Genomic DNA, 56,959 nt, shown 5'->3' with positions numbered 1-56,959 from the left:
AACATCTGGACGCTCGTGTGTCGACGATGAAGCAGCGCACGGCGCGCGCCGTCGCACTGGTGATCGCGATCGTCGTGCTCGTGCTCGGGGGGACCGCACCGGTCGCGTCGGCGGCCACCCGGTCGACGCCCGCGGGCGTCACCGCCTCGGGGACGCCACGCGGGTCCGGCACCTGGTTCGGCCCGGACCTCGACTGGGCGAACGACGCTCCGGACGGCTACGCTGGCCGACTCGGCGCGACGCCGTCGATGTACGGCATCGACGTCGACTACCCGGTCGACGCCCGGGCGGCCCAGCAGTGGCGGACCGCGGCGCGCCAAGCCGCAGCGCAGGGCGCCGTCCTCGTGCTGAGCTTCGAGCCGACGACGTCCCTGGCGCGACTCGACGCGGCCGACGCACACCGCGCCGACGACCTCCTCGAGCAGGTCCGCAAGCAGTACGGCACGGAGCAGCTCGTCCGGTTCGCGCCCGAGATGAACGGCACGTGGGTGCGGTGGGGGCAGCAGCCGACCGAGTTCGTCAGCGCCTTCCGGCAGCTCGCGCGCATCGTCCACGCGGGCACGTCGAAGGCACGCATGGTCTGGTCGCCGTCCTACGGCTCCGGGTACCCGTTCGGCGAGGCCGCCGGACGCCTCGCCTCGGCGAACGCGATGGACATCGCGGCACTCGACACGAACCACGACGACCGCCTGACCGAGGCCGACGACCCGTACGCGCCGTACTGGCCGGGGAGCGGCTCCGTCGACTGGGTCGGCCTGTCCATGTTCTTCTTCGGCAAGGGCAAGGCGACCGCGGCGGCCGGCCGGGCGGTGTCGCTCTCGCAGAACGCGGCCCCCGTCGCGGGCGAGGTCGACCAGCGCTTCGACGAGTCGTGGGGGTACACCGAGCCCCAGGACCGCACCTTCTACCAGCGCTTCGCGGTCGGGGAGCACCGGCCGCTGCTGCTCGACACCGGCGCGCTGGACGTCCACTCGCTCGGCGGCGCCGCCGAGCTGACGGTCAAGCAGGGCTGGTGGCGCCAGGTCATCGCCGCGTTGCCGAGCCACCCGCTCGTCCGCGGCGTCACCTGGCTCGAGGCCGACCGCAAGGAACCCGAGGCGGGCAACCGGGTCGCTGACTGGCGGGACACGGCGGTCCGGGGGATCGCCGGGTCGTTCCGGACCGATCTGCAGGACGCCGGACGATTCGTGTTCGGGCCCGTCACGGACCGCGTCACCGCACAGCAGGGCAGCGCCGCGACGAACCAGCAGCTCGAGACCGGCGGCGACCAGATGGCCTGGATCGTCGCGTGCGCGGTCGTGCTCGCGTTGGCGTTCCTGCTGTCCGGGCTCGTCGGTCGGCTCGCGCCGTCCTGGCGGTACGACGACGACGGCAAGCCCGGGCGCGACCTCCGGATCGACCTGTTCCGCGGGTTCATCATCCTCGCGGTCGTGATCACGCACGTCGAGCTCGCCGGGCCCTACTCGTACCTCACCCTGCACGCGATCGGCGCGATCACGGGCGCCGAGATGTTCGTGTTCCTCAGCGGACTCGTGCTCGGCATGGTCTACCCGCTGGGCGTCGCGCGGTTCGGCGAGTGGGCCTCGGCGGTGAACGCGTGGCGGCGCGCCCGGAAGCAGTACCTCGTCACGCTCGGGGTGATCCTGGTCGTCTTCGCGCTGAGCTTCGTGCCGTTCCTCAAGGCGTCGGCGATCACGACGTTCACGGACCGGGGCACGGGCACCGGCGGGGTCGGCGCGGAAGGCCGCGTCTACGACCTCTACCCGAACGCCATGCGGCTGCTCGACTACCCGCCGCCCTGGTACGCCGTCCGGCAGTTCCTGCTGCTCGAGATGGGCCCGTGGCCGTTCAACATCATGGGGCTCTTCGTGGTGCTCAGCATCGCGATCCCGGTGCTCATGTGGATCATCCGGCGCCGTGCGTGGTGGGCGCTGCTCATCGTCAGCTGGGCGCTCTACGTGCTCGATGCCGTGCGCCCCGACCTGTCGCCGCTGCCGTCGCAGTTCGAGGCCGTGTTCCCGCTCTTCACCTGGCAGGTGGTGTTCACCCACGGGCTCGTGCTCGGGTACTACCGCCGGCGGATCGTCGCCGCGCTGACGAGCCGTGTCGGCAAGCTGCTCATGGCGATCGGCGTCGTCGGGTACGCCGGGTTCCTCGTCTACGTCTGGGCGGGTCACGTGGCCGGGTTCACCCCGACGCCGTTCCCCGCGGGGATGTACGACGAGCTGTACAACACGGCGTACCAGCGCGTCGACCTGCAGTGGGGCCGGCTCGTCGACATCGCGTTCTTCGCGGTCGTGTCGTACGCGGTGCTCACCGTGTTCTGGAAGCCGATCAACGCCGCGATCGGGTGGCTGTGGATCCCGCTCGGGCAGGCGAGCCTCTACGTGTTCGTGTGGCAGGTGTTCTTCGTGCTGCTCATCGCGTCGATCCCCGGCCTCGACCCGTCGAACGTCCTCGAGGGCACGCTCATCCACACCGCGATGATCCTGCTCAGCTGGTACATGGTGCGGAAGCGGTTCCTGTTCGCGGTCATCCCGCGGTAGCCGTCAGGCGGAGTACGTCGCCGACAGCGCGCGCCGGAGCACCTTGCCGCTCGGCCCGAGCGGCAAGGAGTCGACGACGTGGAACACCCGCGGGTACTTGAACGCGGCCACGCGCGTGCGCATGAACGCGTCGATGGCGGCGACGTCGGCGTCCGGGTCGCGGAGCACGACCGCCGCGTGGACCTCTTGTCCGTGCACGTCGTGGTGCACGCCGAACACCGCCGCCGACGTGACGTCCTCGTGCCGGTGGAGCACCGACTCGACCTCGGACGGGTACACGTTGTAGCCGTTCCGGATGATCATGTCCTTCTTGCGGTCGACGATCGTCACGTAGCCGTCAGCGCTCATCGTGCCGATGTCGCCCGTGCGGAGCCATCCGTCGCACATCGCTGCGGCCGTGGCCTCGGGCTGACCGAGGTACCCCGCGAACAGGTTGTGTCCGCGCACGACGAGCTCGCCGGTCTCGCCCGGGGCGACGGGCACGATGCGGTCCTCGACGTCCGCGTCCGCGATGACGACGTCGACGCCCCAGATGGGCAGTCCGACGCTCCCGGCACGGCTCGGGACGCCCTTCGGGTTCACGGCGATGACAGGCGAGGTCTCGGTCATGCCGTAGCCCTCCTGGATCGGTGCGCGGAACGTCGCCTCGAACCGCTCGAGCACGGCCTCCGGCAGCGCGGAGCCGCCGGAGATGCAGAAGCGCAGCGGTGGCCGTTCCGTGGTGTCGCGGGCGGCCTCGAGCAGGGCGATGAACATCGTCGGCACGCCGTCGAACGCCGTCACGCGGTGCCGGACGCACAGGTCGAGCGCCGTCGCCGCATCGAAGCGTGGCAGCAGCACGATCGTCGCGCCCCGGCGGAGCGAGGTGTTCATGACGACCGTCTGCCCGAACGTGTGGAACAGCGGCAGGCCGCCGAACACGACGTCCTCCTGTCGCAGGTCGAACAGGTCGATGAGCGACACGTTCACCTGCTCCATGAGCGCGAAGTGCGAGCCGACGGCACCCTTCGGCGTCCCCGTCGTGCCGCTCGTGTACAGGACCGTCGCCGGTTCGAGCGGGTTCACCGCGACGTACTCGTCGATCGGGTCCGCACCGCCCTCGAACTCGGCCAGCGTGACGTCCGCGCCGACCTCCGCCGCCGACGCGGCCCCGACCGCCACGACGAACGCGCCGACGTCGCGGGCCGCCGGTCCGGCCTGCGGCAGGATCGACGCCGACGCGACGAGCACCCGGGCCTCCGAGTCACGGAGCACGTGGGTGATCTCGTCGCGCTTGAAGAGCAGGTGCACGGGCACGACGACCGCGCCCATGGCGAGGACCGCGAAGTACACGCACGGGAACTCCGTGATGTTCGGGAGCATGACGGCGACGCGGTCGCCGGGTCGGACGCCCTGCGCCCGCAGCGCACCCGCGATCGCCCGGACCCGTTCCCACAGGTCCGCGTACGTCAGGGTCTCGGTACCGCCGTCCGGGAGGGCCGTGATCACGGCCGCCTTCGACCGGTGCCGCCGCGCTCCCTCGGCCGCGATCGCCGCGACGTTCATCGTCCCGAGTCCGGGATCGGGCATGGTCTCCTCCTCATCGCGGTGCGCGTCGACGGCCCCTCCCGGGGGCGCAGGACGGCTGCGGCCATCGACGGTGTCCCGACTCCGCGTTCCGGGGGATGGTTGGTCCTCCGGTGGCCGGCGTGGCGATGCCCTGTGCTCATCCTGCCAGCCGCGTCCGTCGCCCGACCATCCCGCGAACGGGAGGCGTCGGACCGGCCGACCCGTGCCTCCCGGACTCGGCGCTGCAGACGGGCCCGGGCCCGCGGGTCCCGATCGCACGACGACACACCATTGACGACACGGAGTGTCATGGTGCAGAGTGATGACATTGCGTGTCGTCAAGTGGAGGAGCTGACTCATGGTGGAGAACGAGGCCGTCTGGCTGCGGAGTCCGGTCGGGCGGTTGCGGATCGGCCCCGCGCCGATGCCCACCCCTAGCCCGGGGGAGATCGTCGTGCGCGTGCGTGCCGTCGCCGTGAACCCGGTCGACGCGATGTCCGGCCTCGCGCGTCCGTTCGTGACGCCGTGGCTGCGGTACCCGGCGGTACTCGGCTCGGACGTCGCCGGCGAGGTCGTCGCCGTCGGACCGGACGTGCGGCGGTTCGCGGTCGGGGCGCGCGTGCTCGGTTCCGCCGCGGGGCAGGAGCGACACCGGAACGCCGCTGCCGAGGGCGCCTTCCAACGATTCGTCCTGCTGCAGGAGCGCAACTGTGCCCCGGTCCCGGCGTCGATGCCGCTCGAGGACGCCGCGGTGCTGCCGCTCGCACTGACGACCGCGGCGGCCGGCCTGTACGAGCCGGACCAGCTCGGCCTGGCCGGGCCCTCCCTGGACCCCGAGCCGCGTCGAGCAGTCGTCCTGGTGTGGGGTGCGTCGACGAGCGTCGGGTGCAACGCCGTCCAGCTCGCGCGGGCCTCCGGGTACGACGTCCTCGGGACCGCGTCCGATCGGAACCACGATCTCGTGCGCGGACTCGGCGCCGAGCAGGTGTTCGACTACCACGACCCGGACGCCGAGCGGCGGATCACCGACGCGATCGGCGACCGGCCGCTCGCGGGGACGATCGCGATCGGCGCGGGCTCGCTCACCCGCACCCTCCGCGTCGTCCGCGCCACCGCGGGGAGTCGGCGCCTCGCTTCGGCCTACCCCACCCCGGCGACGCGACTCCGTGCGCGGTCCGCACGGCGCGAGGGCATCACCGTCTCCGCGATCTGGGGTGGAACGCCCTTGGTCAGCCAGGTGGGTCCGCTCGTCTACGAGGCGTTCCTGCCGCGGGCCCTGGCGACGGGCCGCTACGTCGCCGCTCCGGAGCGCGAGGTCGTGGGGCACGGGATCGCTGCTGTCCCCGAGGCGCTCGCCCGGCTGCGGCGTGGTGTCTCGGCGCGGAAACTCGTCGTCACCCTCGACTGAGCGCGCGCTCCTGGCGCTCCGCGCGCGGCCCGACCCATGACGAACGGGAGGCGGCGAGCCGTCGTGCTCACCGCCTCCCGTCATCGGGACCCGCCGGAGGTCAGGGCAGGTAGTACGTCGGGTTCGGCAGCTTCACCGACCGGTCGGCCGAGCCGCCGATGAGGTCGCTGTACTGGTCGCCCCAGTTGCTGACGATGTCGTACCGGCCGCCCGCAGCCGACTCGATGTGGGCGCGCGTCTGCGACTTGTACTCGATCGTCGTGCAGGACGCGGTCGCGCAGTGCACGTACGGCGGCTGCTGCGAGGCACCGATGCCGGTCCACTTCGTGTAGTAGGTCCGGTTGCCGTGCTGCGTCGCGGCGAACTCGGGGTACCCGACCTTCCGCAGGTTCGCGATCGTCGCTGCCTGCTGGCCCTCGTTCCGGCCCGTCAGCCCGATGACCGTGCAACCGGCCGCACGGGCGACCGCGACGAGGGAGGTCATCGACGGCGTCGCCGGGAACCGCTGGCCCTGCACCCAGACGTCCTGCTCGGTGGGCGAGAACGTGAAGTGCATGTCCGCGACCTCCATGTCGTACGTCCACAGGGTCGTGTCGTCGGCGTCGAGGACGATCGCCGGGTTGCGGTGCCGGGCCCTCGCGATCGCGCACTGCGCCACCACGACCGGCGCCTGTCGCGCGACGATCGACCGCACCTCGCGGATGTAGGGGCTGTCCGACTTGTTCGCGATGCCCGTGCCCGGGTCGCCGTAGTACGTCGCGATCGTCTTCTTGACGGAGTCGATGTTCGGGATGCCCTCGCCGCCCTGCGTCGCGCCCGATGAGCCGTCGGGTGCCATCGTGAAGTGCGTCCGGGGTGCCAGCCAGGGCTCCGAGACCCCCGGCAGGTCCGCCGAGGGGAGGAAGTAGGTGGGGTTCGGGAGCTTGAGGGTGTGCTCGGCGTACCCGCCCTGCAGGTCGGAGTACTGGTCGCCCACGTTGAGCGTGATCGTGTAGCCGAGGTCCTGCTCGATGTGCTTGCGCGTCCCCGCCTTGAACTCGACCGTCGTGCACGTCGCGACGCACGTGACGTACGAGGGCTGCTGCGAGGCACCGACGCCGGTCCACTTCGTGAAGAAGTCGTCGGACGTGAACCCGTCGTACCCGTCCTTCGACAGGTTGGCGAGGGTCGCGGCCTTCTGGTCGTCGTTGCGGCCCGTGACGCCGAAGATCGTGTAGCCGATCGCCGCCGCCCGGTTCACGAACGACACCATCGACGGGGTCGCGGGGAACCGCTCGCCCTGCACCCAGACGTCCTGCTCGGCGGGCGAGAACGTGAAGTGCATGTCCCCGACCTCCATGTCGTACGTGAACAGCGTCGTGTCGTCGCTGTCGAGCACGATGGCCGGCTTCTCGCCCGCGGCCACGGCGGCGTCGTACTGGCGCTGGAGCTGGCCGCTCTCCCGCCGCACGATGGCGGCCATCTCGCGGATGTAGGGGCTGTCGGTCTTGTCGGCGATGCCCGTGCCCGGGTCGCCGTAGTAGGTCGCGATCGTCTTCTTGACGGAGTCGATGTTCGGGATGCCCTCGCCACCCTGGGTCGCGCCCGAGGAGCCGTCGGGCGCCATCGTGAACTGCGTCCGTGGTGCGAGTGCCCGGTCGACGCCACTGCCGACCCCGCCCTGACGGTGGTCCGGCGTGATCGTCGTGGTGTGGTGCCCGACGACGGGCGACGCGGTCGCGACCCCGGCGCCCAGGAGTGTCGACCCGAGCACGAGGCCGACGGTCGTCACCCCCACGACGGCGAGTCGGACGGCGGTGGTGGAGCTGCTGATCCCCTGATGTCTGCGCAACTGGTTCTACCGTTCTCGTGGATGCACCCCGTTCGGGGGTGTGCTCGGCACGATACCTGGGGATCGGCACAGGAACGAGCATGAATTCGCAGAGGCGACGAGCGATCCGGAGCCTGAGGATGCGTCAAGGTGTCGTTCCACCCGATCGCGTGGCGGAGCAGGATGACGACGGCGGCGCCGACCCGACGGCGCTGCCGGGAGGCAGGACCATGCGCATCCTCGCGTACATCCTCAGCGTGCTCGTGTCGACGGTGCTCAGCATCGGCGGAGCACTGCTCGTGGCGATCCAGCTGCGGGGCGGCCCCGACGGTCTCGTCGTGGCGGCCGGCACGGGCGTCGCCCTCATCGTGTACGGTCCGCTGCTCCTCGGGTCGTGGAACACGTTCTGGGATCGACGGTCCTCGCCCGACGCTGGTCGGTACCTGCGTCGGGCGGGCGTCGTCGTGCTCGCGGTCGACCTCGCCGCGGTCGGCCTGCTCGTCGTCGCGACGGTGGTCGCGGGCGGACCCGTGTGGGTGCCCGTGCTCGTCGCGCTCGTGACCGCGCTGCTGCTCGTCGTCGCGAGACCGCTCGGTGACCGCCTCCGGCGCGCCGAGCGCCCACTGGCGTCGCCCTACCGGTGGCAACCCGTGGACCCCGGTCTGATCCGTCGGAAGCTCCTGATCGTGTCGGTGGTGTTCGCTGGCATGGTGGTCCTCGCGTCGGCGTGGGTCGTCGTCGATGCGGTCCTCGGGCGCGAGCGTGGTCTCGACCTCGCGACGACGGGACTCCTCGGGGCGGAGATGACGTTCATGGTCCCGGCGATCGTGATGGTCGTCCTGGTCGTGCCGCTCCAGCGCCGGTTGCGGGATGCGGCGGGCCGCGATCTCGCACGCCTCCGGCAGTTCAACAAGGTCGTCCTCCGTGGGAAGGCCCTCGACCTCTCGGCGGCGGACCAACGGGCTGCGGCGCGGTACGCCTCGACGGTCCCGACGGTCCTCGGGCTGCAGATCGGGTACTTCGCGCTGTTGTACGCCGGGATCGCCTGCAACGAGTTGTCGTTGACCCTCGACGGGATGACGCGGCTCGGCATCGTCTACCTCGGGGTCCTGGTCGTCGGGGCCGCGGTCGCCATCCCCGCGGCGGTCGTGCGGATGCGTCGCGCTCGCGCCTACGCCGTCGCGCACGCCGACCTCTTCGACGACCACGGCGGTGACGACGGGGTCGCGGCCGCGAACGCCGTCTCGGTCGCCCCGCCGCAGCCCCACCCAGGGGTGTGACGGATGGGAGGCACTCCGCTGTCGTGCGCAGCGCCTCCCGTCCGTCGTTCCTGCGGCTCAGCCGCCGGGCGTCGGTGACGGCGCCGTGGTCGGCGGGGCCGACGACTCCGCCCGCTTGGCGAGCTCGTTCAGCGCCGCCTGCGCCAGGTCCCGGAGCTGCTGCGGCGTCAGCTTCGACAGGTCCGGGGACCCGGCCGATCCGGAGGCTCCGCTCGAGCCCGAGGCACCGGTCCCGCCGTCCGTTCCCGCGGACTCCGTGCCCGATCGGGTCACGACGTCGCCGTTCGCGTCGTACAGCGTGGCCGCGCCCGCAGCGTCGATGACCGCGCGGTAGACGACGCCCTGGGACTGCCCGATGGAGGCGACCCACTGGTTCCGCGCTCCGGGCACGATCTCGAAGATCTTGAGCCCGCTCGCCCAGTCGGGCAGGTAGCTGTAGGTGGTCTTGATGGTCGAGGCCACCGACGAGTTCGCCTGCCGCGCGGACCCCTTCTCGTACTCGTAGACCGTGATCGGGTTCCGGCTGCCGGCGTGACCGACCGAGGCGTCGACGACGGAGAGCGCGACGACCGAGGACGACGACCCGGGCGGGGTGAGCGGGGTGACGTACGTGGCGTGGTCGTCGCTCGCGCGGCGCAGTCCGAGCTCGGACGGGTTGAACGAGTCGGGGTTGTCCGAGTCGTCCGACGTGTCCTCGTACCCGGAGCGGTGGAACCAGTAGTCGCCGAACGACCCGAGCGCGCGCAGGGCCACCCGCTGTCGCTTCGCCAGCGACTGCGGGTACGCGGGGCCGGGGAGGTCAGTGGCGCGGGTCACGATGCGGACCTCGCCCGTCCGGCCGTTGTACAGGGCGTCGCCGAAGAAGTCGTAGGACGTGTCCCAGAACCCGTGCACCTGCGTCAACGGCACGACGACATCGGGGGCCCGGCCGTCGCAGTACCCGTAGACGTCGGTCGGGTCGAAACCGACGGTCGGCGGGGTCGCGGCATCGATCGCGCGGGTGAGCGAGTTGGCCGGCAGGGACCCTCCGACGCGGAGCCGTGCGGTGCGCGTGAAGTCGCACGTCCTCACCTGGTCGGGCTCGGTCTGCCCGAACAGGGGCATGTCCTGGACCTGGACGCTCTCGTACCCGGCGAGGAACCCACGGCGCTGCACGAGCGCGTCCCACAGTCCGTGGCTGCGCTGGTCGGTGAGCGACTTGACCGGCAGCGCCGTGCCCGTCGTGTCGCCGAGGTTCTTGGTCGACGAGGTCGCGGCGACGTCGTACGGGGAGCGTTCGGCGAAGCTCGGTGCCGGGTGGTCGACGGTCCGGACGTCGGCGACGTACAACCGGTCGACGTCGTACGCGTGCCGGACCCAGGCGACCACGGAGCCGGCGAAGACGAGCACGAGCACGGCCGCGAGCACGGCCCGGAGCGACGGCCCGACGCGGAGTCCCACGAGCACGAGCGCGGCCAGCACCGCGAGGGGGATGAGGACGAACGCACCGGCGACACCCGTGCGCACCACGCCGTGTGCGACCTGCGGACCCCACAGCCAGGCGATCAGGGCGACGACGGCGATCCCGACCGCGGCGGCCGTGATGCGGGGACCGGTCAGGGGCGGCAGGAAGCGCATCCGACGATCATTCACCACGGAGTGACGAGCTGCTCCCGCGGCAGTCCGTTCCGCGCCGTCCAGCGGTCGAACGCGCCGCCGTCGTTGAGGGGCGCGTCGCGGTCCACCCGGTGGCCCAGGTCCCGGAGGCGCACCGCGAGTGCGTGTCCCTCCGCGCGCAGCGGTCGGACCCCGACGCCCACGACGGCGGAGCCGGCGAGCACAGCGAGGGCGGCGACCACGACGCCGACCGGTGCGGGGGCCAGGGCGGCGGCGGCCGCGGCGACGACGAGGAGCACGATGAACGCGGCGAGGGCGCGGTAGGCCGGCAGGCGGACGCCGGCCAGGCGGCGGGCGTTCTCCGGGCCGATGCGCGCCGCCCAGATCCGGTCGCTCGCGGTGGTGTTCCATCGACGGATGACGGGCATGTCGTCACCGTACGGAGGCGCCGGGCGTTCGGTCATCCCCCAGATCGCGCGTCACCGGACGGGTCGCATCGAACCTGTGGAGACCCGCAGGCGCGCACGGCCCGCTGCCAGGGCGACCGTCAGACGGTTACCAATACGTTATCTTCTCGTGTCCCGCGCTCGGCGGGACGAGGAAGGGACACATGGCAGGACGACACGCGCTCCCCGTCGAGGACCGCCGCACCCGACGTGCCGACACCAGCGCCGTTCGTCCCCGTCCCACCGCAACCGTCGCCGAGCGCGTCGTCGTCGTCGCCTCGCCCCTCGCCGAGCACCGCCCCGCCGAGGCGAGCCGCCGGGCCGAGATCCGCCGTGCCGAGGCCCACCACGCCGCAGCCCGCCTGGCCGCGGTCCGTCGGGTCACCGCCGCCCGCGCCCTGCCGGTCGTCGCGACCGCCCCGGCCGTCGCCGCCCCGGTCCTCCGTCACGAGCGCCGTGCCGTGAGCGCGAAGCGTCTCTCGCTCATCGTCGCCCCGATCCTCGCCATGACGTCGTGCATCGCGTTCGGGCTCCCCGCCAACGCGGACACGCTGAGCAGCGCCGCCGCGGCCGTCACCTCGTCGACGCCCGGCGCACAGCAGTACACCGTGTCGCGGGACATCACGCTCCCCGTCATCGAGCACGACGGCACGACGATCATCGCCGCGCCCGCCCCGACCGAGGTCGTCGTCAGCGGCGGTGCGACCGTCTCCGGCGCGCAGAGCGCGATCGTCGACGCCCTGAGCGCCGGCGGCAAGCGTGCGCAGGTCATCCAGACCGCGCTGACCTACCTCGGCGACACGTACGTCGAGGGCGGCGCGACCCACGCGGGCATCGACTGCTCGGGCCTCGTCATGGTCTCGTACGCGTCGGTCGGGATCCCGCTCGTCCACTACGTGCCGACCCAGGACGCCGCTGCGACGACGATCCCCGAGTCCGAGGCGCAGCCCGGCGACCTCGTCGTCTACGACAGCGAGGCCCACATCGGCCTCTACCTCGGCAACGGCCTCGTGATCCAGGCACCGCACCCGGGCGAACCCGTCGACATCATCCCGATGTTCTCCGCGCCGCACCACTTCGCGCGGGTCCTGCCCGCCGACTGACCGGCGGACGGGAGGCGCGGGACCGGCGCGCCCCGGACCTCCCGGGATCGTGTCGTCGGGAGGCGCGGGACCAGGCCGATCCGCACCTCCCGGCGTCCGCGCCGATCGTGCTCAGACCGGCTGGACCTCGACGCCCGGTGCGGCCGGCAGGATCCGCCGACGACCGAGGTCGTCGAGGAGCTCGACGAGACGGTCGGCGCTGTCGTGGCACTCGCCGAACCCGGCCTGCCGGAGCTTGATCACGTTCGACACGTTGTCCCACGTCGAGCCGAGGATCATGTCCCCGAACCGCCAGTCGACGAGCTCCGTGTACGGGGTCGGGACGAGACCGTGCCGCTCCACCATGCGGTTCCACAGGTCCTCGCGCGGTGGCATCACGGTCGCCAGGGGGAGCGTCTGCGGCTCGCCGAGCTCGAGGCCGAAGTGGTCCGCGAGTCGTTTCCAGAGGTGACTCCACCGCACGACGTCGCCGTTGGTGATGTTGAACGCCTCGCCCGCCGCGGTCGGCGCCGAACCGGCCCAGTCCGTCGCGCGGGCGAGGAGCTCGGCGTCCGTCATCTGGTACAGGATCCGGTCGTACGTCTCGCGCTGCCCCGGGAACCGGAGCGGCAGGCCGAGCTCGCGGGTCATCGCGACGTAGGTGCCGATCGCCATGAGGAGGTTCATCGGCGTGCCCTGCGCGTAGCCCATCACGGCCTCGGGCCGGAACACCGTGAGCGCGAACCCCCGCTGCGCCGCACGCTCACGCAGCAGGTCCTCTTGGTCGTAGTAGAAGTTGGGCACGAGGAGACGCGGGTCGTCCTCCTTGGCGGGCGTCGTGAACCGGCCGAGGTGGGCGCCGTAGTACTTCATGCCCTGGTAGAGCGTCACGTGCCGGAGCGGAGCGCCGAGCCGGTCGAGTGCGTCGAGGGTGTGCTCGAGGAGTGCCACGTTCGGGCCGATCTGCTCCGCGAGGTCCGCCTTCTCGATGTACGCGGCGAACGCGAGGCGCGTCGTGTCGGACGCCGGGCGCAGCCCCTCGACGGCGGCGTCGGCGTCGAGCAGGTCCACCGGCAGGTGGGTCCAACCGGACACACCCTGCGGCGCCCGGCGGCTGATGCCCCGCGTCGTCACACCGGTGCGGGCGAAGTGCTCGACGACACTGCGACCGACGACGCCGCCGGCGCCGGCGACCAGGACCGCGTCGTTCGTCGGGGCGGTGGTCTCGGTCGTCATGGGCGTCCTAGGTCTCGTCGGCTCCTGCGATCGTGCGCGCGGCGTTCCGGACGCCGGCACAGAGCAGCCCGACCTCGGGTTGCATCGACACGATCTCGTCGAACCCACTCTGCACCTCGGAGTACCCGAGGAGCCCAGCGACCGCTTGTCGGGGGATCGCATGGGTCCGGAGCATCCACTGCCCGCTCGCGGCGAAGCACGGCGTCATCGTGCGCTGCGGCGCGTCCACGGGGAGCGACGCTGCCCGCCCGAGCCGGTGGGTGTCCGGCCAGCCGTCCACGTCGATCAGTCCCGTCGACGGAACGCGGACGAGTCGCGGAAGAAGTCCTCGTAGCGATCGTCGTGCCCTGTCTCGAGCGCGTACCCGCGGCGCCACAGCTTGCGCTGCCGCTTGAACGTCGTGATGCGGACCGGTGCGACGCCCGGTTCGGACTCGTACGAGCTCATGCCCATCATCCCTGTCGTCATGCGCGGTCGTGACGATGCCGGGACTGCCCTGACGCAGTTCCCGACTTCCGTCTGGTAGCGCCAACCGTACCTCGGATGAGGGGCAGAATGTCGGTTCTCGTCCGTTCGATGCGGGACCTGGCCCGGGTGCTTCGCGCAGCGGCTCTCGTTCGCCGTCAGGTCCTGGGCGGCAACCGGTCCGGCGGCCCGGCTCCGCGCACGGCCGCCGCGTGGGACGTGTGGACGTAGAGTGGGGCATGGCCGTCCAGACCGCAACGATCATCGCGCTCGTCGGTGCCGGTGCCACGGGCCTCCTCGGCGAACTCGGCGCACTCCGCGGGGTCGACGCCCTCCGACTCGGCGAGGCGGACGCCGATGGCACCGCGCGGATCAGCGCATCGAACGGGACGTACGTCGTCCACGACGCCGACCCCCTGGCGCACGTCGCCGCCGCGTGGGTCGAGTTCTTCGACGACCGCAGCACGCTCGGCACGCTCGAGCTCGAGGTCGAGACGGCGCTCGCCGCCTTCGCCGCGGGCCACCGCGTCATGCCGGACTACTACGTCGTGCTCGACCCGGAGTCCGTCGAGGGCACCTGGCGGCACTGGTGGTTCGGGGCGCTCGCCGTCGAGGGGCCGCGACGGGTGCTGCCCGAGCCGGCATCGGCCTCGGCGATCCGGAAGCGGCTCGGACGGCTCCCGATGGCACCGCGCTGGAAGGACCCGGCGGCCTGGCTGCCCGACCTGCGGTTCACGATCCCGGACCGCACGGGTCTCGCGGGACTCGGCTGAGCGATGTCCGTCAGGTCGTCGGCTGGTCGTTGTCCTTCATCGCGCCCCAGCCCGTCCACCGGTCGATCTCGATGACGCCCGTGGTGCGCGGACGGACCTGGTCCGGGTAGGCGCCGCCCGTGTAGTGGGTCGAGATGCGGTCGATGTCCCGGAGGCCCTCGTCGGCGTACAACTCGACCACCCGGCCGATCAGGGTGACGTGGGTGTACCAGTCGCCCTCGGCGAGGACCGTCAGGCTGACGCGCTGGTCACGCCGCAGGTGCTTGAGGCGCACACGGCTGTCGTCCATGCTCACGAGGACCCGGCCGTCCTGCCACAGGTACCAGGTGGCCGCGGTGACGGGCGTGCCGTCCGACCGCAGGGTGGCGATGACGGCGGGGTTCGGCTGCTGGAGCATCGCGACGGCGTCGTCGGGGAGCGGTGGCAGGGACATGTGGTCTCCGTTCGTCGTGGGATCGGTCCCCGTCATCCTCGCAGCCGCGCCCTCGACGTCCGGTCGGGCCGCCGCTGGGTGTGGAGGACCGTGGCCGCGGTAGACCTGGGGCATGCGAGTCATCGGAGTGCAGGAGTTCGGAGGGCCCGAGGCCCTCGCCGTCCACGAGGTCCCGGAGCCGCACGCCGGCCCGGGCGAGGTCCGGATCGGGGTGCGGGCGTTCGCCGTCAACCCGACCGACGCCGGCGTTCGTGGTGGCGGACGCGACCTCGGCGGTGCGCAGCCCCCCTACGTGCCCGGCATGGACGCGGCCGGCATCGTGGACGAGGTGGGCGAGGGCGTCGACCAGTGGCAGACGGGTGACGAGGTCATGGCGATCGCGCTGCCGCTGCGCGAGCACGGGGGAGCGTACGTCGAGCACCTCGTCGCCGCGCCGGACTCGATCGCCCGGATCCCCGCGGGTGTCGGCTTCGAGCAGGCCAGCACGCTCCCGATGAACGGGCTGACGGCCGTGCGGATCCTCGAGCTCATGCACCTCGAGCCCGGCCAGACCCTGATGGTGACCGGAGCCGCCGGGACCCTCGGCACGTACCTCGTGCCGCTCGCGAAGCAGGCCGGACTCGTCGTGATCGCCGACGCCGCCGAGAAGGACCGTGCGCTCGTCGAGTCGCTCGGTCCCGACCACGTCGTCGAACGCGGGGACGGGGTGGTCGACCGGATCCGGGCGATCGTGCCCGACGGGGTCGACGGTCTCGCGGACACCGCGCTCTTGCACGAGCAGGTCGTCCCCGCGATCCGCGACGGGGGCGTCTTCGTCGCCGTGCGCGGCTGGCCGGGCAACGGCGAACGGGGCATCCGGTTCGAGCGCGTCATGGTGTTCGACGAGTACCACTCCGGACACAAGCTCGACCGGCTCCGGCAGGACGTCGAGGACGGCCTGCTCACCCTGCGCGTCGCCGAGGTCCTGCCCGCCGCGGACCCGGAGTCCGCCCGCGACGCCCACCGGCGCATGGAGGCCGGGGGCGTCCGTGGACGGTTCGTGCTCGTCTGGTGACACCGGGCCGGGAGGCGGCGCGAGCGCGGGTGGGCGGGGGCACGGTCCTCGTCGTACCCGCGCCCTCGCCGTGATGACGCGGCTCGGTGCGTCCGGGTGACCGAACGGGTGAACCCGGGCGGGACGCATCCCCGACGACCGGCGGGAGGCCGTCGGCCGCGGACCGGAGCGTGACGGCGGCGACCTAGCGTCGGCGGGTGGCCCCGTTCCTCCCGACCGACAGCAGACGAGTCATGGCGATCCGGCGGCTCGTCGGGTTCGCGGTGCTCCCCGTCGTCGGCGGGCTCGCACCACTCGTCGCGGTCCCCGCGATCGCCGCGCGGTTCGGTGCGGAGGGGTGGCGCGACGTCGCGCTCGGGCAGTCGATCGGGGCGGCCGCGGCGGTCGTCGTCGAGCTCGGTTGGGGGATCAGCGGACCGCAGCGGTCCGCCCGTCAGTCGCTCGGCAACCTCCGTCGCTCGGTCGGGCTCGCACTCGTGACCCAGGTGCTCGTCCTGCTGCCGGTGACCGCGGGTGTCTGGGTCGTCGCGCACCTGGTACCCGTCGGTGCTCCCGCGCTCGTCGGCTGGATCGGCACCGCGGGGGCACTCGGTTCGGTCAACGTCGTCTGGTGCTGGATCGGCCTCGGGCGGCCGGGGCCGATCCTCTGGGCGGACACACTGCCCCGCACGCTGCCCGTCGTCGTCGCCGCGGTCGCCCTCGCTGCCGGTGCGCCGCTGTGGGTGTTCCCCCTCGCCCTGGTCGTCGGCGGACTCGTGCCGGTCGTGCTCGGGACGACGCTGCTCGGCATCGGACCGGCGACCCTGCGACAGCTCACCCCGCGGCTCGTCGTGCGCGCCGTCCGGATCCAGCTGCAACCGCTCCTCGGACGCGTGCTCAGCGCGACCTACATCAGCGTCCCGATCACGCTCGCCGGCGTCAGTGCGCCCGGGGCCGTCGCGGTGTTCGCCGCCGCGGACCGGCTCCAGCGATGGGCGCTCACCGCGCTCAAGGCCCTGCCGACCGCACTCCAGGGGTGGGTGGGTGGCCCCGCCGATCCGGACCGGCGGATCCGACGGGCCTGGGTCGCGCTCTGGGGGAACGTCGGCGTCGGGGTCCTCGTCGGCGCCGGGTTCGTCGTCGTGGTCCCCGCGGTCTCGCGCGCGTTCTTCGCCGGCGTCGCCACCGTGGCGCCCGACCTCGCCGTGCTGAGCGGCCTGCTCGTCGTCGTCGTCACGACCTCGCGGGCCACCGGTGGCCTGGTGCTCGTGGCGCTCCGCGGGGTCCCCGCGATCACCCTGAGCGCCGCCGCCGGATGCCTGGTCGGGGTGCCCGGGGTGCTCGTCCTCGCCCGCGTCGACGGTGCGCGCGGAGCGATGCTCGGGGTGCTCTCCGCCGAGGCCGCGGTGCTCGCCGTGCAGGTCGTCGCCGTCGTCGTGCTCGATCGGCGGCGGCGACGGCGCGTCCGGCGAGCCACATCGGTCCTCCGCGTCGCACACGTCCGCGTCGACGACCCCGCCTACCCGCGGAACGCCCGCGTGCGCCACCACCTGCGTGCGGCGGGGTTCGCGGTGGACGTCGTCCGGCGCCACCGGGGCGGGAGCGTCATCGGACGGATGACCCGCGACGCCCGCACGGTGCTCGGGCTCCGTGGGTACGACGTCCACCTCCTCGCCGAGATGTCGCTCGTCGTCGCGCCGCTCGTCGCACTCGTCGCGCGGCTCCGCGGCGGGGTCGTCGTCGTCGATCGGTTCGTCGGGCAGTACGAGACGGACATCGACGACCACGGACTGGCCGCCCCGCGGTCACTCCGCGCCCTCCGCTGCCGGGTCGTCGATCGCCTGGCCGAACGCTCCGCCGACGTGCTGCTCATCGACACCGAGGTGCGGGCCGCGGCGCTCCGGGAACGGGTGCCGGCGCGGACGGCCGTGCTGAGCCTCCCGGTCGGGGCGCCGGCGTGGGCGGTCCCGCCGGCGGTCCAGCCTGCGGAGGCTGGCGCCACGGCGGTGTCGCGCACCGGCGCTGCTGCCGACGTTGCTGCCGGCGCTGCTGCCGGCGCTGCTGCCGGCGCTGCTGCTGGCGCTGCTGCCGGCGTTGCTGCCGGCGTTGCTGCCGGCGTTGCTGCCGGCGCGGGCGCCGGCGCTGCCGCTGAGGCCGGCACGTTGCCCTCGGGTCGCGCGGCCGCTGCGTCCGGGCCGCTCCGCGTGCTGTTCTACGGCCACGACGTCCCGCTGCACGGCGTCCCGGTCATCGTGTCGGCGCTCGGCGAGGTCGGTCGCCCCATCCGCGCGACGTTCGTGTCGTACGCCTCCGTCCTCGAGCGGATCCGCGCACAGCTCCACGACGAGGGCGACCGGGTCGACGCGACCCTGCTCGAACCCGTGCCGGCAGAGGAGCTCGCCACCGTCATCGCCCACCACGACGTCGTCCTCGGGGTGTTCGGCACGTCGGACAAGGCCCGGTCCGTGATCCCGAACAAGGTGTGGCAGGGGCTCGCGTGCGGGCGGACCGTCATCACGGCGTCGAGCCCGGCACTCGCGGAACTCCGACCGCTCGTCGGTCCTCAGCTGGTCGAGGTGCCGCCGGGCGACGCCGAGGCGTTGGCCGGTGCCCTGCGCGCGGTCGTCGACGGCCCGGTGCTCTCGGACGGTCCCTGGGTCGGCACGGCCGAGCGGCTCGAGGCGTACGCCGCCGCGAGGCACGCACGGTTCGCCGCGCTCCTCCGCCAGCGGTGTGCGGCGCGTGCGGGAGCCTGAGGTGCGACGACCTGGCGGGTGCGCGCGCGGACGACGACCGGGCGGGTGCGCGCGCGGACGACGACCGGGCGGGTGCGCGCACGGACGACGACCTGGCGGGTGCGCGCACGGACGACGACCGGGCGGGTGCGCGCGCGGACGACGAGGGCGCCGCCAGACGACAGCGCAGTCGTCGTCCATGCGCGCACGTCCGAGTCGGCCCGACCCGTGCCACCACTCCCGCAGACGCCACCACCGGTCGTACAGTGACGGGAGGGGCGTGCGACGGAGCGCGCCACGGGAGGACCCCACATGACCACGCTCAGCAACGCCACCCTCGACACGCTCACCGGCGTCGCCGTGCCCACCTACGACCGGAGCGCCGTCACGACCGGCATCGTCCACTTCGGCCTCGGCAACTTCCACCGGGCGCACCAGGCGATGTACGTCGACCGGCTCATGAACGCCGGGGGAGAGCTGTGCTGGGGGATCACCGGCGTCGGGGTCATGCCGCGCGATGCCGAGATGCGCGACGCGCTCGACTCTCAGGACCACCTGTACACGCTCGTGCTCAAGCACCCCGACGGGACCCTGGAGCCTCGTGTCATCGGCTCCGTCGCGGACTTCCTGTACGCCCCGGACGACCCGGAGGCCGTGCTCGCCCTGATGGCCGCGCCCACCACGCGCATCGTGTCCCTGACCGTCACCGAGGGCGGTTACAACATCGATCACGTCACGGGGCAGTTCGTCCTCGACGCCCCGGCGATCGCCGCGGACCTGACGCCCGGGGCGACGCCGACGACGATGTTCGGGTTCATCACCGAGGCCCTGCGCCGCCGCCACGACGGGGGCATCCCGCCGTTCACCGTGATGTCGTGCGACAACATCCAGGGCAACGGCGACACCGCCCGGCAGACCATCGTCGCGTTCGCCACCGCGAAGGACCCGGAGCTCGGCGCGTGGATCGAGCGGCACGTGTCGTTCCCGAACTCCATGGTCGACCGGATCACCCCGGTGACCACGGATGCCGACCGTGCGATGGTCCGGGACGAGTTCGGCATCGACGACGCCTGGCCCGTCGTCGCGGAGCCCTTCGAGCAGTGGGTGCTCGAGGACCGGTTCACCCTGCGCCGTCCGCTGTACGAGACGGCTGGCGTGCAGGTCGTCGAGGACGTCGTGCCCTACGAGCTCATGAAGCTCCGCCTGCTCAACGCCTCGCACCAGGCCATGGCGTACTTCGGCCTCCTGTCCGGGCACACGTACGCCCACGAGGCCGCGACCGACCCGCTGATCGCCCGGCTCCTCGAGCGCTACATGGACGAGGAGGCGACGCCCACGCTCGACCCCGTGCCGGGCATCGACCTCGACCAGTACAAGGCGACGCTCATGGAGCGGTTCGGCAACCCCGCGATCCTCGACACGCTCGCGCGGCTGGCCGCCGAGTCGTCGGACCGGATCCCGAAGTGGCTGCTGCCGGTGGTGCGCGCCGACCTGGAGGCGGGCCTCCCCATCGACCTGGCGGCTGCGGTCGTCGCCAGCTGGGCCCGGTACGCCGAGGGTGTCGGCGAGCACGGCGAGCGGTTCGAGGTCGTCGACCAGCTCCGCGACGTCCTCATGCCGGCGGCGGCGCAGCAGCGGTCGGACGACCTCGCGTTCCTGCGCAACCGGGACGTGTTCGGGGACCTCGTCGACGACGAGCGGTTCACGACGCCCTACCGCCGCAGCCTGGGCACCCTCTGCTCCGCCGGTGCGCAGGCGGCGCTCGACGAGGTCCTGTCGGTCCGCCGCTGACGCGGCCCGTCCCCGCCTGCCCCGTCCTGTCGCGCCCGCCCGCTCTGCCCGTCCCGCCGCCCAAGAACCCGCTGGTTCTCGACAGATCCGCTGTCGGACGACACCGACATCGTCGCCACATCCGCACGCATCTCGTGCGCCTGCATGCAGCGACGACGCGGCGGTCGTTCCACACCAGATCGGTCGTTCCGTCCGGGAGGCCCGGGGCGCCTCCGCCCCGCCGCTCCCGGCCGCCGTGCCACACTGGCGCGATGCGGTGGACGGGGGACGTCGAGCGGGGTGCGTGGTTGGTGGCCCGGCTCGGCCGGTGGGCGAGCGTCGGCGGTGTCGTCGGGGACGGTTGGGAGGCCTACGCCCGGGTCCTGCATCCCATGGGGGCGGTCCGGACCGAGTACCGGGACGACGACCCGGCGGAGCATCCCCGCGACCCGTGGACCTGGTCCGAGGTCGCGCGGCGCCTCAGGGTGCCGCTGACCCCGCTCACCTCGTCGACCGTGCTGCTCGGCGAGGACGAACACGGCGAGGACGAGCACGGCCGCGACCTGCCGGACGGGTGGAGCGTCGAGCCGCCGGTGCAGGGCGGACTCGAGCCGCGCCTCCTGGCTGCGCTCACGTCGTCGCTCCGCGCGGCGACGACGACCCCGGACGCGGTGACGGTCGGGGTCTGGAGCGGGTGGGGCGCGCTGAACCGGGACTTCGTTTTCGCCGGCGTCGGCTATCTGGGAGAGCTGCCCTCGGCTGAGCAGCGGGCGGCGGACCTGCGCGAGGCGGAGGCCGGTCGTCTCGAGCAGTTCGAACTCGACGTGTCGTCCGAGGTGTCGGCGGCGATCCAGGGCGGACCACTCCTCGAGGCGCCGTGGCGAGAGTACGTGCTGCTCACGGGCAGCGTCGCGGAGCTCGCCGACCCCGACTGGGGCTTCGACGCCAGGATCGGGTGGAGGCGGAGCGTGTGGGGCGCCACTCGGTGGCCGATGCCGCAACTCATCTGGCCGGCGGACCGAGCATGGGTCGTCGCGTCGGAGATCGACTGGGACTCGACGATCGTCGGCGGCTCCCGGGCGCTGGTCGATGCGGTCCTGGCCGACGAGCGGTTCGAGGCGTTCGATGTCCATCCGGATGACGTCCCTGCGGCCGGTCCGTCGGGCAGCGGAATGGGCTGATCCGGGGCGTTCCCGCGGCGATTCCCGCGTCGACGACGGGTCGGCGGGCGACGGAACCGCTGTCGTTCGACGTCCACACCGTCGGTGGTTGCGGAAGCACCGGATGTGGGCGTATCAGCCGACCTTGCCGTTGTCGGACGACGCCGGGGGGTGGCGGAAACAGGCGGACCGGCCGGGGCGGGGGCAGCAGGACGCCCGGACTGTCGGAAACGACCGGGGTCCCGTAGAATCGCCCGATGCCCTCCGACCTCCGCACCCCCGGCCTCCGCCCCGCGACCGTGAGCACGGAGGCAGCCCGCCCCCAGGTCCGTCCGACGACCGAGGGCTGGAAGCAGCAGCTCGACCCGACGGGCCGCCCGCTGCTGCAGTTCGCCTCGCCGAAGCGCGGCAAGCCGCCGGTGCACCTCGCGGACCTGACGGCCGAGGAGCGCATCGCCCGTGTCAAGGAGCTCGGCATGCCGGGCTTCCGGGCGAAGCAGCTCATGACGCACTACTTCACGCACTACACCTCGGACCCGGCGGCGATGACGGACCTGCCCGCCGCCGGACGCGAGGAGCTCGTCGCCGGACTGCTGCCGCCCCTCCTGACCGAGGCCCGGCGCCTGACGACCGACAAGGGCGACACGATCAAGTTCCTGTGGAAGCTGCACGACGGCGCCCTCGTCGAGTCGGTGCTCATGCGGTACCCGGGGCGGATCACGCTGTGCGTGTCATCGCAGGCCGGCTGCGGGATGAACTGCCCGTTCTGTGCCACCGGGCAGAACGGCTTGACGCGCAACATGTCGACCGCCGAGATCGTCGAGCAGATCGTCCGGGCGAACGCGGCGCTGGCGGCGGGGGAGCTCGCGGGTGCCCCGACCCGTGGCGGCCAGGACCGAACCGACCCCGAGCGCGTCACGAACATCGTGTTCATGGGCATGGGGGAGCCGCTCGCGAACTACAAGCGCGTGATGGACGCCGTGCGCATCATGGTCGCACCGCAGCCGAACGGCCTCGGCATGAGCGCCCGGCACATCACCGTGTCGACGGTCGGACTCGTGCCCGCGATCGACAAGCTCGCCGACGAGGGCATCCCCCTCACGTTCGCGCTCTCCCTGCACGCGCCCGACGACGAGCTCCGCGACGAGATGATCCCGGTCAACTCCCGCTGGAAGGTCGACGAGGCCATCGACGCCGCGTACCGCTACTTCCAGAAGACGGGCCGTCGGGTGTCGATCGAGTACGCGCTCATCAAGGACATGAACGACCACGCCTGGCGCGCCGACCTGCTCGCGCACAAGCTCAACCAGCGCGGCCACGGCTGGGTCCACGTCAACCCGATCCCGCTCAACCCGACGCCCGGCTCCGTGTGGACGGCGTCGGAGCGCGACGTGACGGACGAGTTCGTGCGGCGCCTCAACGACGCCGGCATCCCGACGACGCTCCGCGACACCCGCGGCAAGGAGATCGACGGCGCCTGCGGGCAGCTCGCCGCCGCCGACGCATAGGACGACCGCCCGCCGGCGGCGACCGCCCGCCGGCCGGGAGGCGCGGTGCGGGCTAGTGCCGTCCCTCCCGTCCGACGTCCGGTGCGGGGTGCGCTCGCCGACGACAACGGGACATGCGCCCGCATGCGCACTCGTCGTCGGCGTGCGCACGTGCGGCGCGCGCAGATGCGGCGCGCCGGGCCGCAGCGTCAGCCGAGTGACGCCGTCGCGGCCCGGAGGTCCTCGAGCGCGGCGAGCGCGTGCGGCGCGAGCCCGGCATCGTCGTCGCGCGGACCCTCGACCCAGCGGCTGTAGCCCTGCTTGAACGCGAGCAGACCCATCTCGGCCGCGAGGTGCGCGGTGGCGGCCGCGACACCGCGGGCGACGAGCGCGTCCGTCATGGCGACGGCGAGCCCGACGCTCTTCAGCGCGTCCCGTCCCTGCAGCTCCGCGCTCGCGGCGACGGCGGCCCGGAGCCGAGGCCCGATGTCGCGGTTCATCGGTCCCATCTCGTCCGAGGCGCGTGCGAGCCCGGCTGCGACGGCTTCGAGCGGGGACGCGTCGCCGGGAGCGGCGGCGATGCCCTCGGCGAGCAGGGTGCTCAGGGTCTCCTGCCCGGCGACGAGGAGTTCGCGCTTGTCCGGGAAGTACCGGAAGAAGGTGCTCTTGGTGACGCCGGCACGTTCGGCGATCTGCGCGACTGTCGTCTCGTCGTAGCCCTGCTCGGTGAACAGGTCGACGGCCGCGAGGACGAGTCGGTCCCGCGCTCCCGGTTCCCATCGCGCCATGCCATTCATCCTACGACTCCGGGCCGGTGATGGGACAGTTGTCCCATCACGGTGCTACGGTGATGGGACAACAGTCTCATCACCCCGAGGAGTCCCCATGCACGTCTTCGTCACCGGCGGCACCGGCACGATCGGCACGCCCGTCGTCGCCGAGTTGCTCGCCAACAACCACACCGTCCTCGCCCTCGCTCGCTCCGAGGCCTCGGCCGCCACGCTCGAGCAGGCCGGCGCCAGCACGATCCGGGGGAGCATCGCCGACCTCGACGTCCTCCGGACCGCGGCCGGGCAGGTCGATGGCGTGATCAGCCTGGCGTTCAGCCGCGACTACGGGTCGACCGAGTCGCTGCAGCAGGGCATGGCCGAGGAGACCGCGGCGATGACCACGCTCGCCGACGCGCTCGTGGGCAGCAACCGTCCGCTCGTCGTCGTCTCCGGGACGCCGTGGGCGGAGGGCCGCCCGTCCACCGAGGAGGACCCGCTGCCGACCGACGGACCCGTCGGCGGGCGCGGCATCACCGTGAACGCGATCCTCGGGTACGCCGACCGGGGTGTGCGGTCCTCGGCGATCCGCCTGCCCCGCACGGTGCACGCGAACGGGACGGGCGGGTTCGCCGGGCTCCTCACCGAGAACGCCAGGAGGACCGGCGTCGCGGGCTACCCGGGTGACGGCAGCCAGCGCTGGCCCGCCGTGCACGCCGCCGACGCCGCGGTGCTCTTCCGGCTGGCGCTCGAGTCCGCCCCGGCGGGGTCCGCGTGGCACGCCGTCGCCGACGAGGGTGACGCCGTGATCGACCTCGTCCGGGTGATCGGTCGGCGCCTCGGCCTGCCGGTCGAGCAGGTGCCCGAGGAGACCTTCGGCCCGTTCGGACCGATCTTCGCGACGGACCAGCCGGCCTCGAGCGCGATCACCCGCCGGGCGCTCGGCTGGACCCCGACGCACCCGAGCGTGCTCGAGGACCTCGAGCTCGTGCAGCCCTGACCCCCTGGCGGCCGGGAGGGACGGGGCGGGCTGGCACCGTCCCTCCCGGCCGACCCGCCGCGGCCCCTGCACGTGCGCGCGCCGACGACAACTGCGCTGTCGCTGGCGCGCGCACTCGTCGTCGGCGCGCACCCGCGCGCGTCGACGACGACCGCGCGCACCCGCGCGCGCCGACGACGACCGCGCGCGAACTCAGCCGAGACGCCCGGGTCCGGGCGCCCGCGGTCACCACCGGAGTAACGTCGGCCCCGGTGTCGCCCATGACGCCGATGTGCGAGGAGGCACCGTGGCCCGAGGACCAGACCGACCCGGAACCGAGCAGGACTGGGACCCCGCCACCTGGACCGCCGACACCTGGCCGATCGCCGTGTGTCTGCACGGGTTCCCACCGGTCGGCCGCGACGGCACCACGCTGCACGACGCCCCGATCGCGGTGTGGGACGACATCTTCGCCCAGATCGAACGGGTGGGCTTCACGCTCGCCGAGATGGCCGACGACCGGATCCGCCCCGCCGACTACGATCCCGGCAAACGTGACGAGCTGCTCGCCACCGCCAAGGAGCACGGCATCGGGATCCCCAGCGTGCACCTGCAGCGCCGCAGCGTGATCATGCCCGGGCACGAGGACGAGAACCTCGCGTACGCGCACCGCACCATCGACGCTGCGGCGGAGTGGGGCATGCAGGTGTTCTCGACGGGCCTGCACCAGCCGTTCAGCGAGGCCCAGCGCAAGGCCCTGTGGTTCTGGACCGCGCCCGGGCCGAAGGACCCCGACGACCCGGAGGTCTGGGACCGCGCCGTCCGGTCGATCCGCGAGCTCGGCAAACACGCCGCCGATGTCGGGCTGCCCCTCGCGCTCGAGATGTACGAGGACACGTACCTCGGCACGGCCGAGAGCGCCGTCCGGTTCGTGGAGGCGGTGGGCCTCGACAACGTCGGCCTCAACCCCGACGTCGCGAACCTCATCCGCCTGCACCGTCCGGTCGAGGACTGGCGCGAGGTGTTCTCCGCGACCCTGCCGTACGCGAACTACCTGCACGTCAAGAACTACACACGCGACGAGGCCGGCGACGGCTCCTGGGCGACGAGCGTCCCCTCGACGATGGAGACCGGCATCATCAACTACCGGCAGGTCCTGCGCGAGGCCGTGGACGTCGGGTTCCGCGGCATGATCATGACCGAGCAGTACGGCGGGGACAGCCTCGGCGTCTGCGCCACCAACCAGCGGTACATCCGCACCCTGCTGCCCCAGGAGGTCGCACGATGAGTCAGATCAGAGCCGCCGTCGTCGGATCCGGGTACATGGGTGGCGGGATCGCGCAGATGCTCGCGCTGTCCGGGGCCGAGGTCGCCCTCGCCGACGTCTCCGCCGAGATCGCCGCGAGCAACCACACGCGGCTGCTCGACGAGGCTCGGCAGTTCGTCGCCGACGGGCTGTTCCCCGCCGATGCCGTCGAGCGCATCGCCGCGCTCGTCCACCCCGCCGAGTCCGTCGAGGCCGCCGTCGCCGACGCCGAGTTCATCGAGGAGGCCGTGCCCGAGAAGATCGAGATCAAGCACGCCACCCTCGCCCGGATCAGCGCGGCCGCGGGCCCGGAGGCGGTGATCGGCTCGAACACGTCGACCATCCGCATCAGCGCACTCGCCGAGGCCGTCGAGCGACCCGAACGGTTCCTCGGGGTGCACTTCTCGAACCCCGCGCCGTTCATCCCCGGCGTCGAGATCATCCCGCACGAGACCACCACCGAGTCCGCGATCGCGACCGCCGAGACGATCGTCCGCGCGACCGGCAAGCAGACCGCGCGGGTCAAGGACAGCGTCGGCTTCGTCCTCAACCGCCTGCAGTACGCGCTGTTCTCGGAGGCCGCCGACATCGCCGCCGAGGGCATCGCCAGCCCCGAGGACATCGACACCATCGTCCGGACGACCTTCGGCTTCCGGCTGCCCGTGTTCGGCCCGTTCGCGATCGCCGACATGGCGGGACTCGACGTGTACGCGTTCTGCTACGCGTCCCTCCAGACCCGGTGGCCGGAGCGGTTCGCGACACCGGAGTCGCTCGCCGCGCTCGTGGCCGAGGGCAAGTTCGGCACGAAGTCGGGCGCTGGGTACCTCGACGTCCCGGCGGACCGGACGCCGGAGCTCGTGGCGTACCGGAACCGGGCGTACGTCGCGTTGCAGAAGCTGCTCGACGAGCTCGGCCCCGCACCGATCGACTGACCGGACCGCGATGGAGGAGTTCGACGTCGCCGTCGTCGGCGCCGGGGCACTGGGGAGCGCCGCTGCCCACCACCTGGCGCTCCGAGGCGCGACGGTGGTCCTGTTCGAACAGTTCGAGTTCGGCCACGTGCGCGGCGCCTCCCACGACACCTCGCGGATCCTCCGCACCTCGTACGGCGACGAGGCCTACGTCCGGCTCGCGAAGTCGGCGTACCGGGACTGGGCCGCGCTGGAACGCGTCAGCGGCGAACGCCTCGTGACCACCACCGGCGGCGTCGTGTTCGTGCCACCGGGCAGTCCGTACCCCGTGACGGCCTTCACCGCGGCACTCACGGCGCAGGACCTGCCGTTCGAGCTCATGGACCGGGACGCGGTCGCCGCCCGATGGCCGCAGTTCACCCTGCCCCCGGGAGTCGAGACCGTGTTCTCGCCCGACACCGGGATCGTCCCCGCGTCGCGCACCGTCGCGACGCTCCAGATGCAGGCACGGTCGCACGGAGCGGTGCTCCGCGACCGGACACGGGTCGAGGAGCTCCGACCCCAACCCGACGGAGTCGTGGTCATGACGACCGCGGGGAAGGTCCGAGCGCGGAAGGTCGTCGTCGCCGCCGATGCGTGGACGAACGCGCTCATCGCGCCCCTCGGTGTCGAGGTCCCGCTCGTGACGATGCAGGAGCAGGTCACGTACTTCGGGCCGGACCGCCCCGAGGACTTCGGCGACGACCGGCTCCCCGTGTGGATCTGGGAGGACGAGCCCTGCTACTACGGGTTCCCGACCTACGGGGAGCCGACCGTCAAGGCGGGTCGAGACGCCTCCGACAACCGCATGACGCCCGACGAGCGGACCTTCCGGCACTCCGAGGAGCTCCTGGACCAGCTGCGGACCTTCATGCGCGGGTTCCTGCCCGCCAGCGGCGCGGACGTCCGGACCATCACCTGCCAGTACACGCTGACCCCCGGCCGGCGGTTCGTGGTCGACGCGCTGCCGGGGCACCCGGACGTGCTCGTCGCGCTCGGGGCCGCCCACGCGTTCAAGTTCACGCCGACGATCGGGCGGATCCTGGCGGAACTCGCCCTCGATGGTCGGACCGACGACGACATCAGCGCCTTCCGGCTCCGTGATGTCATGGCCCCCGTGCCGATCGCCTGACCGTCCGCGCCGGGCCTCCCGGCTCAGCCGGGCCCGTCGCTCGCGGCGGCGAGCAGCGGCACGACCACGTCGCTGACCGGGGTCGGGATGCCGTGCATGCGGCCGAGCCGTGCCACGACCTCGTTCCGGACCCGCCACTCGAGCGGGCGGTCAGCGGCGCGGTCGGTGAGGATCGAGGTCCCGAGGTCCGCCGGCTGTGCGCGGAGGCCGTAGAGGACCTCCTGTGGGACGTCGTCGCCGAGGCGGGCGCCCGCTGCCCGCGCCACGGCGAGGCACTCGGCGAGGTAGTCGAGCGTCAGCCGGGCGACGTCCTCACGTCGGAACATCCCGGATCGCCGCCCGCTCAGCGCCATGAGCCCCGCGGCGGCGTTGTGGAGGAGCTTGCGCCACGCGACGGTCACGAAGTCCTCGGTGACGTCGACCGCGCACCGGGTGCTCTTGAGGACATCGACCACCGACTGCGCCGCCGGCACGTCGGGGAGCGTGAGGCGCGGCGGTCGCCGCAGCGCCACCGTGCCGTCCGGCTCGGCCTGGGCGGGGAACCACACGACGGCCGGGAGGACCGTGCCCGCGACCCACCGACCGACGCTCGCCTCCTGCTCCACCCCGTTCTGCAGCACGCACACGACCGTGTCTGCGTGGCACAGCGCGGGGAGCCAGGGCCCGGCGGCCTCGATCTGGGTGGCCTTGACGGCGAGGAACACGAGGTCGACGGGTCCGGACACCGTCGTCGGATCGGTGTGCACCGGCCCGGGGACGACGACGACCGCGCCGTCCGGGGTCCGGAGTCGGAGGTGCTCCCGCGGCGTCCGGCCGGCGAGCAGCGGGGTCCGACCGGCCTCGTGGAGCGCTGCTGCCACCGTCGTGCCGATCGCACCCGGGCCGACGATCGCGATGCTCGGGTCCATGGACTCCATCCTGGCCGCTTCGGCGCACGGTCAGGACGCGCTCGGCGAGCGGGGCCAATGTGGAGGCATGCTCACACGACGTTCCTCGGGTCTGGTCCTCCTCGGCACGGCGCTCACCGTGGTGCTGGCCGGATGCTCGGGCGGGACCACCTCGCCGCACCCGAGCAGCACGGCGCGCACGGTCACGCACAGCACCCCGACACCGTCCGCCGCCCCCGCCTCGCCCAGCACCACGAGCACCCCGAGCGCGACGAGCACGTGCGGACCCGCGGCGGGGCGGGCTGCCGCCGCGACGGGGATCGCGACACTCCCGCTCCCGGTGAACCTGCGGGGAACGGCCCACTGGGACGCGGCGGGCGCTGACTACTCCGGGTACGACCCCTGCGCGCCGCTGTCGTGGTCGGTCGTGACCGTCTCTGGCTCCACGGCGAGCTCCCCGTACGCGATCCTGCTGTTCCACGACGGCACCTACCTCGGAACCGCGACGAAGGAGCAGTACGCCTTCCAGCCCACGGTCCGGCGGACCTCGTCGACGAGCATCGCCGTGACCTACCCGTACCCGCAGGGCAACGACTCCGACGCCGATCCGTCCGGCCGCGCGAACGCCACGTACACCTGGGACGCCGGTGCCGGGAAGGTCACGATGGACGGCAGCACGCCTCCGGCGCAGTGAGTCAGCCCGTGTCCGACGTGCCGGTGGGCGAGCACCGCACGACGTCGGCGTCGCTCGCTGTGACGGCCCGGCGGCATCCGTCGACCATCGTGTTCAGCGTGCTCGCCGTCGTGTTCGCGGTCCTGACGGTCGTGCTGCTCGTCCGCATCCACGGCGTCCACTCGGACGCGTTCCCGCTCGCCCTGCGCGCCGGGGGTCTCGCCACCATCGCGTGCGCGGCCGGTGGCCCGTTGCGTCTGGTGCGACTCCGCCGGAGGGACGAGCGCGGGGCGCTGAGTGCCCGGCATCCCGGGATCGCCTTCGTCAGCGCGCTGGCGACCCCGACGACGAAGGACGACCTCGCCGCGTGGGACCCCGGTCTCTCCGTCACGTTCCCGTGCCAGCTCGCGTTCTCCGCGCGGGGGATCGCGCTCTGGGACACCGCGACCGACACGGAGGGCCGTCGCCTCGCGGAGCGGGCCGAGGTGCTGTCGATCGAGCCGTTCCACACCCCGGACCACTCGTGGGAACAGTCCGAGCAGGGATGGGGCGTCGTGCTGCACCTCGCCCCACGCGACGGCGTGAGCACCAGCCGGTACACGGGCGTCGTGCACCTGCGGGTCGAGGACGCGCAGACGGAGCGCGACGAGTACGCGGCCAGGCAGTCGATCGCGGTGATGGAGCGGGCGCTCGGCCGTTGACTACTCGGCGGCCCACGCCTCGTCCTGTGCAGGTGATCGAGCGGAAGGCCCGGTGCCGGACCACGCTGACGAGGAGCGAGGAGGATGGTCGCGTGAGCGAGACGACCGATCCGAAGACCGTGACGCTCATCCGGTCCGCGAGCCTCGCGCAGGGTGTCGACTACGCCTACGCCGCGACCGCTCCCGCCGACGCGCGGCTGGTGTTCCTGGCGGGGGCCTGTCCCCTCGACGAGACCGGCGCGACCGTCGCGCTCGGGGACCACGCCGGACAGGCTGCCAAGTGCGTCGAGAACATGGTGACGGCGCTTCGCGCGGCAGGCGCCGGCGTCGAGGACGTCATCAGCACGCGGGTCCTCGTCGCGTCGTCGCGGCAGGCGGACCTCATCGCCGCCTGGGACGTCGTGCGTGCCGCGTTCGGTGCTCACGACGTCCCGAGCACCCTGCTCGGCGTCACCGTGCTCGGGTACGACGGGCAGCTCGTCGAGATCGAGGCGGTCGCCGCGGTCCTCGATCGGTGACGTCCACGCGGCCGTTGCGCGCCGGTTCGATGGGCTGGGAGGCCCGGCAAGACCCCGCCCCGAGGCTGCGACGAGGACGACGCCGCCCGTGAGCGCGACCCGAGTGCCGGGGAGTCTCGCTTCAGGCCGACCGCGACGCAGTTCCGCTCAGTGCGCCGCTTCGTACGCCCGGATCTCCTCGACCTTGTCGTTCGACGCGCTCGAGCTGTCGAACTCGTACGTCAGCCACTCCCGCACGTTGCGGCGGGCGAGCTCGAGGCCGATGACGCGCTGCCCCATGCAGAGCACCTGGGCGTCGTTCGACAGGATCGAGCGCTCCACCGAGTAGGAGTCGTGAGCGGTCACGGCTCGGATGCCCGGGACCTTGTTCGCCGAGATCGCGACGCCGAGGCCGGTGCCGCAGAGCAGGATCGCCCGGTCGGCGTCCCCGCGGGCGACGATCTCTGCCGCGGCGGTCGCCACGGTCGGGTAGTTCGTGTGCCCGTCGGCGTCCACACCGACGTCGACCACCGAGGCCACGAGGTCGCTCGACTCGAGGTCCTTGCGGATCGCTTCCTTGTAGTCGTACCCGGCGTCGTCCGAGCCGATCACCAATCGCCACTGGGTCATCGCGTGGCTCCTTCCTCGCGACGGTCTGTCGCTCCGGGGTCCCGGTGTACTCCGTCGTCGTCCGTGCCATCTGCGAGTGCGTCGCCAACGGCGCCGACGATCGCCGCGAACGACACCGCGCCGGGGTCGGGGGAGCCGACGGCCTTGTCGCCGTGCGTCTTCGCGCGCCCGAGGTGCGGCACGAGGTCCGCGGTCGACGCCGCACCCTCCTCGGCAGCGGAGGCAGCGGCGGCCCACGCGGTCGCCAGGTCGTCGCCCGCCTCGACCCGCGCGGTGAGCGTGTCCGCGAACGGCACGAGCGCGTCCACCATCGTCTTGTCACCGACGGCCGCGCCGCCCACCGACTGCACGGCCTCCCGGCCCTGGGCGACACCGGTCGCGACGGCGGTGGCGGTCGGCTGCGTCTCGTCGTCGAGCTCGCTCGCGAGGGTCCGCAGCAGCACGCCCCACAGCGCGCCCGAGGTCCCGCCCGCGCGGTCCGCCCAGCCCGCGCTCGCCCGGTGGAGGACCGTGGCGGCGCCGCCCTGGGCCTCCAGAGCGGCAGTCGCGGCGTCGAGTGCCGCGCTCGCACCGCGCTGCATGCCGATGCCGTGGTCGCCGTCGCCGGCGATCGAGTCGAGGCGACCCCAGTCGTCGACGTTGTCCTGGACCGTCGTCGCGACCGTGCGGAGCAGGTCGACGATGTGTGCCGCGGACTCGCGGGACTCCGCACTGGAGGGCCGGATCGCGTCCTCCGTGTCGGCCTCCGCGGCCGTCGGTCCGGCGCTCACGAGGTCCTGCTGGACGCTGCCCCGACGGAACGCCGGGGTGTCGGCGGGCGCGGTCCAGAGCCGCTCGAGCTCGTCATCGAGCCAGAGCAGGGTCAGGGACGCGCCGGCCATGTCGAAGCTCGTGCAGAACTCGCCCACCTGCGGGTCGACCACGGTGAGCCCGCGGTCCTGCAGCAGCCCGGCGATCGAGCGGTAGACGACGAACAGCTCCTCGACCTTGACCGACCCGAGCCCGTTGAGGATCGGGACCACGCGCGCGTCGTCGAGGTCGACGCCCTCCGGGATCTCCGCCTCGGCGAGGAGCCGCTCGACGAACAGCTCGGCCAGCCCCTCGGCGCTGGGGATGTCGGTCTCGTCGATGCCGGGCTCGCCGTGGATGCCGAGCCCGATCGCCATGCGCCCCTCGGGGACGTCGAACAGGGGTTCGTCCGCGCCGGGCAGCGTGCAGCCGCTGAACGCAACGCCCATCGACCGCGTCCGCTCGTTCGCCAGCACCGCCACGCGCTCGACGTCGTCGAGGTCCATGCCCTCGGCAGCGGCGGCCCCGGCCACCTTGAACACCGTGAGGTCGCCCGCGATGCCGCGACGCTTGCCGCGCTCGTCGCTCGACGCGCTGAAGATGTCGTCCGTCACGAGGACCGTGCGGCAGTCGATGCCGTCCGCCCGGACCGCGTCCTGCGCTGCCGTGAAGTTGAGGACGTCGCCGGCGTAGTTGCCGTAGCTGAGCAGGGCGCCCCGGCCCTGCTCACTCGCGCGGATCACCGACTCGACCTGGATCGACGACGGCGACGCGAACAGGTTGCCCATCGCCGCACCGTGCGCGAGCCCCGGACCGACGAGACCGCCGAACGCCGGCCAGTGACCCGAACCGCCGCCGATGACCACGGCGACCTCGGGGTCCGGGCTCCTCGTGGACCGGGTCACGCCGCCTCGAACCTGGCGGACACGATCGCCGTTCGCGAGGACGAAGCCCTCGATCATCTCGTCGACGAACTGGGTGGGCTGGTTCCACAGACGCGTCACGACACTCGCTCCTTCGTTGGACCGGACGTGGGGATGGCGAGCCTATCGACCCCGTATGGGTGGCGGCTGGTCGGAGATGCGAGTACACCGAGGCCATGACCGTTGCCTTCCCCGCCGCCCGCACCGCGATCGTCACCGGGGCGGTCTCGCCCCGCGGGATCGGCCGAGCGACCGCGCGGCGGCTCGCCGCTGCCGGTTGGGACATCGGGATCATCGACCTCGACGACGATGCGTCGGCGGAAGCGGCGTCGGAGCTCGCGGCGTCGTTCGGTGTCCGGGCGGCGGGGGTCGGTGCGGACGTCTCCGACGAAGCCGCGGTCGGCGCGGCCGTCGACGCGCTCGAGTCCGCGCTGCCGCAGATCGTCGCGCTCGTGAACATCGCCGGCATCAGTTCACCGACGCCCTATTTGGAACTCCAGCCGGGCGAGTGGGACCGCGTCATCGCCGTCAACCTGACCGGCGTGCACCACGTCTCGCGTCGCGTCGCCGAGTCCCTGGCGGCGAGCGGGGTCGGCCGCATCGTGAGCATCTCGTCCGTGTCGGCACAGCGCGGCGGAGGGACCTACAGCAAGACCCCGTACTCGGTCGCGAAGGCCGGGGTGATCGGCCTGACCCGTGCACTCGCCCGCGAACTCGGCCCGCTCGGCGTCACCGCGAACGCCATCGCCCCCGGCCCGATCGACACCGACATCATGGGCGGCACCCTGACCGAGGAACGCAAGGCCGAGATGGCCGCTGACCTGCTCGTGGGGCGTATCGGCACCGTGGACGACGTCGCCGTCGCGGTGGAGTTCCTGCTCCGCGAGGACACCGGGTTCATCACCGGGCACACGCTCGACGTCAACGGCGGGTTGTACATGAACTGAGGGGGCTTGGCCTCCACGGACAGCGCTCTGCGCACGGAGACGACAAGTGCGCACGCGGACGCGTGCGCACTTGTCGTCGGCGTGCGTCGTTGTGGTGCCGGCGCGGGTTCAGTCCTGGGTGTCGGCGGCCGATTCGGGCTCGACCTGCGTCTCGGCCATCCGGTTCCGGAGCTCGTCGGCCATGCTCGAGGCGCCTTCGCCCCCGTGGTCGTTGTCCACCTGCTCGATCAGGCCCGCCAGCTTCTCCTTGTTCGTCGCGTCGGTGGCGCCGTCCATGACGGGCTCGGTCTGCTCGTTGTCGCTCATGGCGCGGACGGTACGCGCAGGGTCTCCATGCGGGGCGTGCGCGGTTCGGCGCTGCGATGAAGGGGGCGCCCAGGGGCGTGAGGACGACAACTGCGCGGTCGTCACCGCGGGCCCTCGCGGCGGTGTTGTCTGCGTCCGCGCGTCCACATTCACCGCGCGCGCGCCTCGGTCCCCGTTACGGTCGCTTCATGACAGTGCACGCGTCCGAGCCAGCCTGCCTCGGGTCCCGCCGGTCGAGCCTCCCCACCGACGGGTCGCGCCGATGACCGCGTTCGCGTCCTCGGTGACGCTGGTTCTCGTCGGTGCCGCAGCCGGACTCGTGCCGACGCTCGTCGTCGACGTCCTGCGGAACCGGCGCGAGACGCGAACCCGCTGGGACGAGACACTCCTGACGGCTGCGTCCGACCTCGTCGAAGCGGCCCGGACCCTCCTGCACATGTCGCAGCGGATGCGGGAGGACCGCGTGGACTACGCCGACAAGCTCGACGAGGTGCACATCCAGCTCCGGGCACTCGTCGAGCGGGTCAAGTTCATCGGCGACGACCACGTCCGCACCGAGGCGGAACTTGTCCGCCGGCACGCCTACGCCGCGCGCTTGGTCGGCGAGGGGCGGCCAGACCCGCGGGGCGACGAGTACGCCGACGACCCGTTCGTCCGGCTGCACCGGCAGCTCGACGGGTTCGCCGAAGCGGTTCGGCGTCAGCTCCAGGTCGCGGCGGGGCGGGGGCATCGCTGATCGGTGCGCTCTGCGCATGCGAACGACAACTGCGCGTGCGCCCGCATGCGCAGTTGTCGTCGGCGTGCGCAGTTGCGGAAGCGGGGTGGCCGGCCCACCTCACGCCTGCGGCGGCTGCCCGTTGCTCGCGGTCGTCCCGCCGTCGACCGGCAGGATCGCCCCGGTGATGAACGACGCCTCGTCGCTCGCCAGGAACAGGATCGCGGCGGCGACCTCCTCGGGCTGACCCCCACGGCCCAGGGCGATCCGCTCGGCGAACGCCTGCTTGAGGTCCTCGTTCTGCGCCTGCTGCTGCGTCATGTCCGTCCAGATGAGCCCGGGCGCCACCGCGTTGACGCGCACCCCGTGCTCGCCGTTGTCGAGCGCCGCCGCCCGTGTGAAGTTGCTCACGCCGCCCTTCGCCGCGTTGTAGGGGCTCATGCGCCAGTCGCCGCTCATGCCCGACACGCTCGAGGTGTTCACGATCGACCCCTTCGTCTCGCGCAGGTGGGGGAGCGCCGCGCGCGTGCCGTAGAACACGGCGGACAGGTCGGTCTCGATGACGCGGCGCCACTCCTCCGGCTCGATCTCGGTGATGTCGCCCGAGGTGAACGTCCCCGCGTTGTTCACGAGCACGTCGAGGCGGCCGTAGGCGTCGACGGCGGTGCGCACGGCCTCCTCCATCGTCGCCGGTTGCGCGACGTCGCCGGTGATCGTGGTCACGGCACCGTCCGGGAGGCTCGCGGCGGTCTCCGCGATCTTCTCGCCGACCGAGTCCACGGCCACCACGCGCGCACCCTCGGCGACGAACGCGCGCACCGTCGCCGCGCCGATCCCGGAGCCCGCTCCGGTGACGATCGCGACCTTGTTCTCGAATCGATTGGGCATGGTGGTTCCTCTCATCGGCGGCGGGTGCGGTGCCTCCATTGACCCACCACCGCGGTCGGCGGCACTCAGCCGGGAGGCGCGGCTGCAGCCCGTCGACACCGCCGCCGAGGACGCGGGTCCGGACCGTCGAGCGCCCGAATAGGATCCGGGGCGTGACGACATCGACGCCCCGCGACCTCGCGGTGGAGCTCGGGTACCGGGACGAGACGCGTCCCGGAGCGGTCGTTCGCCGGTACCTGCGACAGCGGTACCCGGAGCACCCGAAGCACGAGCGCTGGGTCCTCGACGACGAGCAGGCCGACGACGTGCGTGCCCACGTTCCACGTGCAGAGCCGCGCGGATGAGAGCGCCAGCGCTGTTCTCGAAGGTCGCGAAGTGGCGCCGTGACGACATCGTCGCGGCCGCCCAGGCTCAACACCGCCTCGGCGAGATCGTGCTCGAGTGCGAGGTCTGGATCGCCTTCGACACCCGCGAGGTGGCGTTCTCGCAATCCGACGCCAAGGAGACCCACGGGGGCATCTTCACCGCCGACTACGTCCTCGCGAACTGGATTCGGTTCCTCGAGGAACCAGGAGGGCGATGGATCATCCCGCACCTCCAGGCGATGACGCGGGGCGAGGACGTGCGGAGCGCCGTGCTTGCGGACTACGAACGGCAGAACGGCGGCGGGGAGCCGGAGACCGTGCTCTGGTAGCACGTGTGGGCGGTTGATCCGTTAGTCAGCGTCCATGGGACCCGTTCCGTCTATAACGAGTGCTCCTCGCACGGAGTTCAGGGCGTGCAGTTCACCTTCATGGTCTCGGTCGCCGACCCGACAAGCGCCGGCTTACTTCTCGCGCGCGGTGGCGAGGCATTGGCAGCGCAAGGGGTACACGGCTCGGGTTACCATGGATCGGGAGGAAGGTGTCGCTGGCACCATCTACGACGGGACGGTCCGCAAGGCTGACGCGCCCGAGCTGTCGTACACCGCCGGCGACCGACGGGTCTTGCTCTGCATCGACTCTCAGTGCGCCGACGGCGATCCGCACAACTTCCGACGATGCCTCAACGCCGAGCGCGCAACGGGGGTCGCGGGGGCTCCGGGTGTCTGCGTACCGAGCGGCTGTCCGCTGATGACCTGATCGATCTACTGCACGCCGTGGCTCGGCGCCAACGTGATGCCAGCCGACGAGGGCGACCGTCACCGGCGCGGTAAGCACGGCGAACTGCGTTTGACGACGCGCACGATGCCGAGCCACGCAGCGAGGGCGCTGCGCAGCGTCGCCACGACGATCGCCCGCGCGAGGAAGCTCGCGATCGCCCCGACGAGGAACGCCACGAGGACTGCGCTCGCACCGAGCCCGCTGATGGTGCTGACCGCCGCGCCGCTCCCGCCGGGGATCCGGACCGCAGCACCAACCCGGCCAACAGCGTCAAGACCGCCAGCAGGACGCCCGACAGCAGCGACATCGCGACGTGCTGCGTCAGCGAACGCGGCCGCGTGGTCCGGCGGCTCAGCACGACGATCGCGATGATCTGCGCCGCAGCGATGAAGAGGGACACGAAGCCGATCGCGAACGACCCGGCGAACTGAACGATGAGCGCGTCCTGCCCGCTGATGCCGAGGCGGCCGAGGTCAGCCACCAGGATCAGCTGGACCGGGGTGGCGGCGAGGTCGCTGATGCTCGTCAAGGTGTCGGAGAGGTTCGCGGTACCCGAGCCGGTCGTGGTCTCGGTGTGCGGCGCGAGGAGGGCAGCGAGGAGCATCGTGATGATGCCGATGGCGTACGCGATGACGAAGCCGCCGACGCCGACGAGCGCTGCGCGGACCCGGTCAGCTGCGAGCTCCGAGGTCAGCGCTCTGTTTATCTGCCCGGCTGGCCTAGATGGCGGCGCGCTCTGCAGTGGCCCGTAACTCATGTGAATCCCCCCCTTCTGGTGCTCCAGGTCATCCTGGCAGAGCGATCAGGCGGAGCGCCAGGACGGCGATCAGGCAAGCAAGCGGCACGGCCTGTCCTACGCGCGCTTCAGGACCGGCGCGAGTAGTTTATCTGTGAGATTCGCCGCATGCGTCTGCCTGTGGGTTCAAATCCCACCGGTACCGCCACAGAAAACTCCCGGTCAGCCGGGGGTTTTCTCCATCTGTAGATAGCGTGTGGTGCATGTGTGATGCATCGATTCGCCCCCGCTCGTGGTCGCGCCCCACCTGGCCCCGGGCGCCTCCATGGCGAAATCCGCTTGCCCCGATACTCTGAGGAACAGCCCCAGGGATTTAACTACGTTGCTCGCGCTGACGCGCGTTGGAGGAACTGAAGAGCATGACCCGAGCCACCAGCCCGCAATCGAAGCTCTCCTTTCTGGAGTGCTCCAAGCGCCGCGGGACGAACTCGTCGCCGAAGGTCGTGAGGCGGTAGTGGCTCTCAAGAAGTCAGACCTGTACAGCTCGCTTTGGGCAAGCTGTGACCAGCTTCGTGGCGGCATGGACGCGAGCCAGTACAAGGACTACATCCTGACGCTGCTGTTCATGAAGTACGTCTCGGACAAGGCGAAGTCCGACCCCGACAGCCTCATCGACGTGCCCGAGGGCGGCTCGTTCGACGACATGTTCGCCGCCAAGGGCGACAAGGAGATCGGCGACCGGTTCAACAAGATCATCGGCAAGCTCGCCGACGCGAACGGCCTCCGCAACGTCATCGACCAGGCGGACTTCAACGACAGCGAGAAGCTGGGCTCCGGCAAGGAGATTCAGGACCGCCTGTCGAAGCTGGTCACGATCTTCAAGGACCTGGACTTCCGAGGCTCGCGCGCCGAGGGCGATGACCTGCTGGGTGACGCCTACGAGTACCTCATGCGCCACTTCGCCACCGAGTCGGGCAAGAGCAAGGGGCAGTTCTACACGCCGGCCGAGGTTTCGCGCGTGCTGGTGAAGGTCGTTGGCATCAACAGCAAGACTCATCAGTACGAGACTGTCTACGACCCCGCCTGTGGCTCCGGCTCGCTGCTACTCAAAGCAGCCGCTGAGGCGCCGCGCGGCATGACCATCTACGGCCAGGAGAAGGACAACGCCACCTGGGCCCTATCGAAGATGAACATGATTCTCCACGGCAACGAGACCGCGGAGATCTACAAGGGCGACACAATTACGAACCCGCAGCTGACCGAGGGCACGAGGGTCAAGACCTTCGACTATGTCGTCATGAACCCTCCATTCTCGATCAAGTCGTGGAGGAACGGGCTCGAGCAGGACTACGGACGCTTCGAGTACGGCATGCCACCAGAGAAGAACGGCGACTACGCTTTCCTGCTGCACGCGCTCGCCTCGCTCAAGTCGACCGGCAAAGCCGCCGTCATCCTTCCGCACGGCGTGCTCTTCCGAGGCAACGCTGAAGGCAATATCCGTCGCGAGCTGCTCAAGCGAGGCTTTATCAAGGGCGTCATCGGCCTGCCCGCGAACCTCTTCTACGGCACCGGCATCCCGGCGTGCATCGTGCTACTCGACAAGGAGAACGCCGTCAGCCGCTCCGGCGTCTTCATGGTTGACGCCAGTAGAGGATTCACCAAGGACGGCAACAAGAACCGCCTCCGCGACCAGGACATCCACAAGATCGTCGATACTTTCAACCGCCAGGTCGAGATCGACGGATACGCGCGCATGGTGCCGATGAGCGAGATCGCTGACCCGAAAAACAACTACAACCTCAACATCCCGCGCTACATCGACAGTTCGGAGCCCGAGGACCTCCAGGACCTCTCAGCTCACCTCTACGGCGGCATCCCGAATCGCGACATCGACGCACTGCAGCACTACTGGGATGCGCTGCCCGCGCTGAAGGACGCTCTGATCGAACCGCTTCGGGAGGGGTACTCGAAGCTCAAGGTCGACCTCGCCGAAGTACAGGACTACGCGCTCAACCGCAGCGGACTCGAGTTTATCCGCGCGGACGTCGAGAAGATCGTTAAGACCTGGTTCGCCGCTCACCGCGCCACACTGTTTGCGATCGATGCGAACACCAAGCCGAACGATCTGATTCGCACCCTTGGCGATGATCTGCTTGAGCAATTTAAGGCCATGCCGCTGCTTGACGAATACGACGTGTACCAACAGCTCATGGGGTACTGGAACGAGGTCATGCACGACGATGTCTTCCTGATCATGACCGAACTCGGCAATGGCGGCACCTGGGCAAGCGCTGCCAAGCCGCGCAAGACGATCGAGGACAAGGAACGCAAGCTCTCAGAGGATCCGGACCTCGAGATCGGCGCTGGCCGTAGCAAGACGAAGTACAAGATGGATCTAGTCCCTCCCACCCTGATCGTCGGTCGTTACTTCGTGGACGAGCAGGCTCGTGTCGATGAGCTCAATACGAAGCTCGAGTCTGCCTCCGCCGCGGTGGTGGAACACGCCGAAGAGCACGGCGTCGATGACGCGCTTCTCGCACAGGCAACCAACGACAAGGGTGCGTACAACAAGCAGCTAGTCAACGCGGCGATCCGGGAAGCCCGAGCGAGTGGCGACCAGGAGACTCTTGAATGCGCCAGCGCCGCTCTTGAGTTCGTAAATCGGGAAGCCGCGGCCAAGAAGGCGGCGAAGGAGGCTCAAGCTGCGCTCGACGCAGCGACGCTGCGCAAGTACGGCGAGCTCACCGACGATGACGTGAAGTCGATCGTGCTCGATGACAAGTGGCACGCGACTGTCGGGACGAGGATCGACGGGAAGGTCGATGCGCTGACGCTAGTGCTCGTCGATCGAATTCAGAAGTTGGGTGAGCGCTATGCCGCGACGCTCGGGCATCTCGATTCCGAGGTCGCGAAGCTCGAAGCTCAGGTCAGGAGTCACTTGGCAGCCATGGGGGTGCATTGATGAACCCGAAGGTGCTCGGCGAGATATCAGCTTTCATCACGAAGGGTGCGACGCCCACGACCTATGGGTACTCCTGGGAGACCTTTGGCGTGCCGTTCCTTCGTAGCGAATGTGTCTCCGACCACGGGCTCGACATGCGGCAGTCGATGTCTATCTCCAAGAATGCCGATAACGCTCTACGTCGAAGTCGTGTCCAGGACGGCGACATCCTGATGACGATTACCGGGAACGTCGGACGTGTCGTCCGGCTGCACGGAGTCGGCGCCGCGAATATCAATCAGCACATTGCCCGAATTCGTGTAATGGATCGGAACTTCGATCCGCGATTCATTTACCACTATCTCTCTCAACAGACGATGCGTGAGTACTTCGGGTCAATCGTCACAGGGCAGGCGTATCCACAGATCAGCCTGGTGCAAGTTCGCTCCACGCTAGTTCCTTGCCTCCCGCGTACTGAACAGCAACGAATGGCGGACGCACTCGACGATGCTGACGACTTGATTGCTACGCTTGAACGCCTTATCGCCAAGAAGCAGGCGATCAAGCAGGGCATGATGCAGCAGTTTCTGACCGGCAAGACTCGCTTGCCTGGGTTCACCGGCGAGTGGGTTCGGACAGCGATCGCCGCTCAGTCCGTGATGAAGGCCCGGATCGGTTGGCAGGGGCTCAAAACCAAAGAGTATAGGTCGAGTGGCGAGTATTCGCTTGTCGGTGGGACTGAGTTTGTTGACGGGCGAGTCGACTGGGGTGCAACGCCGTTCGTCGACAAGTGGCGGTTCGATCAGGATCAGCACATTCAACTTCGAGTTGGCGACGTGCTTCTCACCAAGGATGGATCAATTGGCAAGACCGCGTATGTGGACTTCCTCCCGGGACCGGCGACTCTGAACAGTGGAGTCTTCGTGATACGTCCGGTGCGCGACGCGTACGACTCGCGGTTCTTTTATCTGATGTTGCGTTCCCGTGTGTTCGAGGACTTCCTTGCGCGGCTCTCCGCTGGGTCGACGATCTCGCACCTTTACCAGCGAGACCTTGTGACGCTTGAGCTCGAGCTACCGCCGACGCTAGCGGAGCAACGCATGGTCGCCGGTGCAATGTTTGAGGCGGAGAACGAGATCGTGGTGTTGCGTCAGCGCCTGACGAAGGCGCGCGCGATCAAACGCGGGATGATGCAGCAGCTCCTGACCGGCCGCGTGCGGCTGCCCGTGGAGGACGCTGAGTGAACGAGCTGAACATCGAATGGGCGCTGAAGGAGCTCGAGAACCTCATTCACTTGACCGCGTCGGGGGCTAGCGAGACACCCGGCGTGATTGGACTCTTCCCTCGGGGTTCGGAGAGCGATATCGCCGCACAGGCGCAGGTTGCCGAGCAGATACTCGATCGGGTGTTGCCCCGCTGGCGAACCGAACTGCCAGATGACCCGTACATAGCGTGGAGTCGGCATCACGAAGCGGCGACGCGCGCTCGAGCGCAACTCAACCGCGCTGAGGAGATTAGGCAGAACCTTGGCGACGACGCCCCTCAGATTTCTGCCGCAAAGCTGCACCCGTGGATCTGGAGTGGTGCGCGTTCGCTCTGGCAGTCTGGCCACTTCGTACAGGCAGTGCGCAACGCCGCGACCAAGTTGAATGCTGAGACTCAGAACAGGGTCGGCCGCCGTGATGTCAGCGAGACGGACCTCTTCAAGCAGTCGTTCTCGCTCGACGAGGCGAAGCCCGGCAAGTCACGGCTTCGTCGCATGACTCCTGAGGACAGTGACACCTACCGGTCGCTGCAGCGCGGCGCCATGGCGTTCGCGGAAGGCGTCTTCGTCGGCATCCGGAACCCGCTCAGTCACGAGGTGGATCAGGAGATGCCTGAACAGGTCGCCTTGGAACACTTAGCTGCGCTCAGCGTGCTGGCGCGGTGGGTGGATGAATCAACTGTGGAGCGCGCAGGAGAACTGTCATGAGCACTGTAGGCCAGATCGAACGTAAGACGCAGGATCGTGTCGTCAAGCTGCTCGCGGAGCAGCTCGACTACGAGTACCTCGGGAACTGGCACGATGGGAACCGCATTGGCGGCATCGAGACAAACCTGCTCTCGCAGAACCTGCGGGCTCGCGGCTATGCGGAAGGGCTGATCATTCGGGCGCTCGGTCAGCTTGAGAAGGCGGCGGCGGTTGGGGTTGGTCACAACCTCTACGAGGCGAACCGCGATGTGTATCAGCTGCTTCGCTACGGCGTGAAAGTGCGAGCGGCGGCCGGTGAGCAGACGCAGACGGTCTGTCTCGTCGACTGGCAGACGCCGACGGCCAACCACTTTGCTCTTGCCGAAGAGGTCACCGTCTTCGGACAGCACAACAAGCGTCCTGACCTGGTGCTCTACGTCAACGGCCTCGCGCTCGGGGTCATCGAGCTCAAGCGATCCAAGGTCTCCGTGACGGAGGGCATTCGCCAGTCCATCGGGAACCAGAGCAAGAATTTCATCCGTCCGTTCTTCTCCACTGTTCAGTACCTCTTCGCAGGCAACGACGCCGAGGGGCTCAGGTACGGCGTGATCGACACGCCTGAGAAGTACTGGCTCGAGTGGAAGGAAGAGTCGGACGTTGACTCGCTGCTTGACCGAGGCCTGCTCCAGATGTGCTCGAAGGACCGCTTCCTCGAGCTGATCCACGACTTTGTCGTCTTCGACAAGGGGGTCAAGAAGGGGCCGCGCCACAACCAGTACTTCGGCGTCAAGGCCGCGCAGGAGCGCATCGCAAGGCGCGAGGGCGGCATCATCTGGCACACCCAGGGATCCGGGAAGAGTCTCACCATGGTGTGGCTGGCCAAGTGGATCCGTGAGAACCAGCCCGATGCGCGGGTGCTGCTCATCACTGACCGGACCGAGCTTGACGAGCAGATCGAGAAGGTCTTCCAGGGCGTCAACGAAGCGATCTACCGGACCAAGAGCGGCGCCGATCTGATCGCGACTCTCAATAAGTCGGAGGAGTGGCTCATCGGGTCACTCGTTCACAAGTTCCGGGGCAGCGACGAGTCCGAAGCCGACGCCAATGACTTTGTCGCCGAGCTCAACGCGGCTCTGCCCAAAGATTTCCGGGCCAAGGGGAACATCTTCGTCTTTGTCGACGAGGCCCACCGAACGCAGTCCGGCAAGATGCATCGGGCCATGACGCACCTGCTGCCCGAAGCGATGTTCATTGGCTTCACCGGAACGCCGCTCCTCAAGGCCGATAAGGCAACGAGCATCGAGACCTTTGGCTCGTTCATTCACACCTATAAGTTCAACGAGGCCGTTGCCGATGGCGTCATACTTGATCTCCGCTACGAAGCGCGCGACATCGACCAGGAGTTGACCTCGCCGGCTCACGTCGACAAGTGGTTCGAGGCCAAGACCAAGGGCATGACCGATCTCTCTCGCGCCGAGCTCAAGAAGCGCTGGGGCACCATGCAGAAGGTCGTCTCCAGTAAGTCGCGTGCCGAGCAGATCGTCGCTGACATCTTGATTGACATGGAGACCAAGCCGCGTCTCATGGACCGCCGCGGCAACGCCATGCTGGTCGGCTCGAGTATCTACCAAGCCTGCAAGTTTTACGACCTCTTCGTTAACGCCGGCTTCAAGGGCAAGTGCGCCATCGTCACTAGCTACCAGCCGAATGCCAGCGAGATTTCGAAGGAAGACGCCGGCGCTGGCAAGACTGAGAAGCTGGCCCAGTACGACACCTACCGCAAAATGCTGGCGGACTACTTCGACACCTCTGAAGACGAAGCCATGGGTCGAGTAGAGGAGTTCGAGAAGGCGGTAAAGAAACAGTTCATCGAGGAGCCGGGCCAGATGCGCCTGCTCATCGTGGTCGACAAGCTCCTGACCGGCTTCGATGCACCGAGCGCGACGTACCTCTACATTGACAAGAAGATGCAGGACCACGGGCTCTTCCAGGCCATCTGCCGTGTCAATCGCCTCGACGGTGACGACAAGGACTACGGCTACATCGTCGATTACCGCGACCTGTTCAACTCGCTTGAAAGCGCCATCCACGACTACACCTCGGGAGCGCTCGAGGGTTACGAGAAGCAGGACATCGAAGGCCTGCTGACCGATCGGATCGATAAGGCGCGTGAGGATCTCGACGACGCGCTGGAGCGGATCCGCGCCCTCTGCGAGCCGGTTCTGCCTCCGAAGGGCACCGACCAGTACAGGGCCTATTTCGTGGCTAAGGACGCGGGCAACGCTGAGCAGATCAAGGCCAACGAACCGAAGCGCGTCGAGCTCTACAAGGCTGTGGCCGCTGTTACGCGCGCTTTCGCGAACGTCGCGAACGACATGGCTGAGGCCGGTTACAGCCCGGCCGACGTCGACATGATCAAGCGTGAGATCGCCCACTACAGCGACGTGCGCGCTGAAGTGAAGCTCGCGGCCGGAGAGGACGTCGACTTCAAGGCTTACGAAGCCGACATGCGTTTCCTGCTCGACACCTACATCAAGGCCGGAGCCTCCGAGGTCGTTTCCAACTTTCAGGACGCCGGCCTCATCGACCTCATCGTGAACCTCGGCGCCGGGGCGATCGATAAGCTCCCGCCAGGCATCCGCAAGAGCAAGGATGCTGTCGCCGAGACCATCGTCAACAACATGCGCAAGGTCATCATCGACGAGCATGCGCTCAACCCAAAGTTCTACGACCGCATGAGCGAGCTGCTCGACGCCATCCTGGAGGAGCGGCGCAAGCAGGCACTCGAGTACGAGGAGTTCCTTGCTAAGGTGCTCGATGCCGCGCAGCAGCTCGGCGCGAAGAACACCGGCAAGACCTACCCGTCGTGGGTCAAGAACGGTGGCCAGCAGGCCTTGATCGACACGCTCGACGGAGACGCGGAGCTTGCGTTCAACGTTGACTCGGCCGTCCGGAACGTCAAGCAGCATGGTTGGAAGGAGAATCCCTTCAAGCGGCGACAGGTCGAACGCGCCGTCGTTCGCTCGCTGCCGAGTGGGGATGCTCGAGCTGAGGCGTTGTTCAATCTCGTGAGGGCGCGCGATGAGTACAGCTAGTGCATATCTCACGGTGCGCGGCATCGACATCGATGTGGTCTATAAGGACATCAAGCACCTGCACATTGGCGTTTATCCGCCGGCCGGCCGCGTTCGTGTGGCTGCACCGACGCGCTTCGATGACGATTCGATTCGACTGGCAGTTGTGCAACGTCTGCCATGGATCCGGCGCCAGCGTTCGAAGCTGCAAGGCGCGGAGCGTCAGAGCACGCGTGAGATGGTGACGGGCGAGTCCCACTACGTCTGGGGCGTGCGGAAGCGCTTGAAGGTCGTTGAGCGGCCTGGCCGTGGCCACGTCGAACTCGACGGTGATCGCGTGGCGCTCTACGTAGCTTCAGAGGCCACCGTCGAGCAACGACGCCGCTACCTCGAGCGCTGGTACCGCGAACAACTTCGCGCCGAGATCCCTGCGCTGATTGACAAGTGGGAGGAGCGGCTCGGCGTCGTGGTACCCACCTGGACCATTCGCAAGATGAAGACGAAGTGGGGTTCGTGTAACCGCGAGACCCGTAGCGTCTGGTTCAACCTCGAGCTCGCTAAGAAGCACCCAGACTGCCTCGAGTACATCGTGGTGCACGAGCTCACTCACTACTTCGAGCGTGGACACGGTGCCCGCTTCGCAGCACTGATGGACGCCAACCTGCCCGACTGGCGGATGCGTCGGGACGAGCTCAACGGGGCGCCGCTTGCTGAAGAGGAGTGGGATGCCTGATGGCCGAGCAGCTGAGCCGCCGGACCGGGCCGGCCATCGCTAGTCATGACGGTGTGAGTCGTGTCGCTCAGTTCGGGTTTCAAGAACGGGGTCGCCAACGGCGGTTCTAGGTGTAGTCGGTACAGCGCGCCGTCACGACTGACGAGGCCGAGTCCTTGCATTGCGGAGAACGTCGCGACGAACACTGGATTGGTGCCCACAAGCAGCCGGTCAACCTTGTCGCCGGAAACGCTCGGGTCGTCTCGCATGCTCGGACGGAACGAGTTCAAGACTCGCCTGAGGCACAAGAGGACCTGCGACCCTACTGCGGGCGTTAGCTCCGCTTCCGTGGCAACGCCGTCAATGGCGAATGGTTTCCATTGGTGCCACGGATCAGCCCAAAAAATCGCCAGGGACTCCGGTGGTACGGCCGATACCTTCAGGTCCGCGTCGTGCGCTACTTGCTGGGCAGAGATCAGATTCCACTGCTCGGTTTTTGCCCGCGGGTCGGCGAAGGCGCTGAAAAACTTAGCATCAATCTCGACAGTGTCTGCGACCACCGAGGCGTCTGGGCCGAAGTCCACATGTCCTTCAACGCCTCGAAGGATGACTGCATACTGCGTAACGCAGAGCAGTCGTGAGATCGGGCTGGTCAATGTGAGGACGCCGGATGTTTCCCCTACTAGAAAGCTGAGCTGGTTTCCTTCGCCCTCTAGCAATGGATCAGGGTGCAGCAGGAGCGCGGCTTGGTCGTCGCGGTGCGCGTACAGCGCGTGGCCGCCGTCGACGCCCCGTGAATAGGAATGAATGGCATCGTTGACGAGGTCCTCTGGGATGTTTCCGACACCATTGGCGTCTGCGCTGAGCGCATGCAGAAAATGGGCGAAGAACGGCCCGGCCTCAGGCAGGGTGGCGAGGAATTGAGATCGCGACGACGCGTAAAGCCCGCTGATCGGAGACGACACGGCCCATGCGCGCACGTAGTCTTGGAATACAACGTTCGCGAAAGTGCGCCCGTATAGGAATGGGTGGTCAAGCAGGAAGCTCTGGATCTTCTCTTCGTACTCAGCGCGCTCGGCCTCCATCAATGCGGCTGGCTGCTCAAGTCGTAGGCCGACAGTACCCGTGTAATCGAGGAGCCGAGCGGCTTGCTCGTCTAAACCGTAGAGAATCGAGCGTTCTCCTGTATCGGGCCGCATGCCCATCGTTTCCCCCAGGCGTTCCCTTACCTTGTCGCTCTCGCGATCAAGAATTTGCTCGACGATACGTCGAAGCAGGGCTCCACGCAGCATCGGCTGTCCCGAACTCGACTTCAGCGAGGCGAACTCGCGCAAAGCTGCGGCGGGGTTCTCCACCACGAGACGTTCCGCTAGGGCGATCACAACAGGCGGGTAGCCCAGGAACGCTTCCACCTTCTCCCAGTAGTCTTCTTCTTCGCCTATCTGGGGATCGAGTGCAGTAGCCAAATCCCGGAAGAGAGCGTCCCGGAACTGGCCAAACGGCGCCGAGTGCGTCCTGTGGACCGCGTACTTTCCGGTCTCGGTCTGCTTGCGGTCGAGAGTCAGGTCGATCAGTTCGCTCGCCTGATCGTGAGTGAGTGGTGCAACCTGATACAGAGGCGGATCGACCTTTTCTTCCATCAGACCCAGGAGTGTCGATTCGATGGAGTCTCTGCGACCGAGCACAATCACCTGGCTGGCCGGCACCGCATCCATAAGGAGCCAGGCCAGGTCTGCGAGGAACGCTTGGAAGTTCTCCCGACCGGCGCCCAGCTGAGCTTCGTCGACGCTGTCGAGAATCAGGCTTGTGCGCCCAGCTTTGAGGTCGTTGACAAACCTGGAGACCGCATCGAACCCGAGCGCCTTCGTTAGCTCACCGGTGATGGAACCGGAGCCCACTCGAACACCCGCGAGATCGATGTACGGGGAGCGTGTGGCCGACGCGATAGCTTGCGCGGCCGCAGACTTCCCCATGGCGCCCGGCGCCGTCAAGAGCAAGACGGGGCTGGGGTCCGTTAGCGAGTCGGGGTCTTTGACAACGTCCGGCCATACGTAGTCCGCAGGTGTGTCCGTGACGAAGCGAACCTTGTCACCGGCCAGCGGAATGGCTGTAGTGGGGGCGTGAGGCAAGCTGTCGATGATTGCTGTGAGGGCTTCGCGCATGACCGAATAATAGCGGAGCGTGGCCATTGCGCGTCCCAACCCGTCGCGTGGATCCTGGCCGCTTTATCTGTCAAAACCCCCGAACCCGCGCGGATAGTGAGGCGCTATGGCGAACCGGTAGAGGAGTGAGGAGATTACGGACGGGTGCCCCAGGTCGGCTAGCTGTCGCCAATGGGTTCAGCGTGCCACAGCCTTGGACGAACAGCGACTGGTAGATCGCCTCGTGGCTGATGCATGGACTCATCATCCGGGAACTCGACCTTCAGCCGGTGCGAGATCTGCTCGCGGCTCCACGCGGTCGCTCACAGCCGGTCCTGCCAGTGCGGCTTGTCACGCCCTGATCGCATCGGCAACGAGGTCGGAGGCGTGCTGGTCCGCGAGGCGGTAGAACGCCGTGGTGCCCTCGTGGCGCGGGACGACCATGCGGGCTAGGCGCAGCTTCGCCAGGTGATGAGAGACCGCGGCCGGTGTCTTGTCGACGACGTCGGCGAGGTGGTTGACCGACATCACTTTGCGCGAATGGCGCCTATCCGGAGCGGGTCCGAAGTTCGTGAGGGCAGGCCGCTTCCCGCTCTACAGACCCTCCGCCGTGGACGAGTGGCTGCGCCGCCAGGAGCTCACCAGCACGAGCGCGGAGCTGCGCTGATGGGCACGGTCAAGTCCTACGACACGCTTACGAAGGGCATGCTGTGGGAGGTCTGGTACCGCAAGCCCAACGGCTCGCGCGGTCACGACCCAGGCCTCCGAACGCGGAGGATCGCGGAGGACTACCTCTCCGACATTGAGGGGGCGAAGCGTCGTGGAGCGTACATCGACCGCGCTGACGCGAAGGCGACGATTGACGAGCTCGTCCCTGACTGGCTTGAGCAGCATCGAGCTGAGGTAACGCCGAGTACCCTTCGCTCGATCGAGAGCGCCTGGCGTGTTCACGTTCAGCCCAAGTGGGGCGGATACGCGGTGGGCGCGATCCGGCGCCGAGATCTCCAAGTCTGGCTCAACGAGCTCGGCCAGCGGCTCGGGCATACCTCGCTGGCGCGCATCAGAGACCTCGTCGCCGGCATACCCGACGACGCGATCGAGGACAATCGCGTGCAGAAGAACGCGGCCCGGGGCATCTCGATCAAACGCAAGCCGCTGCCGGACGAGGTCTTCTTGACGCACGTGCAAGTCGAATCGTTGGCGACCGCGTCCATGTACCCGACGCTCGTCCGATTCCTGGCGTACACGGGGTTGCGTTGGGGCGAGGCGACGGCGCTCCGGGTCCGAAACGTCGATGCGGGACGCCGTCGCGTGAGCGTTCGAGAGGGAGTCACTGACGTGAATGGCGTGCACATCCTGGGCAGCGTGAAGTCTCACGAAAAGCGGAGCTGCATATCCGGTTTTCCTCGCTGAAGAGATCGATGCCGCGTGCCGTGGCAAGGGGCCGGAGGATCGCCTCTGGAACCCTTCCGATGGCAGTTTCCTTCGGCAAGGGCACTCGTACGCTGGCTGGTTCGCCGGGGCCGTGAAGCGGGCCATGGACGACGATCCGACCTTCCGACGAGTGACCCCGCACGGGCTCCGGCACTCGGCAGCTTCGCTTGCCATCAGCGCCGGCGTAAACGTCAAAGTCGTGCAGCGCATGCTGGGGCACAAATCTGCGAAGGTGACCCTCGACACGTACGCCGCGCTCTTCCCCGACGACATCGACAACGTCACCGCTGATTTGGATCGACAGCGCGCCGAACAGCTCGCCGGGAGCTAGCTGCGCCGTGTCTTGCGGACCGGTCTCGCCAGTCTCCGACCAATGCTCCCCGACAGGGCGCAGCGGTGATCGCCATACTTTCAACCGCCACCTACGAATGCGGCTGGTGCATCGCCGACGGTATCGCACCCGGACTCGAACCCGGCACCGCCGGACTCATCCACTCGTCGGCCTCAGCTCGCCGGGTAGTCCGAGATGCTCGCGAGGAGTTCGGCCGACACTGCATAGGGCGAGTTTTCAACGCCGGCGATCGCGACCTGGGCTGCATCGCCGTCCCTCTCGATGACGCGGAATGCCGAGCTCGCCGGTCCGGCCGAGGAGATAGCCACCCGCTGCGGTGATCGCCACAAGGGCGAGGGGGCCACCGACCTTCTTCGCCAGCTTCGTCATGTCCTGGTAGAAGCCGAGGTTGTTAACGCGGGCCTCCTGTCAGATTGGGCTGCTCTGAGCATACCGGTGAGGATCGCTCGAGACGAGCATGTCCTACGCTCCGGGCCATGCCGACGTCGACGTTAGACACCGTCTCGATGACCGTCTGGGATCTCCTGCACGCGCAGGTCGCGATGATTGACGAGCTGCTCGCGCGAGGGATCGTGCGCACAAGGACCTCACCCCTCGGCGACCTCGCCGAGACGCTCGCCCTCCGCGTGTACGGCGGCACGCTCGCACCGAACTCCGAGAACAGCTGGGACCTCACGGTGTCCGATGGCCGCCGTATCCAGGTTAAGCCGTGACTGGTGGATCCGGCGGACCGGCGATGGGGCGCAGGCTTCCAGGGTTCGGGTTTCAGTGCACGAGATGTCTATCGTTGGGGCTATGGCCAACCGATTCCCGGGGCAGGCGTGTGTCTTCTGCTCGAACATGAATCACGGCGTGGGCGAGCACGCCCTGCCGATGTGGTTTATCCGCGAGTTCCACGGGCAGGGACCATTCATCACCTCGCATGGCGGAGTGCCATACCGCACCCGCCATGGCCAGCCGCTATCGACTTTGAGCTTGGGTGGCGTCCACGTACCCGCGTGTTCGAGTTGCAACACTGCCCTAAGCCAGTGGATCGAGGTGCCAGCGAAGAGTGTCGTCCGGCGAATCATGAACCTCGGTGATGCGCACGACGCGCTCATCGTCTCCGCTGACGAATCCGAGGCGCTGGCTCGATGGCTGTTGAAGGTCGCGCTGTTGTCGCATCATCCCGCCCGTGACTACGACCACCCCGCGCTCAACGACGCGGTGCCGACACTTTCGACCGTTCGCCCCGAGTGGCTGTCTTGGATGACGACCGCGACTGCTCCTCCTCCTGAGTTCTCTGTCTTCATCACACGTCGAAACACTCAAGGTGCCGATCCCGCTCCCGCCGTCGAGGAGCGCATCGTCCTTCTCGATCCCGACGTCGATGGCGTGAGCTTGGACTTCATGGCCGTCTCGACGGGGATCATTGGGGTCAGCGCGACGATCGTCTGGCATCCCGGCTGGCCGATCAGCCACGCACAGGTAAACGCTGGACGAGCTGTATGCCTCTGGCCGGACCCGCACGAGTTCGATTTCGGCGCCTTGCCGCAGGTACATCCGCGCGAGCTGCAGATCATCGCGCCAGGGCTGAAGTTCGCGACCAATGCTGCGACATTCACGAAGCTTGCCCAAACGCCGCTCAGCGTCGATGCGGACGCGATGAGCCTGCTCGCGTCCCTGATCTCCGACTGAGCACGGAGATTCAACCGCTTCTGTGTCGTGGTCATCTGGTCGGCGAGATTGTCGACCACGACTGCGACCGCTCCAAGGACGGATCCTGGCCGACCTCCTGGACCCGCAACGATTACTGGGCAAGACTTCATAGCGAACGCGAGCCCAGACGAGTGGCCGGCTGTGGTGCACGGTGGTGCACCTCCACCTGTCTTGAGGCGGCTCTGGACGGCTTGAACCGTCCTCTCGAGCAGCGAGATTCTGGGGGAATAGCTCAAATCCGAGCCCTGGCGCTAGGAGCAAGAGGGGTTCAAATCCCACCGATACCAGCCGGGAGAGCGGCAAAGGGTTCCTCGGCTCGCGGTATGCGCCCCGCCTCGCTTCAGTACTGCCCCAACGACAACCCCCGCTGGAAGAACCGCTGCGCAAACCCGAACAGCAGCGCGGTCGGCAGCGACACCAGGAGCGCGGCGGTCAGGATGATCGTGAACCCGGGGCCGCCTCCCTCCACGGACTGCAGCGCGTTGAGCAGGGGCATCACGGGCCGGGTCGACGGGCTCTGGGTCAGGATCAGCGCGATGAGGAAGTCGTTCCAGACCCATGTCGCCTGCAGGATGAACACGACGACCAGGGCGCTGCGCGACATCGGCAGGTAGATCCGGGTGAAGATCCGCCAGACGCTGGCACCGTCGACGACCGCGGCTTCGAACACGCTCGGCGCGATGCCGACGAAGAAGTTCCGCATGACGAACGCCGAGAACGGCAGGGCGACGACGGCGTAGATGATGATCAAGCCGGGCGCGGTGTCGAACAGGCCGATGTCGGCGTAGACGGAGAACCAGGGGATGAGCATCATCTGCAGCGGGAACACCGTGCCGCAGAAGATGACGAAGAACCAGAAGAATCCGTGTCGCACCTTGAGCACGATGACCGCGAATGCCACGGCGGCGCCGAGGGCGACGGCGATGATCGGCGCGACGATCGCGTACACGGCGGTGATGCCGAGGCCGGAGGGCACGTCGGTGTTCTGGAACACCGCGATGACGTTGTCCCACAGGCCGACGGGCGAGCCGGCACTCCACAGGTTGTCTCCGGAGTACGAGGCGGAGCTCTTGCTCGCGTTCGCGAACAGCAGGTAGATCGGCACGAGCCACAGCAGGCCCATGGCGCCGAGGATCACGTAGCGGGGCATGGTCGACCGCATCAGACGGCCCTCCGTTCTGAACGAGCCACGCCGGACCTGTCAGACCGTCCGGCGCCGCTGGCGGCCCCGACCGTCTCACGAGGCGAGGCGTCGGACGGACCGCTGGCGGACCTCCCGGCCGAGCCGCCGGACGCACCGCCGTCGCCACCACGCGTACGCCGGGAGGCCCGACCCGCGCCCGCCCCGTCGCGCGCCGCCCCGTCACCCGAGGAGTCGCCGATCGCGAGCTGCCGCCGCAGGTAGATGACGCTCGCGGCGACGGTGATGACGCTGAGGAAGATCGCGACGGCGGACCCGAGCCCGTACTGGCTGTTCGAGAACGTGTCGCGGTACATGGTGACGCCGAGGGTCTCGGACACCCGGTTCGGCCCGCCCTGCGTCATGGCCTGGACGATGTCGAACGTCTTGAGGCTGTTGACGATCGACAGGCCGACCACGATGGTCGTGGAGGGCCGGAGCAGTGGCCAGATCATGTACCGGAACATGCGCCAGCCGGAGGCGCCGTCGACGCGCGCGGCCTCGAGCGGCTCCTTGGGGATCGACTGCAGGCCGACGGTGAACAGCAGCGCGTTGACGCCGATGCCCTGCCACGACGCGGCGAGGATCATCACCACGGTGTTGAGCGGCGCCACCTGGAGCCAGCGGATGTCGCTGCCGGGCAGGTGCAGGAACGCGAGTGCCTGGGACAGCGCACCGCCGTTCTGCAGCACGAAGTTGAACAGGATGCCGACCGCGACGCCGGAGAGGGCGTAGGGGATGAGGAACGGCACGCGGAGCCAGGCGGCGCCCTTGAGGCCGAATGACAGGTAGGCGACGAGGAGCCCGATCCCGACGGGGATGAGCAGCGAGCCGCCGACCCAGATCAGTGTGTTGAGGAGCGCGGTGGTGAACACCGGGTCCGTGAACATCGAGGCGTAGTTGGCGAGCCCGACGAACGACGCGCTGCCGAGGCCCGTGTACGACGTGAAGCTGAGGTAGACGGTGTAGAGGACGGGGAGGTAGAGGACCAGGACCACCACGGCCGCGCCTGGGCCGAGGAAGGCCCAGGCGGCGGCCTGGTAATTGGTCGATTTGCGGTCGGCCATCGGTTACTTGTGGCTCTTCCAGTACTGCGCGGCGACCTGCTGGATGCCCGACAGGTACTTCTTCGGGTCACCGGGATTCGTCATGAACCCGGTGAACTGGTCGAGCGCCTCGGTCAGGATCTGCTGCGGCGTGGCCTCGTAGTAGCGCAGGTACGTCTCGTACTTGCTGGTGTTCGACAGTTCCTTGCTCGCGTCGACGAAGGTCTGCGTCGCCGCGGTGGCCTTCGGGTTGTACGGCAGGTTGTTCTGCTGCTTCGACCAGGCGGTCTGCGCCTTCGCGGTCATCCACCAGGCCGAGTACTTGAGACCGAGCTGCTTCTGGGAGGACTTCTCGGGCACGCACGCCGGCGCGGTCTCGATGGCGACGGGGGTCTTGGCCTGCGCCGGGTTCACCTTGGGGATCGTGAACACGCCCCAGTCGGTCCCGGGCTTGAGGCCGACCTGGTCGATCGTCGACGCGTACCAGGTGCCGAACGGGATCATGGCGAGCTTGCCGTCCTTCATCTGCGTCTCGGGGGCCGTCTTGGAACCCGGGTCGCTGAAGTACCCCTTCTTCTCCATGTCGAGCCAGGTGTCCATCACCTTGACCACGCGCGGGTCGGTGTAGGAGACCTTGCCGGTCGAGAGGCCCTGGTAGAGGTCCAGGTCCGTGCCGGCGAGGAGGATCTGGAACCACACGAACGCCCAGGGGTCGCCGCCCGAGCTCCAGAACGGCGAGATGCCGTGCTGCTTGAGGACCGCGGCGTCGGACATCATCTCGGCCCAGGTCGTCGGCGGCGTCAAGTTGTACTTGGCGAACATCGACTTGTCGTAGTACATGACCCAGTCGTCGACGCTGATCGGGGTGCAGTACTGCTTGCCGTCGATCGTGTAGAGGCTCTTGACGCTCGGGGCGATCTGGCCGTTCGCGATCGCCTTCTTCCAGATGCTCGAGGTGTCCGCGACGAGGCCCTGGTCGACGAGCTGCTTGAGCTGGTCGCCGGTGTGCCAGGTGAACAGCCCCGGCGTCTTGTTCGTCCGGAACGACTGCTTGACGAACGCCTGGAACGCCGGCTGGTCCGCGTAGGTCGAGGACTTGAGCGAGACGCCGATGTCCTTCTGCGACACCTTCGAGAACGACTTGAAGTCCCACGACTTGTCGTTGACGAAGCTCAAGGTGCCGGTGGTGGTGTTCGACGAGCTCGACGACGAACACCCGACGAGCACCGCTGATGCCGCCAGGGTCATCGCGATGACCGGTAGCAATCGCTTCATTTTCACGCTGAACTCCCTTGTTCTCGGCTCGGTGCACGCGTCTCGCCGCTCGTGGAACTCGGTGCGAGGAGTGCGGATGCAATCCGTTGGTATCGTTACCAGGCGCTGACAGTAACATGCGCTGCGACGGAGCGGCAAGGGTGTCGATCACGAACCGGACGGACTGTGCGGGTCGGACAGCGGCGCCGCCGGACGACGGCGTGACCGGACGACAGGCGAGTGGGGACGATGAGCGGAACGCACCAGCAGCACCGGCCGGGAGGCCCGATCCACGTCATGGACGTCGGCGGCAGTCATGTGACCGCCGCGGTCGTGACGGGGACCGGCGCCGGGATCGCCCCCGATGCGGGCGCAGCGTCTGGCGTCGCGACGGTCACCGGTGGCGTGCCCGGGGCCGGCTTCGAGCGTGCGGATGTCGCGGGCATCGGAGCCGACGCCCGGTGGGCGGTGCGGGCCTCCCGGACGCGGCCACTCGATGCGGGTGCGCCCCGCGACGCCCTGGTCGAGGTCCTGGTCGACGCCGCCCGCGAGGTCGCTGCCGAGGGGGCGCCCGCCTGGACGATCGCGATGCCCGGTCCGTTCGATCCCGTCCGTGGCGTCGGCGACTTCCGCGGCATGGGCAAGTTCGAGGCGCTCACCGGCGTGGACCTCCGGGCTGCGTTGGCCGAGCGGCTCGGCGTGCCCCCGAGGGCGATCGGGTTCTGCAACGACGCGGTGGCGTACGGCATCGGGGAGTGGGCTGCGGGTGCGGGCGAGCGAGCTGCACGGATGGTGTGCCTGACGCTCGGGACGGGCGTGGGGTCGGCGTTCCTCGATCGCGGCGTGCACGTCGACCACGGCGACCTGGTCCCGGACCGCGGTGAGGCGCACACGATCCGGCTCGACGGGCGGCCGCTCGAGGAGACCGTGTCGACCGCCGCGCTCCGGGATGCCTACGCGCGGGCGACGGGTGCCGCGGGTGCGACGGATTCCGCGGGCGCGACGGATTCCGCGGGCGCGACGCAGCACGGCGGGGGAGCGGACGCGCCGAGCGTCCGCGAGATCGCCGACCGCGCGCGGCAGGGCGACATCGTGGCGGCGCGGGTGATCAGCACGACGATGACCGCACTCGGGCGGGCGCTCGGTCCGTGGGTGCGGCGGTTCGGGGCCTCCCGGACGGTGATCGGCGGTGCGATGGCGGGCTCGTGGGACCTGCTCGAGGAGCCCCTGGCGACGGCGCTGGCTGATGCCGGTGCGGTGACCGAGCTCCGGCAGGCGCAGCTCGGGTCGGACGCGCCGCTCATCGGGGCGGCAGTCTGGGCGGACGGCCGCTGACGCCAGGTTCCGGCGGCGTCCGCCCAGACTGCCGCCCCGATGAGCGGCGCGTCCGACCCGAGCTG

51 protein-coding genes and 1 pseudogene (1 of these 52 cut by a window edge) are annotated in these 56,959 nt (G+C 69.4%); 32 read left to right on the top strand and 20 right to left on the bottom strand.

The window, feature by feature from the left end; all coding sequences use genetic code 11:
• Positions 1–30, top strand: the final stretch of a protein-coding gene (locus tag DEI86_RS12455; protein ID WP_111012778.1) for an ATP-binding protein. Its footprint begins 414 nt before the window's first position; the window shows 30 of its 444 coding nt (coding positions 415–444); the start codon falls outside the window, past its left edge; the stop codon is at positions 28–30.
• Positions 27–2,546: an OpgC domain-containing protein gene (gene opgC, locus DEI86_RS12450; RefSeq protein WP_146244925.1), complete on the top strand. Its 2,520-nt coding sequence runs from the start codon at positions 27–29 to the stop codon at positions 2,544–2,546. Before DEI86_RS12455 ends, opgC begins: the two co-directional genes overlap by 4 nt.
• Before the next feature lie 3 nt (positions 2,547–2,549).
• Here the strand turns inward: opgC and DEI86_RS12445 are convergent, their stop codons facing one another.
• The gene (locus DEI86_RS12445; protein WP_111049713.1) at positions 2,550–4,115 is read right to left on the bottom strand and encodes a long-chain fatty acid--CoA ligase; all 1,566 of its coding nucleotides are present in this window, start codon (positions 4,113–4,115) and stop codon (positions 2,550–2,552) included.
• Between the two features lie 337 nt (positions 4,116–4,452).
• Here DEI86_RS12445 and DEI86_RS12440 point away from each other — a divergent pair, with 337 nt between their 5' ends.
• Positions 4,453–5,502, top strand: coding sequence for a zinc-binding alcohol dehydrogenase family protein (locus DEI86_RS12440; RefSeq protein ID WP_111049712.1), 1,050 nt, complete (start codon positions 4,453–4,455; stop codon positions 5,500–5,502).
• 100 nt (positions 5,503–5,602) lie between these two features.
• On the opposite strand, the gene DEI86_RS12435 is transcribed toward DEI86_RS12440, so the two are convergent.
• Positions 5,603–7,333: an HAD family acid phosphatase gene (locus DEI86_RS12435; protein ID WP_258371964.1), complete on the bottom strand. Its 1,731-nt coding sequence runs from the start codon at positions 7,331–7,333 to the stop codon at positions 5,603–5,605.
• Between the two features lie 149 nt (positions 7,334–7,482).
• On the opposite strand from DEI86_RS12435, the gene DEI86_RS12430 reads away from it, so the two are divergent.
• The gene (locus DEI86_RS12430) at positions 7,483–8,592 is read left to right on the top strand and encodes a hypothetical protein (RefSeq protein WP_111049711.1); all 1,110 of its coding nucleotides are present in this window, start codon (positions 7,483–7,485) and stop codon (positions 8,590–8,592) included.
• A gap of 57 nt (positions 8,593–8,649) precedes the next feature.
• On the opposite strand, the gene DEI86_RS12425 is transcribed toward DEI86_RS12430, so the two are convergent.
• Together DEI86_RS12425 and DEI86_RS16580 are read right to left on the bottom strand one after the other, a co-directional pair.
• Positions 8,650–10,209, bottom strand: coding sequence for a hypothetical protein (locus DEI86_RS12425; protein ID WP_111049710.1), 1,560 nt, complete (start codon positions 10,207–10,209; stop codon positions 8,650–8,652).
• Positions 10,210–10,220: 11 nt separating this feature from the next.
• Entirely contained in the window at positions 10,221–10,616 is a 396-nt protein-coding gene (locus DEI86_RS16580) for a hypothetical protein (protein WP_181439771.1), read from the bottom strand.
• 182 nt (positions 10,617–10,798) lie between these two features.
• Between DEI86_RS16580 and DEI86_RS16915 the strand changes: the two genes are divergently transcribed.
• Positions 10,799–11,737 (top strand): C40 family peptidase, encoded by a 939-nt coding sequence (locus tag DEI86_RS16915; protein WP_258368772.1) that lies wholly within the window; start codon positions 10,799–10,801, stop codon positions 11,735–11,737.
• Positions 11,738–11,848: 111 nt separating this feature from the next.
• Here the strand turns inward: DEI86_RS16915 and DEI86_RS12410 are convergent, their stop codons facing one another.
• The 3 genes from DEI86_RS12410 to DEI86_RS16575 are packed head-to-tail and all read right to left on the bottom strand — an operon-like array spanning position 11,849 to position 13,399.
• Complete coding sequence (locus DEI86_RS12410) at positions 11,849–12,952, bottom strand: SDR family oxidoreductase (RefSeq protein WP_111049709.1); 1,104 nt, start codon at positions 12,950–12,952, stop codon at positions 11,849–11,851.
• Between the two features lie 7 nt (positions 12,953–12,959).
• Positions 12,960–13,232 carry a hypothetical protein gene (locus DEI86_RS12405; RefSeq protein WP_111011467.1) on the bottom strand — a complete coding sequence of 91 codons (273 nt, stop codon included), beginning with the start codon at positions 13,230–13,232 and terminating at the stop codon, positions 12,960–12,962.
• Positions 13,233–13,237: 5 nt separating this feature from the next.
• Complete coding sequence (locus DEI86_RS16575; protein ID WP_181434685.1) at positions 13,238–13,399, bottom strand: hypothetical protein; 162 nt, start codon at positions 13,397–13,399, stop codon at positions 13,238–13,240.
• Between the two features lie 257 nt (positions 13,400–13,656).
• On the opposite strand from DEI86_RS16575, the gene DEI86_RS12400 reads away from it, so the two are divergent.
• Positions 13,657–14,190, top strand: a complete 534-nt coding sequence (locus tag DEI86_RS12400) for a hypothetical protein (RefSeq protein WP_111049708.1) — start codon at positions 13,657–13,659, stop codon at positions 14,188–14,190.
• Positions 14,191–14,200: 10 nt separating this feature from the next.
• Here the strand turns inward: DEI86_RS12400 and DEI86_RS12395 are convergent, their stop codons facing one another.
• Positions 14,201–14,623, bottom strand: a complete 423-nt coding sequence (locus tag DEI86_RS12395; protein ID WP_111011478.1) for a PPOX class F420-dependent oxidoreductase — start codon at positions 14,621–14,623, stop codon at positions 14,201–14,203.
• A 112-nt stretch (positions 14,624–14,735) separates the two neighbouring features.
• Between DEI86_RS12395 and DEI86_RS12390 the strand changes: the two genes are divergently transcribed.
• The 5 genes from DEI86_RS12390 to rlmN all read left to right on the top strand — a co-directional run bounded on the left by DEI86_RS12390 (position 14,736) and on the right by rlmN (position 22,829).
• Positions 14,736–15,677, top strand: a complete 942-nt coding sequence (locus tag DEI86_RS12390; protein ID WP_111011469.1) for an NADP-dependent oxidoreductase — start codon at positions 14,736–14,738, stop codon at positions 15,675–15,677.
• A 197-nt stretch (positions 15,678–15,874) separates the two neighbouring features.
• Positions 15,875–18,412 (top strand): glycosyltransferase, encoded by a 2,538-nt coding sequence (locus tag DEI86_RS12385; protein ID WP_146244924.1) that lies wholly within the window; start codon positions 15,875–15,877, stop codon positions 18,410–18,412.
• Between the two features lie 291 nt (positions 18,413–18,703).
• Positions 18,704–20,182, top strand: coding sequence for a mannitol dehydrogenase family protein (locus tag DEI86_RS12380; RefSeq protein WP_111027384.1), 1,479 nt, complete (start codon positions 18,704–18,706; stop codon positions 20,180–20,182).
• A gap of 251 nt (positions 20,183–20,433) precedes the next feature.
• Positions 20,434–21,342, top strand: coding sequence for a hypothetical protein (locus DEI86_RS12375; RefSeq protein WP_111049706.1), 909 nt, complete (start codon positions 20,434–20,436; stop codon positions 21,340–21,342).
• A gap of 236 nt (positions 21,343–21,578) precedes the next feature.
• Positions 21,579–22,829, top strand: a complete 1,251-nt coding sequence (gene rlmN, locus DEI86_RS12370; protein WP_111049705.1) for a 23S rRNA (adenine(2503)-C(2))-methyltransferase RlmN — start codon at positions 21,579–21,581, stop codon at positions 22,827–22,829.
• 188 nt (positions 22,830–23,017) lie between these two features.
• On the opposite strand, the gene DEI86_RS12365 is transcribed toward rlmN, so the two are convergent.
• A complete protein-coding gene (locus DEI86_RS12365; protein WP_111049704.1) occupies positions 23,018–23,596 on the bottom strand; it encodes a TetR/AcrR family transcriptional regulator in 579 nt (192 codons plus the stop codon).
• A 97-nt stretch (positions 23,597–23,693) separates the two neighbouring features.
• Between DEI86_RS12365 and DEI86_RS12360 the strand changes: the two genes are divergently transcribed.
• The 4 genes from DEI86_RS12360 to solA all read left to right on the top strand — a co-directional run bounded on the left by DEI86_RS12360 (position 23,694) and on the right by solA (position 27,942).
• Positions 23,694–24,575 carry an NAD-dependent epimerase/dehydratase family protein gene (locus DEI86_RS12360; RefSeq protein ID WP_111049703.1) on the top strand — a complete coding sequence of 294 codons (882 nt, stop codon included), beginning with the start codon at positions 23,694–23,696 and terminating at the stop codon, positions 24,573–24,575.
• A 286-nt stretch (positions 24,576–24,861) separates the two neighbouring features.
• Positions 24,862–25,842 (top strand): sugar phosphate isomerase/epimerase, encoded by a 981-nt coding sequence (locus DEI86_RS12355; protein WP_111049702.1) that lies wholly within the window; start codon positions 24,862–24,864, stop codon positions 25,840–25,842.
• A complete protein-coding gene (locus DEI86_RS12350) occupies positions 25,839–26,792 on the top strand; it encodes a 3-hydroxyacyl-CoA dehydrogenase family protein (RefSeq protein WP_111049701.1) in 954 nt (317 codons plus the stop codon). Before DEI86_RS12355 ends, DEI86_RS12350 begins: the two co-directional genes overlap by 4 nt.
• 10 nt (positions 26,793–26,802) lie before the next feature.
• A complete protein-coding gene (gene solA, locus DEI86_RS12345) occupies positions 26,803–27,942 on the top strand; it encodes an N-methyl-L-tryptophan oxidase (RefSeq protein ID WP_111049700.1) in 1,140 nt (379 codons plus the stop codon).
• 23 nt (positions 27,943–27,965) lie between these two features.
• Here solA and DEI86_RS12340 read toward each other — a convergent pair whose 3' ends face one another.
• Complete coding sequence (locus tag DEI86_RS12340) at positions 27,966–28,850, bottom strand: oxidoreductase (protein ID WP_258376541.1); 885 nt, start codon at positions 28,848–28,850, stop codon at positions 27,966–27,968.
• On the opposite strand from DEI86_RS12340, the gene DEI86_RS12335 reads away from it, so the two are divergent.
• The 3 genes from DEI86_RS12335 to DEI86_RS16905 all read left to right on the top strand — a co-directional run bounded on the left by DEI86_RS12335 (position 28,849) and on the right by DEI86_RS16905 (position 30,721).
• The gene (locus tag DEI86_RS12335; protein WP_146244923.1) at positions 28,849–29,523 is read left to right on the top strand and encodes an LppP/LprE family lipoprotein; all 675 of its coding nucleotides are present in this window, start codon (positions 28,849–28,851) and stop codon (positions 29,521–29,523) included. The genes DEI86_RS12340 and DEI86_RS12335 overlap by 2 nt on opposite strands.
• Before the next feature lie 8 nt (positions 29,524–29,531).
• A complete protein-coding gene (locus DEI86_RS16910) occupies positions 29,532–30,203 on the top strand; it encodes a hypothetical protein (protein WP_258376540.1) in 672 nt (223 codons plus the stop codon).
• A 92-nt stretch (positions 30,204–30,295) separates the two neighbouring features.
• Positions 30,296–30,721: a RidA family protein gene (locus DEI86_RS16905; RefSeq protein WP_258376539.1), complete on the top strand. Its 426-nt coding sequence runs from the start codon at positions 30,296–30,298 to the stop codon at positions 30,719–30,721.
• Between the two features lie 147 nt (positions 30,722–30,868).
• Here the strand turns inward: DEI86_RS16905 and DEI86_RS12325 are convergent, their stop codons facing one another.
• On the bottom strand, positions 30,869–31,330 hold the full coding sequence (locus DEI86_RS12325) for a ribose-5-phosphate isomerase (RefSeq protein ID WP_111049696.1): 462 nt from the start codon (positions 31,328–31,330) through the stop codon (positions 30,869–30,871).
• Positions 31,327–33,123 (bottom strand): dihydroxyacetone kinase family protein, encoded by a 1,797-nt coding sequence (locus tag DEI86_RS12320; protein ID WP_111049695.1) that lies wholly within the window; start codon positions 33,121–33,123, stop codon positions 31,327–31,329. The genes DEI86_RS12325 and DEI86_RS12320 overlap by 4 nt, the downstream gene beginning before the upstream one ends.
• Before the next feature lie 95 nt (positions 33,124–33,218).
• Here DEI86_RS12320 and DEI86_RS12315 point away from each other — a divergent pair, with 95 nt between their 5' ends.
• Complete coding sequence (locus DEI86_RS12315) at positions 33,219–33,989, top strand: SDR family NAD(P)-dependent oxidoreductase (protein WP_111049694.1); 771 nt, start codon at positions 33,219–33,221, stop codon at positions 33,987–33,989.
• Positions 33,990–34,097: 108 nt separating this feature from the next.
• On the opposite strand, the gene DEI86_RS12310 is transcribed toward DEI86_RS12315, so the two are convergent.
• On the bottom strand, positions 34,098–34,295 hold the full coding sequence (locus DEI86_RS12310) for a hypothetical protein (protein WP_111049693.1): 198 nt from the start codon (positions 34,293–34,295) through the stop codon (positions 34,098–34,100).
• Positions 34,296–34,557: 262 nt separating this feature from the next.
• Between DEI86_RS12310 and DEI86_RS12305 the strand changes: the two genes are divergently transcribed.
• On the top strand, positions 34,558–35,031 hold the full coding sequence (locus DEI86_RS12305; protein WP_111049692.1) for a hypothetical protein: 474 nt from the start codon (positions 34,558–34,560) through the stop codon (positions 35,029–35,031).
• Positions 35,032–35,130: 99 nt separating this feature from the next.
• Here the strand turns inward: DEI86_RS12305 and DEI86_RS12300 are convergent, their stop codons facing one another.
• Entirely contained in the window at positions 35,131–35,898 is a 768-nt protein-coding gene (locus tag DEI86_RS12300) for an SDR family NAD(P)-dependent oxidoreductase (protein WP_111049691.1), read from the bottom strand.
• Positions 35,899–36,050: 152 nt separating this feature from the next.
• Between DEI86_RS12300 and DEI86_RS12295 the strand changes: the two genes are divergently transcribed.
• Positions 36,051–36,242: a hypothetical protein gene (locus tag DEI86_RS12295; RefSeq protein WP_111049690.1), complete on the top strand. Its 192-nt coding sequence runs from the start codon at positions 36,051–36,053 to the stop codon at positions 36,240–36,242.
• Positions 36,239–36,592 (top strand): hypothetical protein, encoded by a 354-nt coding sequence (locus DEI86_RS12290; RefSeq protein ID WP_111049689.1) that lies wholly within the window; start codon positions 36,239–36,241, stop codon positions 36,590–36,592. The genes DEI86_RS12295 and DEI86_RS12290 overlap by 4 nt, the downstream gene beginning before the upstream one ends.
• 350 nt (positions 36,593–36,942) lie before the next feature.
• On the opposite strand, the gene DEI86_RS16320 is transcribed toward DEI86_RS12290, so the two are convergent.
• Complete coding sequence (locus DEI86_RS16320; RefSeq protein WP_146244922.1) at positions 36,943–37,797, bottom strand: hypothetical protein; 855 nt, start codon at positions 37,795–37,797, stop codon at positions 36,943–36,945.
• 361 nt (positions 37,798–38,158) lie between these two features.
• Between DEI86_RS16320 and DEI86_RS12275 the strand changes: the two genes are divergently transcribed.
• Genes DEI86_RS12275 through DEI86_RS12255 form a run of 5 tightly spaced genes read left to right on the top strand, consistent with a single transcriptional unit; the run spans position 38,159 to position 46,475 of the window.
• Positions 38,159–40,738: a type I restriction-modification system subunit M gene (locus tag DEI86_RS12275; protein ID WP_258376538.1), complete on the top strand. Its 2,580-nt coding sequence runs from the start codon at positions 38,159–38,161 to the stop codon at positions 40,736–40,738.
• Complete coding sequence (locus DEI86_RS12270) at positions 40,738–41,961, top strand: restriction endonuclease subunit S (protein ID WP_111049686.1); 1,224 nt, start codon at positions 40,738–40,740, stop codon at positions 41,959–41,961. The genes DEI86_RS12275 and DEI86_RS12270 overlap by 1 nt, the downstream gene beginning before the upstream one ends.
• Complete coding sequence (locus DEI86_RS12265; protein ID WP_111049685.1) at positions 41,958–42,689, top strand: TIGR02391 family protein; 732 nt, start codon at positions 41,958–41,960, stop codon at positions 42,687–42,689. Before DEI86_RS12270 ends, DEI86_RS12265 begins: the two co-directional genes overlap by 4 nt.
• Positions 42,686–45,763: a type I restriction endonuclease subunit R gene (locus tag DEI86_RS12260; protein WP_111049684.1), complete on the top strand. Its 3,078-nt coding sequence runs from the start codon at positions 42,686–42,688 to the stop codon at positions 45,761–45,763. Before DEI86_RS12265 ends, DEI86_RS12260 begins: the two co-directional genes overlap by 4 nt.
• 13 nt (positions 45,764–45,776) lie before the next feature.
• On the top strand, positions 45,777–46,475 hold the full coding sequence (locus tag DEI86_RS12255) for a M48 family metallopeptidase (RefSeq protein ID WP_258376537.1): 699 nt from the start codon (positions 45,777–45,779) through the stop codon (positions 46,473–46,475).
• Positions 46,476–48,946: 2,471 nt separating this feature from the next.
• Here DEI86_RS12255 and DEI86_RS12245 read toward each other — a convergent pair.
• Positions 48,947–49,123 (bottom strand): annotated as a pseudogene (locus DEI86_RS12245) (winged helix-turn-helix domain-containing protein); the annotation flags it as partial.
• A gap of 138 nt (positions 49,124–49,261) precedes the next feature.
• On the opposite strand from DEI86_RS12245, the gene DEI86_RS12240 reads away from it, so the two are divergent.
• Together DEI86_RS12240 and DEI86_RS12235 are read left to right on the top strand one after the other, a co-directional pair.
• Entirely contained in the window at positions 49,262–50,008 is a 747-nt protein-coding gene (locus tag DEI86_RS12240) for a site-specific integrase (RefSeq protein WP_111049681.1), read from the top strand.
• 112 nt (positions 50,009–50,120) lie between these two features.
• Entirely contained in the window at positions 50,121–50,360 is a 240-nt protein-coding gene (locus tag DEI86_RS12235; protein WP_111049680.1) for a tyrosine-type recombinase/integrase, read from the top strand.
• Positions 50,361–50,533: 173 nt separating this feature from the next.
• On the opposite strand, the gene DEI86_RS12230 is transcribed toward DEI86_RS12235, so the two are convergent.
• Positions 50,534–50,689 (bottom strand): hypothetical protein, encoded by a 156-nt coding sequence (locus DEI86_RS12230; protein WP_220038518.1) that lies wholly within the window; start codon positions 50,687–50,689, stop codon positions 50,534–50,536.
• A 168-nt stretch (positions 50,690–50,857) separates the two neighbouring features.
• Here DEI86_RS12230 and DEI86_RS12225 point away from each other — a divergent pair, with 168 nt between their 5' ends.
• Both DEI86_RS12225 and DEI86_RS12220 read left to right on the top strand, forming a co-directional pair.
• The gene (locus DEI86_RS12225) at positions 50,858–51,094 is read left to right on the top strand and encodes a hypothetical protein (RefSeq protein ID WP_111049679.1); all 237 of its coding nucleotides are present in this window, start codon (positions 50,858–50,860) and stop codon (positions 51,092–51,094) included.
• Between the two features lie 82 nt (positions 51,095–51,176).
• Complete coding sequence (locus DEI86_RS12220; protein ID WP_146244919.1) at positions 51,177–52,058, top strand: hypothetical protein; 882 nt, start codon at positions 51,177–51,179, stop codon at positions 52,056–52,058.
• Between the two features lie 361 nt (positions 52,059–52,419).
• Here DEI86_RS12220 and DEI86_RS12215 read toward each other — a convergent pair whose 3' ends face one another.
• From DEI86_RS12215 to DEI86_RS12205, 3 genes are read right to left on the bottom strand one after another with little or no spacing between them, the layout of a single operon-like run.
• The gene (locus DEI86_RS12215) at positions 52,420–53,241 is read right to left on the bottom strand and encodes a carbohydrate ABC transporter permease (protein ID WP_111012740.1); all 822 of its coding nucleotides are present in this window, start codon (positions 53,239–53,241) and stop codon (positions 52,420–52,422) included.
• On the bottom strand, positions 53,241–54,326 hold the full coding sequence (locus tag DEI86_RS12210; protein ID WP_111049677.1) for a carbohydrate ABC transporter permease: 1,086 nt from the start codon (positions 54,324–54,326) through the stop codon (positions 53,241–53,243). The genes DEI86_RS12215 and DEI86_RS12210 overlap by 1 nt, the downstream gene beginning before the upstream one ends.
• A gap of 3 nt (positions 54,327–54,329) precedes the next feature.
• Positions 54,330–55,580 carry an ABC transporter substrate-binding protein gene (locus DEI86_RS12205; RefSeq protein ID WP_111049676.1) on the bottom strand — a complete coding sequence of 417 codons (1,251 nt, stop codon included), beginning with the start codon at positions 55,578–55,580 and terminating at the stop codon, positions 54,330–54,332.
• Between the two features lie 228 nt (positions 55,581–55,808).
• On the opposite strand from DEI86_RS12205, the gene DEI86_RS12200 reads away from it, so the two are divergent.
• A complete protein-coding gene (locus DEI86_RS12200) occupies positions 55,809–56,894 on the top strand; it encodes an ROK family protein (RefSeq protein ID WP_146244917.1) in 1,086 nt (361 codons plus the stop codon).
• Positions 56,895–56,959 lie beyond the last annotated feature (65 nt).

It is taken from the genome of Curtobacterium sp. MCBD17_028, assembly GCF_003234875.1.
Classification (GTDB): Bacteria; Actinomycetota; Actinomycetes; order Actinomycetales; family Microbacteriaceae; genus Curtobacterium.
Note: the sequence above shows the minus strand (reverse complement) of the source record. Positions and strands in the feature narration are given on the sequence as shown.

Excerpts from the sequence above, each read along its gene's own strand:
- opgC (WP_146244925.1), top strand. The coding sequence starts at position 27 with ATGAAGCAGCGCACGGCGCGCGCCGTCGCACTGGTGATCGCGATCGTC.
- DEI86_RS12325 (WP_111049696.1), bottom strand. The coding sequence starts at position 31,330 with ATGACCCAGTGGCGATTGGTGATCGGCTCGGACGACGCCGGGTACGAC.
- DEI86_RS12390 (WP_111011469.1), top strand. The coding sequence starts at position 14,736 with ATGCGAGTCATCGGAGTGCAGGAGTTCGGAGGGCCCGAGGCCCTCGCC.
- DEI86_RS12260 (WP_111049684.1), top strand. The coding sequence starts at position 42,686 with ATGAGCACTGTAGGCCAGATCGAACGTAAGACGCAGGATCGTGTCGTC.
- DEI86_RS12340 (WP_258376541.1), bottom strand. The coding sequence starts at position 28,850 with ATGGACCCGAGCATCGCGATCGTCGGCCCGGGTGCGATCGGCACGACG.
- DEI86_RS12350 (WP_111049701.1), top strand. The coding sequence starts at position 25,839 with ATGAGTCAGATCAGAGCCGCCGTCGTCGGATCCGGGTACATGGGTGGC.
- DEI86_RS12300 (WP_111049691.1), bottom strand. The coding sequence starts at position 35,898 with ATGCCCAATCGATTCGAGAACAAGGTCGCGATCGTCACCGGAGCGGGC.
- DEI86_RS12270 (WP_111049686.1), top strand. The coding sequence starts at position 40,738 with ATGAACCCGAAGGTGCTCGGCGAGATATCAGCTTTCATCACGAAGGGT.
- DEI86_RS16320 (WP_146244922.1), bottom strand. The coding sequence starts at position 37,797 with ATGAGTTACGGGCCACTGCAGAGCGCGCCGCCATCTAGGCCAGCCGGG.
- DEI86_RS12200 (WP_146244917.1), top strand. The coding sequence starts at position 55,809 with ATGAGCGGAACGCACCAGCAGCACCGGCCGGGAGGCCCGATCCACGTC.
- DEI86_RS12445 (WP_111049713.1), bottom strand. The coding sequence starts at position 4,115 with ATGCCCGATCCCGGACTCGGGACGATGAACGTCGCGGCGATCGCGGCC.
- DEI86_RS12290 (WP_111049689.1), top strand. The coding sequence starts at position 36,239 with ATGAGAGCGCCAGCGCTGTTCTCGAAGGTCGCGAAGTGGCGCCGTGAC.
- DEI86_RS16580 (WP_181439771.1), bottom strand. The coding sequence starts at position 10,616 with ATGCCCGTCATCCGTCGATGGAACACCACCGCGAGCGACCGGATCTGG.
- DEI86_RS16575 (WP_181434685.1), bottom strand. The coding sequence starts at position 13,399 with ATGAGCTCGTACGAGTCCGAACCGGGCGTCGCACCGGTCCGCATCACG.
- DEI86_RS12220 (WP_146244919.1), top strand. The coding sequence starts at position 51,177 with ATGGCCAACCGATTCCCGGGGCAGGCGTGTGTCTTCTGCTCGAACATG.
- DEI86_RS12410 (WP_111049709.1), bottom strand. The coding sequence starts at position 12,952 with ATGACGACCGAGACCACCGCCCCGACGAACGACGCGGTCCTGGTCGCC.
- DEI86_RS12440 (WP_111049712.1), top strand. The coding sequence starts at position 4,453 with ATGGTGGAGAACGAGGCCGTCTGGCTGCGGAGTCCGGTCGGGCGGTTG.
- DEI86_RS12395 (WP_111011478.1), bottom strand. The coding sequence starts at position 14,623 with ATGTCCCTGCCACCGCTCCCCGACGACGCCGTCGCGATGCTCCAGCAG.
- DEI86_RS12375 (WP_111049706.1), top strand. The coding sequence starts at position 20,434 with ATGCGGTGGACGGGGGACGTCGAGCGGGGTGCGTGGTTGGTGGCCCGG.
- DEI86_RS12305 (WP_111049692.1), top strand. The coding sequence starts at position 34,558 with ATGACCGCGTTCGCGTCCTCGGTGACGCTGGTTCTCGTCGGTGCCGCA.
- DEI86_RS12400 (WP_111049708.1), top strand. The coding sequence starts at position 13,657 with ATGGCCGTCCAGACCGCAACGATCATCGCGCTCGTCGGTGCCGGTGCC.
- DEI86_RS12210 (WP_111049677.1), bottom strand. The coding sequence starts at position 54,326 with ATGGCCGACCGCAAATCGACCAATTACCAGGCCGCCGCCTGGGCCTTC.
- DEI86_RS12205 (WP_111049676.1), bottom strand. The coding sequence starts at position 55,580 with ATGAAGCGATTGCTACCGGTCATCGCGATGACCCTGGCGGCATCAGCG.
- DEI86_RS12240 (WP_111049681.1), top strand. The coding sequence starts at position 49,262 with ATGGGCACGGTCAAGTCCTACGACACGCTTACGAAGGGCATGCTGTGG.
- rlmN (WP_111049705.1), top strand. The coding sequence starts at position 21,579 with ATGCCCTCCGACCTCCGCACCCCCGGCCTCCGCCCCGCGACCGTGAGC.
- DEI86_RS12215 (WP_111012740.1), bottom strand. The coding sequence starts at position 53,241 with ATGCGGTCGACCATGCCCCGCTACGTGATCCTCGGCGCCATGGGCCTG.
- DEI86_RS12335 (WP_146244923.1), top strand. The coding sequence starts at position 28,849 with ATGGACTCCATCCTGGCCGCTTCGGCGCACGGTCAGGACGCGCTCGGC.
- solA (WP_111049700.1), top strand. The coding sequence starts at position 26,803 with ATGGAGGAGTTCGACGTCGCCGTCGTCGGCGCCGGGGCACTGGGGAGC.
- DEI86_RS12380 (WP_111027384.1), top strand. The coding sequence starts at position 18,704 with ATGACCACGCTCAGCAACGCCACCCTCGACACGCTCACCGGCGTCGCC.
- DEI86_RS12225 (WP_111049679.1), top strand. The coding sequence starts at position 50,858 with ATGCCGACGTCGACGTTAGACACCGTCTCGATGACCGTCTGGGATCTC.
- DEI86_RS12310 (WP_111049693.1), bottom strand. The coding sequence starts at position 34,295 with ATGAGCGACAACGAGCAGACCGAGCCCGTCATGGACGGCGCCACCGAC.
- DEI86_RS12360 (WP_111049703.1), top strand. The coding sequence starts at position 23,694 with ATGCACGTCTTCGTCACCGGCGGCACCGGCACGATCGGCACGCCCGTC.
- DEI86_RS12425 (WP_111049710.1), bottom strand. The coding sequence starts at position 10,209 with ATGCGCTTCCTGCCGCCCCTGACCGGTCCCCGCATCACGGCCGCCGCG.
- DEI86_RS12365 (WP_111049704.1), bottom strand. The coding sequence starts at position 23,596 with ATGGCGCGATGGGAACCGGGAGCGCGGGACCGACTCGTCCTCGCGGCC.
- DEI86_RS12315 (WP_111049694.1), top strand. The coding sequence starts at position 33,219 with ATGACCGTTGCCTTCCCCGCCGCCCGCACCGCGATCGTCACCGGGGCG.
- DEI86_RS16915 (WP_258368772.1), top strand. The coding sequence starts at position 10,799 with ATGGCAGGACGACACGCGCTCCCCGTCGAGGACCGCCGCACCCGACGT.